Source organism: Arthrobacter sp. TmtSoilC51, assembly GCF_055388015.1.
The window spans coordinates 4,415,472-4,471,312 of sequence record NZ_AP035877.1 but is presented as its reverse complement, the minus strand read 5'-3'; the positions used below and the strand labels follow the sequence as shown (position 1 = coordinate 4,471,312).

At 62.5% G+C, this 55,841-nt stretch carries 52 protein-coding genes and 1 riboswitch (2 of these 53 cut by a window edge); of the genes, 20 read left to right on the top strand and 32 right to left on the bottom strand.

From position 1 onward, the window contains the following. Positions 1–821: the 3' portion of an Lrp/AsnC family transcriptional regulator gene (locus tag ACZ5G6_RS20390; RefSeq protein WP_223934615.1), read on the top strand. The gene continues 217 nt to the left of window position 1, outside the view; 821 of the gene's 1,038 nt are visible here — the last part of the coding sequence; the start codon falls outside the window, past its left edge; it ends in the stop codon at positions 819–821. Between the two features lie 129 nt (positions 822–950). Here ACZ5G6_RS20390 and ACZ5G6_RS20385 read toward each other — a convergent pair whose 3' ends face one another. Then, entirely contained in the window at positions 951–1,679 is a 729-nt protein-coding gene (locus ACZ5G6_RS20385; protein ID WP_498687689.1) for an SAM-dependent methyltransferase, read from the bottom strand. A 161-nt stretch (positions 1,680–1,840) separates the two neighbouring features. On the opposite strand from ACZ5G6_RS20385, the gene ACZ5G6_RS20380 reads away from it, so the two are divergent. Beyond that, on the top strand, positions 1,841–3,820 hold the full coding sequence (locus ACZ5G6_RS20380) for an FG-GAP-like repeat-containing protein (RefSeq protein WP_498687688.1): 1,980 nt from the start codon (positions 1,841–1,843) through the stop codon (positions 3,818–3,820). Positions 3,821–3,825: 5 nt separating this feature from the next. On the opposite strand, the gene soxR is transcribed toward ACZ5G6_RS20380, so the two are convergent. Continuing rightward, positions 3,826–4,287: a redox-sensitive transcriptional activator SoxR gene (gene soxR, locus ACZ5G6_RS20375; RefSeq protein WP_223934612.1), complete on the bottom strand. Its 462-nt coding sequence runs from the start codon at positions 4,285–4,287 to the stop codon at positions 3,826–3,828. Positions 4,288–4,355: 68 nt separating this feature from the next. On the opposite strand from soxR, the gene ACZ5G6_RS20370 reads away from it, so the two are divergent. Further along, positions 4,356–5,762, top strand: coding sequence for an MFS transporter (locus tag ACZ5G6_RS20370; RefSeq protein WP_223934611.1), 1,407 nt, complete (start codon positions 4,356–4,358; stop codon positions 5,760–5,762). A 303-nt stretch (positions 5,763–6,065) separates the two neighbouring features. Here the strand turns inward: ACZ5G6_RS20370 and ACZ5G6_RS20365 are convergent, their stop codons facing one another. Then, positions 6,066–7,172 carry an IS110 family RNA-guided transposase gene (locus ACZ5G6_RS20365; protein WP_498685838.1) on the bottom strand — a complete coding sequence of 369 codons (1,107 nt, stop codon included), beginning with the start codon at positions 7,170–7,172 and terminating at the stop codon, positions 6,066–6,068. A gap of 656 nt (positions 7,173–7,828) precedes the next feature. Between ACZ5G6_RS20365 and ACZ5G6_RS20360 the strand changes: the two genes are divergently transcribed. After that, a complete protein-coding gene (locus ACZ5G6_RS20360; RefSeq protein ID WP_223934610.1) occupies positions 7,829–9,574 on the top strand; it encodes a DEAD/DEAH box helicase in 1,746 nt (581 codons plus the stop codon). A 36-nt stretch (positions 9,575–9,610) separates the two neighbouring features. Here ACZ5G6_RS20360 and ACZ5G6_RS20355 read toward each other — a convergent pair whose 3' ends face one another. The 5 genes from ACZ5G6_RS20355 to ACZ5G6_RS20335 all read right to left on the bottom strand — a co-directional run bounded on the left by ACZ5G6_RS20355 (position 9,611) and on the right by ACZ5G6_RS20335 (position 12,975). Continuing rightward, positions 9,611–10,261 (bottom strand): MBL fold metallo-hydrolase, encoded by a 651-nt coding sequence (locus ACZ5G6_RS20355; protein ID WP_498687684.1) that lies wholly within the window; start codon positions 10,259–10,261, stop codon positions 9,611–9,613. Between the two features lie 9 nt (positions 10,262–10,270). Further along, positions 10,271–11,278, bottom strand: coding sequence for an aldo/keto reductase (locus ACZ5G6_RS20350; protein WP_498687681.1), 1,008 nt, complete (start codon positions 11,276–11,278; stop codon positions 10,271–10,273). A gap of 213 nt (positions 11,279–11,491) precedes the next feature. Further along, on the bottom strand, positions 11,492–11,878 hold the full coding sequence (locus ACZ5G6_RS20345) for a DMT family transporter (RefSeq protein ID WP_223934607.1): 387 nt from the start codon (positions 11,876–11,878) through the stop codon (positions 11,492–11,494). 2 nt (positions 11,879–11,880) lie between these two features. Next, the gene (locus ACZ5G6_RS20340; protein WP_223934606.1) at positions 11,881–12,195 is read right to left on the bottom strand and encodes a DMT family transporter; all 315 of its coding nucleotides are present in this window, start codon (positions 12,193–12,195) and stop codon (positions 11,881–11,883) included. Between the two features lie 9 nt (positions 12,196–12,204). Continuing rightward, a riboswitch (guanidine-III (ykkC-III) riboswitch) is annotated at positions 12,205–12,270 on the bottom strand. Positions 12,271–12,327: 57 nt separating this feature from the next. Beyond that, entirely contained in the window at positions 12,328–12,975 is a 648-nt protein-coding gene (locus ACZ5G6_RS20335) for a HutD/Ves family protein (RefSeq protein ID WP_223934605.1), read from the bottom strand. A gap of 97 nt (positions 12,976–13,072) precedes the next feature. Here ACZ5G6_RS20335 and ACZ5G6_RS20330 point away from each other — a divergent pair, with 97 nt between their 5' ends. The 3 genes from ACZ5G6_RS20330 to ACZ5G6_RS20320 all read left to right on the top strand — a co-directional run bounded on the left by ACZ5G6_RS20330 (position 13,073) and on the right by ACZ5G6_RS20320 (position 14,916). Next, positions 13,073–13,669 carry a phosphoribosylanthranilate isomerase gene (locus ACZ5G6_RS20330; RefSeq protein ID WP_223934604.1) on the top strand — a complete coding sequence of 199 codons (597 nt, stop codon included), beginning with the start codon at positions 13,073–13,075 and terminating at the stop codon, positions 13,667–13,669. A gap of 307 nt (positions 13,670–13,976) precedes the next feature. Then, a complete protein-coding gene (locus ACZ5G6_RS20325; protein ID WP_223934603.1) occupies positions 13,977–14,426 on the top strand; it encodes an SRPBCC family protein in 450 nt (149 codons plus the stop codon). An 88-nt stretch (positions 14,427–14,514) separates the two neighbouring features. Then, entirely contained in the window at positions 14,515–14,916 is a 402-nt protein-coding gene (locus ACZ5G6_RS20320; protein ID WP_216926600.1) for a YccF domain-containing protein, read from the top strand. A 12-nt stretch (positions 14,917–14,928) separates the two neighbouring features. On the opposite strand, the gene ACZ5G6_RS20315 is transcribed toward ACZ5G6_RS20320, so the two are convergent. The 3 genes from ACZ5G6_RS20315 to ACZ5G6_RS20305 all read right to left on the bottom strand — a co-directional run bounded on the left by ACZ5G6_RS20315 (position 14,929) and on the right by ACZ5G6_RS20305 (position 18,025). Continuing rightward, positions 14,929–15,693, bottom strand: a complete 765-nt coding sequence (locus tag ACZ5G6_RS20315; protein ID WP_498687672.1) for a 2-phosphosulfolactate phosphatase — start codon at positions 15,691–15,693, stop codon at positions 14,929–14,931. Continuing rightward, entirely contained in the window at positions 15,690–16,559 is an 870-nt protein-coding gene (locus ACZ5G6_RS20310) for a DUF4031 domain-containing protein (protein WP_498691969.1), read from the bottom strand. Before ACZ5G6_RS20310 ends, ACZ5G6_RS20315 begins: the two co-directional genes overlap by 4 nt. 131 nt (positions 16,560–16,690) lie before the next feature. Then, a complete protein-coding gene (locus tag ACZ5G6_RS20305; RefSeq protein ID WP_498687670.1) occupies positions 16,691–18,025 on the bottom strand; it encodes an FAD-binding oxidoreductase in 1,335 nt (444 codons plus the stop codon). Between the two features lie 288 nt (positions 18,026–18,313). Here ACZ5G6_RS20305 and ACZ5G6_RS20300 point away from each other — a divergent pair, with 288 nt between their 5' ends. The 5 genes from ACZ5G6_RS20300 (at position 18,314) to clpB (ending at position 24,250) form a co-directional block, all read left to right on the top strand. Next, a complete protein-coding gene (locus ACZ5G6_RS20300; RefSeq protein WP_223934601.1) occupies positions 18,314–18,724 on the top strand; it encodes a TOBE domain-containing protein in 411 nt (136 codons plus the stop codon). Continuing rightward, positions 18,721–19,518 carry a molybdate ABC transporter substrate-binding protein gene (gene modA, locus ACZ5G6_RS20295; protein WP_498687667.1) on the top strand — a complete coding sequence of 266 codons (798 nt, stop codon included), beginning with the start codon at positions 18,721–18,723 and terminating at the stop codon, positions 19,516–19,518. Before ACZ5G6_RS20300 ends, modA begins: the two co-directional genes overlap by 4 nt. 8 nt (positions 19,519–19,526) lie before the next feature. Beyond that, a complete protein-coding gene (locus ACZ5G6_RS20290) occupies positions 19,527–20,354 on the top strand; it encodes an ABC transporter permease (RefSeq protein ID WP_498687666.1) in 828 nt (275 codons plus the stop codon). Continuing rightward, complete coding sequence (locus tag ACZ5G6_RS20285; RefSeq protein WP_498687665.1) at positions 20,351–21,430, top strand: sulfate/molybdate ABC transporter ATP-binding protein; 1,080 nt, start codon at positions 20,351–20,353, stop codon at positions 21,428–21,430. Before ACZ5G6_RS20290 ends, ACZ5G6_RS20285 begins: the two co-directional genes overlap by 4 nt. 162 nt (positions 21,431–21,592) lie before the next feature. Further along, positions 21,593–24,250 (top strand): ATP-dependent chaperone ClpB, encoded by a 2,658-nt coding sequence (clpB, locus tag ACZ5G6_RS20280; protein WP_498687663.1) that lies wholly within the window; start codon positions 21,593–21,595, stop codon positions 24,248–24,250. A gap of 9 nt (positions 24,251–24,259) precedes the next feature. Here clpB and ACZ5G6_RS20275 read toward each other — a convergent pair whose 3' ends face one another. Then, positions 24,260–25,078, bottom strand: coding sequence for a septum formation family protein (locus ACZ5G6_RS20275; RefSeq protein ID WP_498687661.1), 819 nt, complete (start codon positions 25,076–25,078; stop codon positions 24,260–24,262). A 243-nt stretch (positions 25,079–25,321) separates the two neighbouring features. On the opposite strand from ACZ5G6_RS20275, the gene ACZ5G6_RS20270 reads away from it, so the two are divergent. The 5 genes from ACZ5G6_RS20270 (at position 25,322) to ACZ5G6_RS20250 (ending at position 30,510) form a co-directional block, all read left to right on the top strand. Next, positions 25,322–25,546, top strand: a complete 225-nt coding sequence (locus ACZ5G6_RS20270; RefSeq protein WP_024818182.1) for a DUF3073 domain-containing protein — start codon at positions 25,322–25,324, stop codon at positions 25,544–25,546. A 288-nt stretch (positions 25,547–25,834) separates the two neighbouring features. After that, entirely contained in the window at positions 25,835–27,487 is a 1,653-nt protein-coding gene (locus ACZ5G6_RS20265; RefSeq protein ID WP_498687659.1) for an amidohydrolase, read from the top strand. Between the two features lie 76 nt (positions 27,488–27,563). After that, complete coding sequence (locus tag ACZ5G6_RS20260) at positions 27,564–28,835, top strand: MFS transporter (RefSeq protein ID WP_498687656.1); 1,272 nt, start codon at positions 27,564–27,566, stop codon at positions 28,833–28,835. A 125-nt stretch (positions 28,836–28,960) separates the two neighbouring features. Next, positions 28,961–29,743 carry a VOC family protein gene (locus tag ACZ5G6_RS20255; protein ID WP_223934593.1) on the top strand — a complete coding sequence of 261 codons (783 nt, stop codon included), beginning with the start codon at positions 28,961–28,963 and terminating at the stop codon, positions 29,741–29,743. Then, positions 29,740–30,510 (top strand): VOC family protein, encoded by a 771-nt coding sequence (locus tag ACZ5G6_RS20250; protein WP_498687654.1) that lies wholly within the window; start codon positions 29,740–29,742, stop codon positions 30,508–30,510. Before ACZ5G6_RS20255 ends, ACZ5G6_RS20250 begins: the two co-directional genes overlap by 4 nt. A 184-nt stretch (positions 30,511–30,694) precedes the next feature. Here the strand turns inward: ACZ5G6_RS20250 and purM are convergent, their stop codons facing one another. From purM to ACZ5G6_RS20220, 6 genes are all read right to left on the bottom strand, one after another. Next, positions 30,695–31,843 carry a phosphoribosylformylglycinamidine cyclo-ligase gene (purM, locus tag ACZ5G6_RS20245; RefSeq protein WP_223934591.1) on the bottom strand — a complete coding sequence of 383 codons (1,149 nt, stop codon included), beginning with the start codon at positions 31,841–31,843 and terminating at the stop codon, positions 30,695–30,697. After that, positions 31,840–33,465 (bottom strand): amidophosphoribosyltransferase, encoded by a 1,626-nt coding sequence (purF, locus tag ACZ5G6_RS20240; protein WP_498687651.1) that lies wholly within the window; start codon positions 33,463–33,465, stop codon positions 31,840–31,842. Before purF ends, purM begins: the two co-directional genes overlap by 4 nt. Before the next feature lie 134 nt (positions 33,466–33,599). Continuing rightward, the gene (locus ACZ5G6_RS20235) at positions 33,600–33,944 is read right to left on the bottom strand and encodes a hypothetical protein (RefSeq protein ID WP_223934589.1); all 345 of its coding nucleotides are present in this window, start codon (positions 33,942–33,944) and stop codon (positions 33,600–33,602) included. 90 nt (positions 33,945–34,034) lie between these two features. Beyond that, a complete protein-coding gene (gene uraH / locus ACZ5G6_RS20230; RefSeq protein WP_498687649.1) occupies positions 34,035–34,376 on the bottom strand; it encodes a hydroxyisourate hydrolase in 342 nt (113 codons plus the stop codon). Then, positions 34,373–34,882, bottom strand: coding sequence for a 2-oxo-4-hydroxy-4-carboxy-5-ureidoimidazoline decarboxylase (gene uraD, locus ACZ5G6_RS20225; protein ID WP_498687646.1), 510 nt, complete (start codon positions 34,880–34,882; stop codon positions 34,373–34,375). The genes uraH and uraD overlap by 4 nt, the downstream gene beginning before the upstream one ends. A gap of 155 nt (positions 34,883–35,037) precedes the next feature. Then, positions 35,038–35,868, bottom strand: coding sequence for a phosphatase PAP2 family protein (locus ACZ5G6_RS20220; RefSeq protein WP_223934586.1), 831 nt, complete (start codon positions 35,866–35,868; stop codon positions 35,038–35,040). A 155-nt stretch (positions 35,869–36,023) separates the two neighbouring features. Between ACZ5G6_RS20220 and ACZ5G6_RS20215 the strand changes: the two genes are divergently transcribed. Next, on the top strand, positions 36,024–37,118 hold the full coding sequence (locus ACZ5G6_RS20215) for a pyridoxal-phosphate-dependent aminotransferase family protein (protein WP_223934585.1): 1,095 nt from the start codon (positions 36,024–36,026) through the stop codon (positions 37,116–37,118). Between the two features lie 246 nt (positions 37,119–37,364). On the opposite strand, the gene ACZ5G6_RS20210 is transcribed toward ACZ5G6_RS20215, so the two are convergent. From ACZ5G6_RS20210 to ACZ5G6_RS20160, 11 genes are all read right to left on the bottom strand, one after another. Further along, positions 37,365–37,784, bottom strand: a complete 420-nt coding sequence (locus ACZ5G6_RS20210; RefSeq protein ID WP_498687643.1) for an ATP-binding protein — start codon at positions 37,782–37,784, stop codon at positions 37,365–37,367. Then, on the bottom strand, positions 37,777–38,109 hold the full coding sequence (locus ACZ5G6_RS20205) for an STAS domain-containing protein (protein ID WP_224089065.1): 333 nt from the start codon (positions 38,107–38,109) through the stop codon (positions 37,777–37,779). The genes ACZ5G6_RS20210 and ACZ5G6_RS20205 overlap by 8 nt, the downstream gene beginning before the upstream one ends. Next, entirely contained in the window at positions 38,099–40,087 is a 1,989-nt protein-coding gene (locus ACZ5G6_RS20200; protein WP_498687641.1) for a glycosyltransferase family 2 protein, read from the bottom strand. The genes ACZ5G6_RS20205 and ACZ5G6_RS20200 overlap by 11 nt, the downstream gene beginning before the upstream one ends. 17 nt (positions 40,088–40,104) lie before the next feature. Next, positions 40,105–41,259, bottom strand: coding sequence for a PP2C family protein-serine/threonine phosphatase (locus tag ACZ5G6_RS20195; protein ID WP_498687639.1), 1,155 nt, complete (start codon positions 41,257–41,259; stop codon positions 40,105–40,107). Between the two features lie 178 nt (positions 41,260–41,437). After that, positions 41,438–41,908: a thioredoxin-dependent thiol peroxidase gene (gene bcp / locus ACZ5G6_RS20190; protein WP_498687637.1), complete on the bottom strand. Its 471-nt coding sequence runs from the start codon at positions 41,906–41,908 to the stop codon at positions 41,438–41,440. Between the two features lie 80 nt (positions 41,909–41,988). Continuing rightward, positions 41,989–42,768 (bottom strand): winged helix-turn-helix domain-containing protein, encoded by a 780-nt coding sequence (locus ACZ5G6_RS20185; RefSeq protein WP_498687634.1) that lies wholly within the window; start codon positions 42,766–42,768, stop codon positions 41,989–41,991. Between the two features lie 11 nt (positions 42,769–42,779). After that, a complete protein-coding gene (gene allB, locus ACZ5G6_RS20180) occupies positions 42,780–44,129 on the bottom strand; it encodes an allantoinase AllB (protein ID WP_498687632.1) in 1,350 nt (449 codons plus the stop codon). Then, complete coding sequence (locus ACZ5G6_RS20175) at positions 44,122–45,291, bottom strand: glycerate kinase (protein ID WP_498687631.1); 1,170 nt, start codon at positions 45,289–45,291, stop codon at positions 44,122–44,124. The genes allB and ACZ5G6_RS20175 overlap by 8 nt, the downstream gene beginning before the upstream one ends. A gap of 25 nt (positions 45,292–45,316) precedes the next feature. After that, complete coding sequence (gene gcl / locus ACZ5G6_RS20170) at positions 45,317–47,092, bottom strand: glyoxylate carboligase (protein ID WP_498687629.1); 1,776 nt, start codon at positions 47,090–47,092, stop codon at positions 45,317–45,319. A 133-nt stretch (positions 47,093–47,225) separates the two neighbouring features. Further along, complete coding sequence (locus ACZ5G6_RS20165) at positions 47,226–48,104, bottom strand: 2-hydroxy-3-oxopropionate reductase (RefSeq protein ID WP_498687627.1); 879 nt, start codon at positions 48,102–48,104, stop codon at positions 47,226–47,228. A gap of 144 nt (positions 48,105–48,248) precedes the next feature. Next, on the bottom strand, positions 48,249–49,052 hold the full coding sequence (locus tag ACZ5G6_RS20160; RefSeq protein WP_498687625.1) for a hydroxypyruvate isomerase family protein: 804 nt from the start codon (positions 49,050–49,052) through the stop codon (positions 48,249–48,251). A 296-nt stretch (positions 49,053–49,348) separates the two neighbouring features. Here ACZ5G6_RS20160 and ACZ5G6_RS20155 point away from each other — a divergent pair, with 296 nt between their 5' ends. Further along, entirely contained in the window at positions 49,349–50,263 is a 915-nt protein-coding gene (locus ACZ5G6_RS20155) for a hypothetical protein (protein WP_498687623.1), read from the top strand. Positions 50,264–50,285: 22 nt separating this feature from the next. Continuing rightward, the gene (locus ACZ5G6_RS20150; protein ID WP_498687621.1) at positions 50,286–50,822 is read left to right on the top strand and encodes a hypothetical protein; all 537 of its coding nucleotides are present in this window, start codon (positions 50,286–50,288) and stop codon (positions 50,820–50,822) included. 311 nt (positions 50,823–51,133) lie between these two features. On the opposite strand, the gene ACZ5G6_RS20145 is transcribed toward ACZ5G6_RS20150, so the two are convergent. From ACZ5G6_RS20145 to ACZ5G6_RS20135, 3 genes are all read right to left on the bottom strand, one after another. Continuing rightward, the gene (locus ACZ5G6_RS20145; protein WP_498687620.1) at positions 51,134–51,805 is read right to left on the bottom strand and encodes a hypothetical protein; all 672 of its coding nucleotides are present in this window, start codon (positions 51,803–51,805) and stop codon (positions 51,134–51,136) included. 414 nt (positions 51,806–52,219) lie between these two features. After that, positions 52,220–55,540 carry a type I restriction endonuclease subunit R gene (locus tag ACZ5G6_RS20140; RefSeq protein ID WP_498687618.1) on the bottom strand — a complete coding sequence of 1,107 codons (3,321 nt, stop codon included), beginning with the start codon at positions 55,538–55,540 and terminating at the stop codon, positions 52,220–52,222. Beyond that, positions 55,540–55,841 carry the end of a restriction endonuclease subunit S gene (locus ACZ5G6_RS20135; RefSeq protein WP_498687616.1) on the bottom strand. The gene runs 964 nt beyond the window's last position, so only the last 302 of its 1,266 coding nucleotides appear in the window; its start codon lies off the right edge, out of view; the stop codon is at positions 55,540–55,542. The genes ACZ5G6_RS20140 and ACZ5G6_RS20135 overlap by 1 nt, the downstream gene beginning before the upstream one ends.

Here is a 55,841-nt window from a genome sequence, read left to right as displayed (position 1 = left end):
TGGATCTCCGGCCGCAGGTCACGGCAGCCCTGGCAGAACTCGCCGAAGTCATCACTGTGGAAGAAGCGGCCAGTAACCGCGACCTCACGCTCACTGTCATCACCCAGGACCTCGATCAGTTCAGCACCAGCCTGCTGCCAAGACTCAAGGAAGTCCGGGGGCTTACGAAGTACCACACGTCGCTGTGTACCCGCATCCACACCAGCGGCTATGCGTGGCGGCTGAATGTGCTCACCAAAGGGGAACAGCAGGCGCTCCGGGCGATGGCGGGGCCCGAATCGGCCAACCCATCCGCTCCGGACGCCATCGTCGTGCCGCTGCCCGAGAGTCATCTGGCGCTCATCCCGTTCCTCGCACGCGATGGCCGCGCTTCTGCTGCTGAGATCGCCCGGGCCTTGGGGCGGCATCCTGCTACCGTGCAACGCCAGTTGGGGCGGGTGCTAAGCAGCAGGATGCTCTCCTTCCGCTGCGAGATCGCCCAGAAATTTTCCGGTTATCCCATTACCGTCCAATGGTTCGCGAACGTTCCCGCCGGCCAGCACGAAGCGGCAGCAACGGAACTGCGTTCTGTCAGGAATGTCAGGTTCTCCGCGTCCACCACCGGCCGCACCAACTTCACCATGATCATGTGGCTGCGCTCGCTGGCGGAGGTCATGGAAATGGAACTTGCCATCCAGCAGCGCATCCCGGGCATCGAACTCGTTGAGAGCGTGGTCATGTTAAATACGGCCAAACGGGTTGGCTGGATGCTGAACCCGGACTCGACGGCCACCGGGACAGTGGTGGCGCCCTATGGGGAACTGCTGCCGGAAACAGCCTGACTGGTTGCCTGGGGCTTGGTTGGTTGCGGAGGTTAACGACGACGGCGACGCCGCCTGGGTGCCGTTGCCCGCCGTAACGGCCGCGCTAGAGAAGCCGAGTTAGAGCGAAGCCGTGTCAGAGAAGCCGCGTCAGAGATGCTTCGTCGCCCTGAGTACAGTGTCCAAGATCGTGGCCGTCTCGCCGTCCGGACCCGTGATGGTGCGTTCCCGCGAAGTCAGAACGTTGACGAACCACGGCTCGCGGTCCAGGCGGAGCGCGCCAGCCAACTGTTCCGGCGTGAAGAACATGCCCGTCTCGTGGTGGTGGCTCCATGGAGCGAGTCCATGGGGGTGATGGCCGACCACCAGCAACGTGCCGCCCGGGGCCACCGCCGCTGCTGCTGATGCCGCGGAGTCACGCCACGGCAGGAGAGGGGAGTGGAGGAACTGTGCGGAAACGAGGTCGAAGACGGGCTCCGGCTTCCATTCGGCAAGGTCCTGCTGCTGCCAGGTGATCCGGTGGGCGTGGCCGGATTCCGCTGCATGGGCAGCCGCACGTTCAAGCGCGACGGCGGACACATCCATTCCGGTGACCGTCCAGCCCTGCCCGGCGAGCCAGATAGCGTCTGCACCCTCGCCGCAGCCAAGGTCCAGGGCGGTTCCAGCGCGGAGACCGGCGGCTTCGGCGACCAATTGTGGATTAGGGTTCCCGCTCCAGATCTTCGGGCGCTCGCGGTACATCCCGTCCCACATATCCACGGCGTTGTCGGCATCTTCGTGCAAGTTCAAGCGTCCTTGCTGGTCGCCGCGCTGGTGGGTGTCCTGGTGCGCGCCGCCCGAGGCGCGGTGAGTGCCGCCGTCGTGAGTGTGTTCAGCCATAACCCAAGCGTGCCGTGAGCTGCCTGCTTAGGCAACGCCTGTTGCTGTTTCGGCAAAACCACACATACGAACACTAAGATCTGGTTTTTCCATTTGATGGTGACTAGCCTTTGATCCAAGCGCCGGACTCAAGTCAGTGGCGCATGAAACCGGGGGGATTCATGATGTTACGGACGCCTGCTTTCCGTGCGCGTGCCGTTTTTGTGGCGTTCGTAGCGGCCTTTGCACTCATGGCTTCAGGGCTGCCCGCCCAGGCCAATCCGCTAAACCCCGACGCCGTTGCCACAGTCGCTGCACCGTCCATCGCTGCACCAACCGTCACCGCGCCGATGGCAACTTTCGGGACGCCGTCGAAGATCGAGGTCCCCAGCCCGCACTTCGTCGAGGTGAGCCCCGATGGCAGCAAGCTGTTCACAGTGTCCGCATCCGGCGCGTTCACATCGATTGATGTTGCCACCGACACCGTGACAGCGGGCATGGATGTCCGGGATGTTACGGCCATGGAGGTCAGCCCCGACGGCGCCAAGGTGTTCCTCGCAACCAGCGAGCTCCAGGAGCATTTCCTGACCGTGGTGGACACCGCCTCCCTGGTGGTGGCGGACATACCCGTGGACGGCCCGGTCTTCAGCCTGGCATTTACTCCTGACTCATCCAGTGTTTACGCGGCTGTGTACGGCACTCCGGCGGACACAGGTTCGACGCCGGGAACCGTTGCGGTCATCGATGTGGCGGCGGCGTCCGTGGTTTCCTCCATTCCCGTTGGCCGTGAGCCAACGCAGATTCTTGTGACGCCGAACGGGGCCACGGCCTTCGCCCTGAACCTCTTGGACCAGTCGGTCTCCGCCATTGAGACGTCTACAAACACCGTGACCAGCACCATTCCGCTCGGGGGAACGTCAACCGGAGGGTCCATGTCCCCGGACGGATCAAAGCTGTATTACCCCAAGCTCGAAGGCGGCATCGCCATCGTAAGCGTCACCACGAATACCGTGATCGGGGAAGTGCAAACTCAAGCCGTGGCCACGGCGCCAAGCTTCACTCCAGATGGGTCGCGGGCGTTCGTCGTGGACCAGATTTCCAATGACAATTACGTGGCTGAAGTCGATCTGCAGGGCAATTCACTGACGCGGGTCGGCCTCGGTGACGGCCCGGTCATGAACATGGGATCCCTCTCTGTCCAGGTCAGTCCGGACGGTGGGCGGCTCTATGTGCTGGGCCACGACATCAACGTGCTCAGCCTGCCGACGCTCAAACCGGCAGGAGTCATCAACTTGGAGGACGGGTTGCTTCCCCGCCAGTTGGTCATGGCTCCGGACAGCTCCAAAGGGTACGTCATTCCGGGAAACCAAGGAGACTACCTTGTGGCGGTTTCCACTCCACAGCCGGAGAACGTGTGGAAGGACTACAACTCCGACGGTGCCACGGACGTTCTGGCACGGGACTCATCCGGCGCCCTGTGGCTGTATCCCGGAAACGGCAACAAAGGCTGGCTGCCCCGCTCACAGGTTGGTTCGGGTTGGAACATCATGAACCTGTTGATGGCATCAGGCGACTTTGACGGAGACACCAAACCGGACGTCCTGGCCCGCGACGAGGCTGGCGATTTGTGGCTGTATCCGGGCGACGGCAATTCTGATTGGCTGCCCCGCTCCAAAGTCGGCATCGGCTGGAACGCGATGACCGCCGTCGTGGCCCCTGGCGATTTTGATGATGATGGCAAAGCCGATGTCCTTGCCAGGGATAGTGCCGGTGACCTCTGGCTGTATCCGGGGAACGGCTCGGGTGGGTGGCTGCCGAGATCGAAGGTGGGTACGAACTGGAACGTGATGACGGCCATTATGGGCCCGGGGAACCTCCGCTACCCGGGGCGCGACATCCTTGCCCGCGATACCTGGGGCACGCTGTTTCTCTACGAACCCGACGGCTTGGGTGGTTGGTACCCACCCTTGCTGGTTGGCATCGAGTGGAATGTTATGTCGGCAATCGTCACCCCAGGCGACTTCGACAGCGACGACATGCCGGACATCCTTGCCCGCGACGCCAGCGGCACTCTGTGGCTCTACCCGGGGCAGGGCTTCGGGGGATATTCGCCGCGGGTACAGGTGGGAGTGGGCTGGAATGTCATGACGGCGATCATCTAATGGGATTATCCGGACTGGTTCCAACGTTGCGCTCCCGCTCCGGCGGCCCCGAGTTCGTCGGCAGGGTTCTGAAGCGTGCACGACTTCAGGCTCAGGCAACCACAGCCGATGCATCCGTCCAGATCATTCCGCAGGTGTTGCAGCGCGGCAATCCGTTGGTCGAGTTCCTTGCGCCACCGCGACGATAACCGTGTCCAGTCCCGTTTGGTGGGCGTCCGCCCGTTCGGCAGGGAATCCAGCGCCTCGCGGATGTCCTTCAGGGGAAGGCCGACTCTTTGAGAAGTCTTGATGAAAGCCACCCGCCGCAGCGTTTCGCGCCGGTACCGCCGCTGGTTGCCGGCCGTGCGCTCAGCTGCGATGAGCCCGTTGCGTTCGTAGAAGTGCAGGGCCGACGGCGATACTCCGCTCCGCTCGGAAAGCTCACCAATGCTGAGGGGGCGATGGGCGCTGCCTGGAACTTGCGGCATGGCTGGTCCTCCAGTGGTGGGCGTGGTGGATTGACCTCAACATTAGTTGAGGTTCTAGGGTAACGTCCATGACCTCTGACTCCTCAACGGCCGGAATACTCCGCCGCCCCTACCTACTGGCTACCGTCGGTGCTTGCGCGCTCGTCTTCCTCAGCGCCTTCGAGTCCTTGGCGGTTACCACCATCATGCCGCTCGTCAGCCGGGACCTGGACGGAGCCAGTCTTTATGCGCTGGCCTTCGCCGGCCCGCTGGCAACGGGCGTGATGGGCATGGTGGCGGCAGGCAACTGGTCCGATCGTCGGGGGCCGGCGGCACCGCTATACGGGTCGGTGGCGCTCTTCGTTGCCGGCCTGCTGATCGCCGGAACGGCCGGGAGCATGGAGGTCCTGGTGCTTGGGCGGCTCGTGCAGGGACTTGGGGGCGGTGCCATGACCGTGGCCTTGTACGTGCTGGTAGCCCGCGTCTACCCGCCGGTGCTGCATCCCAAGATCTTTGCTGCGTTTGCTGCTTCCTGGGTCATCCCTTCCCTGGTGGGTCCGTTCGCTGCAGGCATCGTGGCACAGCTCAGCAGTTGGCACTGGGTATTCCTTGGCGTGGTGGGGCTGGTTGTTCCGGCGCTGCTGATGGTGGTGCCAGCCGTGCGGGGGATGGCTCCCGACGCCGAAACAGATAAACAGCCTGTCCCGTGGGCTTTCGGACGCATGGGGTGGGCGGCGCTGGCTGCCCTGACCGTCCTCGCACTGAACCTTTCAGCGGAGGTTCCGGGCGTGGGCGGGGTGATTGCCGTCGTCGCGCTTGTCCTTGCTGTGGTGGCGGTACGGCCGTTGGTCCCGCGCGGAACACTGCTTGCCCGGCGAGGTCTTCCCAGCGTGATCCTCACCCGCGGGTTGGCGTCGGCGGCGTTTTTCGGCGCGGAGGTTTACCTGCCGTACCTGCTGACCGAACAGTATGCTTTCACGCCGACATTTGCCGGGCTCACGCTGACCGGTGCTGCGCTCGCCTGGGCAGGGGCGTCCGCTCTTCAGGGCCGGTTGGGTTCCAAGCTGGCTGATGCCCTCGCCGTGAAGATTGGGGCCGCACTGGTACTGGTGGCCATAGTTCTGGCCCTGGTGACAGCGGCGTTGGCGCTGCCGGCGGCCATCGCCATTGGCGGCTGGATCCTGGCAGGCGGCGGCATGGGGCTCATGTACCCGCGGCTGAGCGTCATGACATTGGCTCTCTCCACCCCCGATAACCAAGGCTTCAACAGCGCAGCGATGTCCATCTCCGATTCCCTGGGCGGCGCCTTGGCCCTCGCCGCCACGGGACTCGTCTTCGCGGCATTTACGACGACGAACCCGTTTGCGGGGGTCTTCGCGCTGACGGCGGTGATCGCCGTCGTCGGGGTTCTTGTAGCGCCACGCGTCGCCGCTCATGCCACCGCATCCGCATCCCGGGACGCCGCACCGGAACTCTCACTCACACACCCCAACTAATATGTAGTTTCGTTTGTCAATGGGCGTGGGGAAGCGATCCCGGGTTGGTTCCGGGGTCGCTTCCTTTTTGGTCCGGGGGTGTGCTTGTGTTCGGGGGGTCCAGCGTGTCGTTGGCGACGGCGTGGTCAGACTAATATGCGCGGGTTGATTACCGCAGGACGAGGTGTCCGGCCTGGAGATTATCGCTTCTCTAGGGATCGGGCGTGGCCTTGATGGTTGCCCATAGTTGGGTCGCGGGTTGCTCCAAGCGCTGCCGGTGTAACCGGTGGTCCCCTCCTTTTGTGCGGGTGCTCCCCCGGACGTTTAGAGGTTTTGGTGTTGCGTTGTCCGTTGGGCTTCACTGGCCAGTGACCAGCACCACCCGGCAAGTTCGCGGGCGATCGCGACATCGGCGATCACGGGACGTTTCCGGTGTTCCTGGTAAACGAGCCAGCGTTCGTGGAGGCGTTTGTTGCCGGCTTTGCCACGGGCTCTTGCCCAGGGGGTTGCCGCTTCCCAACGGGACAGCAGCTCTTTGGAGGGGTGGGTGTAGGCGCGGCGGTGGTGCCAGGCCGCTTCGACCAGGAGCCTGCGGGCGTGGGTGTTGCCTGTTTTCGTGATGGATCCCTGGGAGCGGTGCCCGCCAGATGAACTCTCGCTGGGAACGAGTCCGAGATACGCGCCTATCGTCGAGCCGGTAAAGCGGGTCCAGTCGCCGATTTCGACGGCCAGACCGAACGCTGTCAGCGTGGAGACACCCCGCAAGCACTCCAAAGAGCGCACCACGGGAGTGTATTCGCTGTCATAGGCCATGGTCCGGATGGCTTGATCGGCCCTGTCACGGCGGACAAGTGTTTCAATGACGGACTCCACGGCGAGGTCGTAGGCCAGTTGCAGTGCCGGTGAGTCAAAGTTCTGGGAGTAGAGCCAGGACAAGTGCTCATGGGTCCAGGTTCTGCCGCCGGTGTAGTGGATGCCTTGGCGCAGCAGGAGTTTGGAAACCCGGTGCCGGGCGCGCATCAGATCACCACGGATATCCTCGCGGGCACGGACCAAGTCCCGGGCAGCTTCCTGAGAGGGGCTCGGGACCGTGACCTCGGTGATCTGGTCCAGTTTCAACAACCGGGCCAGATGCAAGGCATCGTTGCGGTCTGTTTTGACCCTGTCCCCGGGCGGGCGTTGGAGTTTCGAGGGAGCCGCGACCAGACACTCGATCCCAGCAGCCAGCAAAGCCCTTGCCAGCGGAAAACCGGTAGGACCGGCCTCATACACCACCTGGCACGGGCCCGGCAGTGTCTTGATCCATCCCAGAATCTCCTGATGGTCCGGCGTCAGCCGTGCCCGGGAAATCTCGCCGGTCTGACCATCAATCGCGCACGCGACGACAGTCAAAGCGTGGACATCCAAGCCCACATGAGTACGCTCAAACATAGCTGGAACCTCCAAACTTCAAATGTGGCTCTACCCCCCTAAAACGAGTCTGGGGCAACCCACGGGATGCTTTGAAGAGAAGGTTCCAGCCCCACACCCATAGCCCTGGCCCGCCGGAACCCCCACCCCACACGTCCTTCTGATACGGGCCAGACCCGGCCGGGCAAGGCTCCGGAGCGCCATCAACAAACAAACCCCCCGAAGGCCCGCCCAAAGCTGGCGCTCCGAAACCTTGCCCGGCGACAATCGCCCCCTCAGAAGGAAACCAACCAGCCAAACCGCAGCCAGCCCATACATATCGTCTAGGTCGCATTTAAGCGCGTTTTGAGGGCTCATAACGCGCTTAATTGCGACCTAGTTGGGCGGGCGGACGCGAACGTGACCAGCCCTGATGCAAGGCTCCGCGTCCAACACTGCTAGACTGGGAACACTTGATGTGCGGTGACGCCCTGAAGCAGGTGGCCCAACAGGCTACGCAGCGGGGCATTTTTCATGTGAGAGGCACATCCTGCGTCGATGAACGCTTCCATTTGGTCCCGGCCAACGCAATAGCTGCGAACCGGTAGACCACCTGACTTTTCCTCGGCGAACCCCTGGCCCAACCGGCGTCGGGGGCCGATGTCCGCAACTGGACACCGCCCGAAAGACATAAGTACATGACTACTTTTGCTGCCCTTGGCACGCCCAAGGCCATTGCTGATTCCCTCGCCGCAGACGGCATCGAAGAGGCATTCCCCATTCAGGTGAAGACCCTCCCGGATACCCTCGCAGGCCGTGACGTCCTGGGCCGTGGCCGCACCGGCTCCGGCAAGACCATTGCTTTCGCTATCCCGCTTGTGGCCCGCTTGGCCGAGCGTGAAGCCAAGCACTTCCGCAAGCCGGGCCGCCCCATGGGCCTCGTCCTTGCGCCGACGCGTGAACTGGCAACCCAGATCAACGCCACCATCGAGCCGTTGGCCAAGGCCATGGGCCTGAACACCACGGTCATCTACGGCGGCATCTCCCAGGCACGCCAGGAAAAGGCGCTGCGCGCCGGCGTCGACATCGTCATCGCCTGCCCGGGCCGCCTCGAAGACCTGATCCGCCAGCGCATCCTGACCCTCGAAGCCGTTGAGGTTACCGTGCTGGACGAGGCCGACCATATGGCTGACCTCGGCTTCCTCCCGGTCGTCAAGAAGCTCATGGACATGACCCCCACCCAGGGTCAGCGCCTGCTCTTCTCAGCGACGTTGGACAACGGTGTTGACAAGCTGGTCAACCGTTACCTCTCCAACCCGCTGACGCACTCCGTGGACGATCCCCAGGCCGCCGTCACCACCATGGAACACCACGTCCTGGTAGTCAACGACCAGACGGTCAAGAAGCAGCTCATCGTCGAACTGGCCTCCGGCGCCGGCCGCCGCGTCCTCTTCATGCGGACCAAGCACCACGCCCGCAAGCTTGCCAAGACCCTCACCGACGCCGGCATCCCGGCCGTCGACCTTCACGGCAACCTGTCGCAGAACGCCCGCGACCGCAACCTTGCCGAGTTCTCCAACGGTGACGTTCGCGTCCTGGTGGCTACCGACGTCGCAGCCCGTGGCGTGCACGTTGACGACGTCGAACTCGTCATCCACGTGGACCCGCCCACGGAGCACAAGGCATACCTGCACCGCTCAGGCCGTACGGCCCGCGCAGGTTCCGATGGAACCGTTGTCACCCTGACGCTCCCTGAGCAGCAGAGCGACGTCAAGAAGCTCATGAAGGCCGCCGGCGTGGACGTATCGTTCGAGCGCGTCACGGCCAACTCCCCGCTGGTCGCCGAGCTCGTGGGCGACATCGCGGACAAGGTTGATCCCCGCACCCGTGCGGCCCTCCTCGCGGCGAAAGCCCCGCAGGGTGGCGGCACCTCCACGGGCGCCAATGCCCAGCGAAAGCGCGCACGCCGTACCGGCGGCCAGGCGGCCCCCACCGCGGGGGGCCGTGGCGGTCGCGGCGGACGCGGCAAGGTCGCAGCTGAGCCGGTTCGCACCGACATCAACCGCGCCGATCGTCGCGCAGCAATGAACGACGACGTCGCCCGCAGCTCACGCGGTCGGGGCAAGGCTGGTGCCACTCACCGCAACGACGTTCCCGGCTCGCAGGGCCAGGGCGGCCGTAGTGGTCGTCCCGCTTCGGGCCAGCGTGCTGCTACCGGTGGCCAGCGCTCAGCTTCGGCTCCGCGTACGGCTTCCACCACAAGCACCCGCACTGGTGGAAACAAGGCCGTATGGTCTTCCGCAACGGGCGCTACCTCCGGTGGATCCTATGGTTCAGGAGCTTCCGGTAACTCCGGTCGCGGCGGCTCGGGCGCTGGCCGTCCGGCACGCAGTGGCCCGCGCCGCGCATCGGCTCCCGCGTCGAACGAGCGTCGCGGTCGCTAGCCTCAAGTTGTGAGGCCCGCTCTGCATCCGCGTAAGTCACCAGCCCCGGGCGCGCCACTCCTCAAGGTGGGGCCGCTCGGCGCCGAGGGTCGTGGGCAATCCATGGCCCGGGTGGACCACGGTGTCATCCGGATAGGTGTCGAACAGCCGCTCTTTCACGTCGTTCAACAGTGAAGTGAAACGTGAAGGATCGTTCTGTGTGTTGCCGACGCCGCCCGGAAACAACGAGTCCCCGCTGAAAATGTGGGCAGGCCCGTCGGGATCCTGGTAAACGAAAGCGATCGAGCCGGGGGTGTGTCCACGCAGGTGGATCGCCGTGATCTCGAAGTCGCCGAACCGCTCGACGTCGCCGTGACCAAGCCGGACATCCACCGGAACGGGCAACGCATCGGCGTCGTCCGCTCCTGCCGAAGTGGTTGCACCGGTAAGTGACACCAGCTCGCCCAAGGCACGGATGTGGTCCCAATGCTGGTGGGTGGTGGCGATCCTGACGAGCTTCGGCGCTGCGGAAGTATCCGGAGCGCTGTCCTTGAGAAGTTGCTCAATGGCTGGAAGGTCATCGGCGGCGTCGATCAACAGTTGCACACCTGTGGACTTCGAGGTCAACAGGTACACATTGTTGTTCATCTCGCTGACCGCGATGCTCCGGATGGTGACGTCGCGCGATGAGTGACTAAGGGAATCCATCGGCTCAGTCTATGCAGTTGCCGGGTTGGCTTCGCGGCCCTGCGACACCCAGTTGGGGTCGGCGGAACGTGAACCCACGACGGCGTCCGCGGCCAGATCGAGCACCTCAAGTTGCGCTGTTCCCAGTTGCAGGGACAGCGCCCCAAGGTTCTCGTCGATCCGGTGCGTTTTCCGCGTACCGGGGATGGGGACCACCGAAAGCCCAAGGCGCTTGCCCTGGGCCATCAGCCAAGCGAGAGCTACCTGGGCAGGAGTTGCTCCCAGGGCATCGGCCACCTTGCGAACCGCGTCCACGACGGCCTGGTTTGCATCAAGGGCCTCGCCACCAAAGCGGGGAATCTTGTGGCGGAAGTCGTTCTCGCCCAAGTCGCTCGCGCTAACGGTTCCTGTGAGGAACCCACGGCCGAGCGGCGAATAAGGCACAAAGCCAACACCGAGTTCCTTCGCTGCGGGAACAACGTATTGCTCAACATCCCTGCTCCAGATTGACCATTCACTCTGGACCGCGGCAATGGGATGGACGGCGTTGGCCTGCCTGAGCTCCTCGGCTGTCACCTCAGACAGTCCGAGGTGCCGAACCTTGCCCTCACGGACCAGCTCCGCCATGGCCTCCACGGTTTCCACTATCGGAACGCGGAGGTCACGGCGGTGCAGGTAGTAGAGGTCAATCACGTCAGTGTCCAGGCGGCGGAGGCTAGCTTCTGCCGCCTGCCTGACGTAGGGCGCATCGCCGCGAACTCCCGTGTATCCGTTCGCGGCGTTGCCCTCTATTCCGAATTTTGTTGCCAACTGGATCTCGTCGCGCCGCTCCTTCAGGAGCCTGCCCACGAGTTCCTCGTTACTGCCCGCTCCGTACACATCTGCGGTATCGATGAACGTGATGCCCGCATCCACGGCATGCCTCAGTGTTTGCAGGCCTTCCTCGGGGTCGATTCCCCCGTACACCGGTGTCAGGGCCATGCCCCCAAAGCCGAGGGGGCTGACATTGAGGCCATCGCCGAGTTGAACTGCAGTCATGAACTTCTCCCATGCGTGTTGGTGTTCCAAAGTGCCCTTTGTTGGCGTGAACTCCATGGACGCAGTGGGTATTCCTGCAGGAGCGATGGAGATGGAGTGAGCCTGGCTGGTGGGATGCCCAGTTCGACGGCTCGCTGCGTATTCGATGGTAGGACCGTGTGTGTCAGGCTGTTGTGCAGCGGTCCGTCGAAATGGAGAGCCACGGAGTGGTAGCTACTCTGCCTTGGCTACAGGTTTCTCAGCAGGCAGGGCCTTCAAACCGGCAGCACAGCCCACGATTCCCGCGATGAACAGCAGCTTCAGCGGACTCGCAGGCTCGACGCCGGTGACCATGGCCCAGCCGACGGTCAGCGCCGCACCGATTCCCACCCATACTGCATAGGCTGTGCCCAGGGGAATGCGCTTCACCGCTATACCCAGCCCGAGCATGCTCAGGGTTGCCGTGACCGCGAAGACCAACGTGGGAATGAGTTGCGTGAATCCGTCGGAAAGTCCCAGCGCCGTGGCCCATACAGCCTCCAGGATGGCCGAGGCGAGGAGAACCAGCCAGAAAACGCCATTCTTTGCTGTGTTCCTGGTAGTGGTTGTTGTTGCAGCCATGGCTAGGCCACCACCTTCAGGCCAACCACGCACGCGCCGATACCTGCGAGCAACAGCAGCCGGGCCGTCGTCGCGCGTTCCACCTTGGTGACCATGGCGTAAGCCGACGTTAGTACCACGCCGACACCCACCCACACCGCGTACGCCGTGCCGGTAGGAATGGATTGCATGGCGATCGCAAGGCCGCCGGTGCTGGCGATGACGGACACCAGGAAAACCACTGTGGGTATGGGTTTGCGGAAGCCCTTGGAGCGGTGCAGGGCGGCAGCCCAGACGGCCTCAAGCGCGCCGGAAAGAATGAGAATTAACCACGACATGACAGATCCTTTGGCCAGTCTTGTCGCGTGCCGGGTACTGAACCGTCGTCCGGAGGTTCCAGAGCGGAACCTTCATTTCAGGCTAGCAACTCCCGCGTAGGGTGGCCACTTCTGGTGGCCAAAGTCACCTGATTAGGCGCTTGCCGGCTCCACTTTGTCGATGGAGATCACTGCAATGAAACCCCGGCCCGAAATCTCGGGGCTCCGCTTTTCCGAGCCCACCACGGCGTCGTAGCGGTGCAGCTCAACCGGTTCGGCCGCGCTGGGAGCTGGTTGGCCGCCGTCGGGCCCGTCCCCTACAGGGGTGCCTTCCTCCGGATCGGCGCCACGCGCAACCGTCGCCTTGCCTTCCAGGAGGATGGCCAACTGGCCCTCGAAAACGGGGTGTGCGCGCTTCTTGGAGATCTCGACAATGGAGGTGTACCCCTTGAACGCGCTGGCTCGGGCGATGACGTTGAGGTCGCGGATGTCCCCAGTGGGCAGTGTGGCGGACGACGCTGCCTCGCCGGAGAAACGGAACGGACGATACTTCTCCAGCGGGTGCTCTTCGCCGTCGACGGTCAGCAGCAGCAATTCGCCGTCGATGATGGTGATCACGCGTTCCATGCCGGGGAAGGTGGAGAAGTCGCCAGCCTTGGAGACATCGGCAATGCTGACGCGCCAGTCCCATGCCCCGTCCTGGGCTGAAGCGACCTTCGGGTGGCTGGCGAGTTCGCGCGTCACCCCGCCTCCGTTGCGCCACGGTTCGGGGTGGATGTCGGCAAAGCGGATGATCTCCATCCGACCAGCCTAGTGGTGGACACCGGTTCTCCGTTGCCGGCATGGCTTGCTAACGTCATATGGAGGTTTGGTTGTTGGTTAGGGCTGGAGGCGCGGGATGTTCGTCAAAGTGTGTGGATTGAGCACGCCTGAATCCGTGCGCTCCGCCGTGGATGCCGGCGCGGACGCCGTCGGCTTCGTACTGACGTCCAGCCCGCGTGAAGTCAGCCCTGATCAGGTACGAATTCTGTTGCCACTGGTACCGGCAGGTGTTCACGCCGTGGCTGTGTTCCGGCATGAGCCTGCCGAGGATGCCATTTCTGTTGCGCGCGCCGCAGGACTCACCTGGGTTCAACTGCACGGCACCCGCACTGCCGACGACGTCAAGACAGTGCACGACGCCGGGATGCGGCTTATCCGGGCCGTCACCATGGGTGCCAACCCGGACGAGTTCAGTGATCTGGGCGAGGAACTGCTCTTGATTGATGCGGCCGTGCCGGGGTCGGGGGAGTCCTGGGACTACGCGTCCGTGCGGGCCAAGGGACTCGACGGCCGTGAGTGGTTGCTCGCGGGTGGGCTCGAACCCGGCAACGTCGCCTTCGCTGCTGCTGCGGCGGGTGCTTGGGGGGTAGACGTTTCTTCGGGGGTGGAGTCATCCCGGGGAGTGAAGGACCTGGCCAAGATCCGCGCGTTCGTGGAAGCAGCCAAGGCGTAAACCTTCTCTCACGTCCTGCGGTGTTTGGGGTGTTGTTCTCTCACGTCCTGCGGCTTTTCGGGCGTTCCTCTCTCACGTCCTGCGGCTTTTCGGGCGTTCCTCTCTCATGTCCTGCGGGCAGGTACTCGTCGGCCGTCCACGATCTGAGAGAACATCGGGCAAATCGGGTGATTATCTGAGAGAACATCGGGGCGTGCCACGTGCGCACCTAGACTCGCTCATGACGACAAGATTCACTGAAAGACACCACTCACCTAAAGACACCACTCACCTAAAAACACGGCCACACTGAACCAGGAGTCACGCAATGAGCACGGAACAGTACACCCTGACCATGACCCGCGAGTTTGACGCCCCGCGTGAGCGGATTTTCGACGCCTGGATGGACCCCGACCAGCTCACCAAGTGGTTCGGTCCTGTGGAGGTGGATGCTCCCCGGGACAAGATCATCGTGGAACCGCGCGTAGGCGGCATCTGGCAGGTGGTTATGGCATGGACGGACGAGGAGGGGGATCAGGAAGCACCCATCGAAGCTGTCATCACAGAGCTGGACGCGCCAGCCCTTTTGGTGGCAAGAGCGAAGGCTGCTCCCGATGCCGATCATGAGTACGAGGAAATGCACCTCGAATTCGAAGACCTCAACGGGCGTACCCGGATGCATCTCACCCAAGGGCCGTTCGCGTCGGAAGAATGGGTGGAAATGACACGGGACGGCTGGGGCACCTCGTTCGACAAGCTCGATGCGTTGCTGGATTGAGCTGCTTCCAACCCCTCGATAAAAGTCAGGGCCGATTCAGGGCAGACCCCTAGGCTTAATGTCAGTCCGGCAAGGGAGAATTGAGACTATGAAAACGCTGCTCAACATCATTTGGCTGGTCTTCGGTGGTTTCTGGTTGGCATTGGGCTATTTCGCAGCAGGCATCATTTGCTGCGTGCTCATTGTGACCATTCCCTGGGGCATCGCTTCGTTCCGGATCGGTGCTTATTGCTTGTGGCCGTTTGGCCGGATGGTGGTGGAGAAGCCCGGCGGAACGGGTGTCTTCGCACTTCTGGGCAACGTGATTTGGCTGCTGGTGGCGGGTATCTGGATTGCGATCGGCCACGTGGTGACTGCTTTTGCCATGGCCATCACCATCATCGGCATTCCGCTTGCAATCGCCAACCTGAAGCTGATCCCGGTCTCGCTCATGCCTCTTGGTAAGCAGATTGTGCCGACCAACCAGCCGTTCGTCAGCACCTATCGCTAGGTTGATGGCGGCCTAATCGGTGGAACTGACGCCCTGAAAAGCTCCATCCGTCAGTAGGGCAACCGCAGAGCTGCCATCCAACTCGGCGGCGATTGCCACGTCGTCAGCGAAGCCAGCATCGATGAGTTCCCGCCCACTGGAGCAGCCGCGCAGCATTGCGGCCAGCTTGGGTTCGGCGGCGTCGAAGGCTGCCGCTGCGGACTCGGCTTCAGGCGAAAAATTTCGGCGCCCGGATCCCGCCAGGCCGGCGATGAAAGCGCCTGCTCCGAGCTCGTCCTCCAAAGCTGGCCGCAACGAGCCATTGGTCCACCTTTCACCTGCGGCGATCACGGCTATTACGGCGTCCTCCGGCAGGTCCGCATGGACCCAATCGGCTGTCGCCGCGGCATTGCGTAAGCAGACAGCCACTACTTGCCGGGCTGAGCTGGCCAGCTCATGACTCAGCGCCGAGCCGTTGGGCGATGGCAGAACCACGCGTTCCAGGTGCTGTGCATGAAGCAAGCTCGATGGCGACAAGCTCAAACCCTCCCCGCCACGAGGCCCGGCCAGTGCAGCGCGATGATGAGCGGCAAACTCACTCGCCGCGGCATCGCTCATTGGGTATGGAAAAACGGCCGCTCCCCGGTCCACGGCGACGCTCACGCACGTGGTGAACGACAGGACATCAATCACCACTGCAAGGTCGGCCCGAGGCACTATGGCCCGGGCGCCGTCGAGACCCCACTCAAAACGGACCGAGAACGGCAACTGCCGCTGCGGCGCTCCGGCTTCGCTCATGCGAGTTCGGCAGTGAGGTTGCGGCGGGCAGCGTCGAGCCAGAGCGCCTTGGCCCGTTCACTATGGAAGAGGGGGTCCAGCGAGAGCAGATGACGCACGACGGCGGCACGCCCCTTGGCGAAGTCGTCGTCGCTGACGTGGGCGTAGTCTTCCCGGACGGCGGCCAGGTAGCGCGCGTAGGACTGTTCGTCGCCTCCGAGCACGGAGAGATCGGCGTCGCAGAGAAGGGCGCCGGCATGATCGCCCGGTTTGGGGTTGTGTTCGGCGGTGAGCCGGACCAGTCGGGCGACCTCGGCGACGTCGTCGGGGGCCAGCCGTGCCGCGGTCAGCCGGTCCGTGGCAAGGAGCGCGGATTCTTCCTCGTCCCGCCCCGCCACACCTTCATAGACGGCATCGTGGAACCAGGCCGCCAGGGCAACCGTGCGGGCAGGGAGTGCGGGGTCCGTCAAAATGTCCAGGGCTTCCAGGACGGCGAACAAGTGGGTGCGGCTATGATACTTCCGGCTGTCCTCGCCCCACCGTTCCAGTAGTTCCAAGCCGAGCTCCTCGTGGCCCGGATAGGTGCTGTTCCAGCGTTCCATCAGGGGAACGGTGAGTGCCTTGCTGCGTCCGCGGGCTGGAATGCGAAGGCCGCTCGCGATGAGTTTCCGCACCAGAACCCTTGCTTCCACGGGAATTGCGCCAGCAGCGACGAGGTCGTCGTAACGGCGTTCCGGGACGTCGTAGTGGTCGCCGTCGAACGCCCTTTCAGGGACTCCCGCGGCCGCGGCGAAAGCGTGAAGCTCGTCCAAGGACTTGTCCGATATGAGATGCGAAAACACGGTGCCGTGGGCGGGCCAGAGGGGCGGATCGACATATACGGCCATGGCCAAAGTGTAAGCCAAACGATCCTTCCCAGTTACCGGCCATCGGAGCGGCTACCGCCGAGCGTCCGCCCCGGAAACACAGGCTTCACTGCCTGTAGGGGCACAGCAACTGGGAAGGAGCGAAAGGAATCTCAGTGCTCGGCGGGCAAGATGTTCTGGTTGCCCCTGAATACGTTGTCGGGGTCGAACTCGCGCTTGACCAAGGACAGCCGCCGGTAGTTCTGCTCTCCGTAGGCGGCCATGATGCGGTCTTGGCCTTCGTCACCAATGAAGTTCAGCCAGACTCCGCCTGTGGTGTGCGGGGCGATGTCCTTGCGGAACTGCTTCACCCAGGCCTTGGCCTCCTGACCGCCTTCCGGTGTCTCGGATAAGCCGAAGGGATGGCTGACCCAGGCCGCGCTCCGGTGCTGCAATGGTGTGTTCGCAGCGGCGGGCCCTCCCACGGCTCCGCCCCAACGGGCTATCAATTGCTGCGAATGTGCCCCGGGAAGCCTATGCGCCGAATCAACCAGGAGGTCCAATGCGTCGTCGTTGAGTTCGTTGTGATAGTCGGCGCTCCAGTAGTTGTAGTGGTCCGGAGGGTCATCGATCATGCACTGGAAGTCGGCGTATTCCATGGGCGCAACCAGGTCCACAGTGGGGCCGAGTTCCTTGAACGGTTTGGCATGCTCCTCGCCGGCTTCCACGTCGCCTGCATATAGGTAGGCCATCCCGACGGCGAGTTTGCCAACCATGTCCTCCGGGACGAACTCCTCCGGCGGAGCAGTCAGGTACACCAGCGCTGTCCCCACTGTGTCCGGAGCCTCAAGCGCAAGCCCGCGGAAAGCCCGCGACAAGTCCGTGGCCGCTTCGCCGGGGAACAACATGAGTCCGGCCATGACCGTAGGTCCAAGGTCGTGGAGTTGAAAAGTGAACGAGGTGGCCACACCGAAGTTGCCACCGCCCCCGTGCAGGGCCCAGAACAATTCAGGGTTTTCGCCAGGGCTTGCCGTCACCTGTTCGCCGGACGCAGTGACCAGGTCCACGGAGAGCAGGTTGTCGCAAGCGAAGCCGTAGGCCCGTTCCAGCCAGCCCGAGCCACCGCCCAAGGTGAAACCGGAGACGCCCGTGGTGGAGGCGCGGCCGCCTGTGACAGCCAAACCATGTTGCTGGGTGGCGCGGTCGAATTCGCCCCAGGTGAGTCCTGCCCCGGCTTTGACAGTCTTCGTTTCGCGGTCCACGCTGATGGATTTCATAGGACGGACGTCAACCACCAGTCCGTCGTCATTCGTGGACATGCCCGCCACCGAGTGCCCACCCGAACGTACCCCAACGTCCAGGTTGTGGATCTGGGCGTACTTAAGAGCCTCAGCCACTTCGTCGGGATTTGAACATTTAGCGATCACGGCTGGGCGACGGTCGATCATCGCGTTGAACACTTTTCGGGCTTGCTCATAGTCCGGGTTGTCCGGACGAATCCATTCCATGGGACGCTCCTCCGCGTCGAGACTCTCTCCCTAGATCAGGGTACGGCTGCGCCTCCCAAGGAGCCATGGGTATTGCTTACGGATCTCTTTCGGCTGCTTCGCGGCGCGGACGACGGCGGCCCGCACCTCTTCGTGGTCGGGGCGCCGGCGCTTGCGGTTGCCTCGGGCGGAAAGAGGCGCACCAGCCACGCTACCCGGCGCCGCGGCCTGCCACATTGAAAATTGTCATTTTCCGTTTGCGAACGAATCAAGCTGCATGATCCGCATCTGCGGATCTAGAATCAATCCATGCCGCAAATACGGATTTCCGAAGCAGCCCGCTTCCTTGGCGTCAGCGACGACACGGTGAGGCGCTGGACCGAGAATGGAACCCTCACTGCCCGGAAGGACGCTGCGGGCCGGCTCGCCGTGGACGGGCTGGAACTCGCCAAGGTTGCCCGCGATCAATCCCACCTGCCGGACGATCCCGCCCGTGCCGGCAGTTCAGCCCGGAACCGGTTCGTCGGACTGGTCACGGGCATTACCGCGGACAAGGTCATGGCGCAGGTCGAGCTTCAATGTGGGCCGTTCCGTGTGGTGTCGCTCATGAGCAGCGAAGCTGTGCGCGAGCTGGGCCTGGAGCTGGGATCAGTGGCAACAGCCGTGGTCAAGGCGACGACTGTCATCATCGAGACGCCGCAGGGAAAGGGCATCGCATGAGGAACACACGCAAGAACGTCACCGCGCTCTTTGTTGCGGTCGCTTTGACGGCAAGCCTGGCCGGCTGTGCTTCCAACGCCGCAGGCCCAAACGGGACGGCAAGCGGGAGCAACCAGCTGAGCGGAACCATCACGGTTTTCGCCGCAGCGTCCCTCAAAGCAACCTTCACCCAGCTGGCCGAGGACTTCCAAGCCAAAAACCCGGGGACCACTATAAACCTCAGCTTCGCCGGGTCCTCGGACTTGGCAACGCAAATTACCCAAGGTGCGCCAGCGGATGTGTTTGCTTCCGCTGACGCCAGGAACATGGCCAAACTGGCGGACGCGAAGCTCATTGACGGCGCCCCACAAAACTTCGCCACGAACGTTCTGGAGATCGCAGTCCCGCCCGGCAACCCGGCGTCGATCTCTTCTTTCGGCGACCTGTCAAAGCCCGGCATCAAAGTGGTGGTCTGCGCCAGCCAGGTTCCTTGCGGTGCTGCCACGGACACGATAGAGAAGGCCGCAGGAACCACCCTGAGCCCCGTCAGCGAGGAATCATCCGTCAGCGATGTGCTGGGTAAGGTCACCTCGCAGGAAGCGGACGCCGGACTGGTATATGTCACGGACGTCAAGGGGGCCGGAGGCAAGGTCAAGGGCATTCCCTTCCCGGAGTCCGGCAACGCCGTCAATACGTATCCGATCGCCACGGTTGGCACCAGCAAGAACAAGGAACTCGCCCACGCCTTTATTGCCATGGTCGCCGGCAGTCAAGGTCAGAAGGTCCTCGGCGACGCCGGCTTCGGTCCTTCGTAGGACCGGCCATGCGAAAACATACCTCCGGCTATCAGGGCATCCCGCGATGGATCCATGCGATCGCCGTTGTGGGCGGACTGTTGGTGATACTCCCCCTGCTCGCGATGCTGGTGCGGGTTAATTGGGCCCAGTTCTTTCCGCTCATCACGTCGGAATCGTCGCTCGATGCGTTGGGCCTGAGCCTGAGGACGTCGGCAGCGAGCACCTTGCTGTGCGTAGTGCTTGGTGTGCCGTTGGCCCTTGTACTGGCCCGCGGGGAGTTCCCTGGGCAGAGGCTGTTGCGCTCCTTTGTGCTGTTGCCGCTCGTGCTGCCGCCGGTAGTCGGAGGCATCGCCTTGCTGTATACCTTCGGGCGGCAAGGCCTGCTGGGGAAGTCGCTCGAAGCGGCCGGAATTCAGATCGCGTTCTCCACCACTGCCGTGGTGCTTGCACAAACATTCGTTGCCTTGCCTTTCCTCGTTGTGAGCCTCGAAGGCGCCCTAAGGACTGCAGGAAGCAAGTACGAGGCCGTGGCGGCGACCCTCGGCGCGCGGCCAACCACCGTCCTGCGCCGTGTCACAGTTCCTTTGGTCCTGCCTGGGCTGGCGTCTGGCGCTGTTTTGTCCTTTGCGCGCAGTCTCGGCGAGTTTGGCGCTACCTTGACCTTCGCCGGCAGCCTGCAAGGAGTGACGCGCACCCTGCCGCTGGAGATTTACCTTCAGCGCGAAACTGACGCCGACGCCGCCGTCGCCTTGTCGCTGGTATTGGTGGCCGTGGCCGCGGCAGTAGTGGGCCTCAGTTATGGTCGACGCCCCAGCAGCACTAAAGCAGGCGCCAGTGTGGACGTCCAGCTATGACGTTGGAACTGACCGCGAGTCTTCCATCCCGCAACTTCGAAATGTCGCTCAGGCTCTCCGACGGTGAAACGGTAGCCATTCTGGGTCCCAACGGCGCGGGCAAATCCACGCTGCTTGCGATGATCGCGGGCTTGTTGAGGCCGGATTCGGGGTGGGCCCGCATCGGGGACCGGCAGCTTTTTAACCTCGACGGCGGCACGCACCGGTGGAGCGCCCCGCACGTGCGCGGCACGGCGCTGCTCGCTCAGGAGGCACTGCTGTTTCCGCACCTGACCGTACTGGACAACGTCGCCTTCGGGCCGCGCAGCAAGGGCGCATCCAAACCCGCCGCCCGTGAAACAGCCCGGCTTTGGCTGACCGAAGTGGACGCCCTTCACCTCGAATCCCGCAAACCAGCAGAGTTATCCGGTGGCCAGGCGCAGCGGGTGGCCGTTGCCCGGGCGCTCGCCGCCGATCCTGAGTTGCTGCTCCTCGACGAGCCGATGTCAGCCCTCGATATCCATGCCGCACCCCTGCTGCGCCGGGTACTCAAGCGGGTCCTGGCCGGACGCAAGGCCATCATCATCACCCACGACGTCCTCGACGCCTACATGCTCGCCGATCGGGTCATCGTCATGGAGAACGGGCGCATTTCCGAGCAGGGCCATACCCGACAAGTCCTGGAACGCCCCCGGAGCCACTTCGCGGCCGGACTGGCAGGACTCAACCTCGTCAGCGGAAGCATCACGGGGCAGGGAATCACGACGCCGGATGGCCGGCTTTTCGCAGGCCAGCACGATCCCGAGTGGTCACCTGCTCCCGGACAGGCAGGCGTGGCGGCCTTTCCGCCGTCGGCCGTTTCCGTTTTCCTCGGCGACGTGCACGGAAGCCCACGAAACTCGTTTCCCGTCACCATCAGTGATTTGGAGCCGCATGGCGACCAGATCCGGGTGAGGGCGACCGGGCCGGGCTTGGGGGAGCGCAGCACGTTATCCGCCGACATCACTCCTGCGGCATCGGCCGATCTCGGCCTGGCTCCGGGGATGGACGTGCGGTTCGTTGTGAAGTCGGCCCTGGTCTCGATCTATCCTGCGTAGGGTTTCCTCAAGGTGGATGCCCTGTTATTCACATATCCCCGTTTATGTCTGGACAGTTGTTTCGCCGTCGGCAAACATGGAACACATGGGCCACAACGGAAAGTTGAGCGTAGTAGACTCAACTTTGAAAGTATTGGTCTTACTCCAGAAAGGGAGCTCTCTTTGGACGTCAAATTCACTACCAAGAGCCAGGAGGCCCTTTCTGCGGCCGCCATGAATGCCTCTACTGCCGGCAACCCGCAATTGGAACCGCCGCACCTTCTGAAGGCCCTCATGGACCAGCGCGAGGGCGTTGCTGTTGCTCTCCTGCGCGCCACAGGGGCTGATCCGGACGCCGTGAGTGTCCAAGCCAGTTCGGCTATTAAGTCGCTGCCATCCTCATCGGGCAGCTCAGTCCAGCAGGCCCAGCTCTCCCGGCAGTCCATGCAGGCAATCCAGGCCGCCCAGAACGAGGCCGACAAACTCGGCGACTCCTTTGTCTCCACCGAGCACCTGCTGTTGGGACTTTCGGCTGGCAGCGACGCTGTCGGAAAGTTATTGCGCGACGCCGGCGCCTCCCACGAAGCGCTGCTTGCTGCCCTGCCGGGCGTCCGGGGCGATCGAAAGGTCAACTCGCCGGATCCCGAAAATACGTTCCAGGCCCTGGAGAAGTTCGGCACGGACCTCACCGCCATTGCCCGCTCAGGGAAGCTGGACCCGGTGATCGGGCGTGACAGCGAGATCCGTCGCGTGGTTCAGGTCCTGAGCCGGCGAACCAAGAACAACCCTGTGCTGATTGGTGAGCCTGGCGTTGGAAAAACGGCCGTCGTCGAGGGCCTCGCCCAACGCATGGTTGCCGGCGACGTCCCGGAGAGCCTCCGCGGCAAGACCCTCATTGCCTTGGATATGGCCTCCATGGTGGCCGGTGCCAAATACCGCGGCGAATTCGAGGAGCGGCTCAAGGCGGTTCTGGAGGAGATCAAGAACTCCAACGGGCAGATCGTCACGTTCATCGATGAAATCCACACCGTTGTTGGCGCTGGCGCCACGGGTGACAGTGCCATGGATGCGGGCAATATGCTCAAGCCGATGCTGGCCCGCGGCGAGCTGCGCCTCATTGGTGCCACCACCTTGGATGAGTACCGCGAAAACATCGAGAAGGACCCTGCCTTGGAACGTCGCTTCCAGCAGGTCTACGTGGGCGAGCCCAGCGTCGAGGACACCATCGGCATTCTGCGCGGCCTCAAGGAGCGGTACGAAGCCCACCACAAGGTGGCTATCGCCGACTCCGCCTTGGTGGCAGCAGCAACGCTGTCCAACCGCTACATCTCGGGCCGTCAGCTCCCGGACAAAGCGATCGACCTCGTAGATGAGGCCGCGTCACGGCTTCGGATGGAGATTGACTCAGCGCCGGAGGAGATCGATCAGCTCCGCCGTTCCGTCGATCGACTGACCATGGAAGAACTGGCGCTTCAAGGCGAGACTGATCCTGCGTCCGTTGAGCGGCTGGCTGCCCTCCGCGCCGACATGGCTGACAAGAAGGAAGCACTCCGGGCCCTCAACGCCCGTTGGGAAGCCGAGAAGGCCGGACTCAACCGGGTGGGTGACCTTAAGGCGAAGATCGACGAGCTGCGATCTGCCGCCGAAAAGTACCAGCGCGAAGGCGACCTCGAGTCGGCATCGCGGATACTTTATGGCGAGCTGCCTGCCCTCGAACGTGAGCTCAACGCGGCTGCCGAGGAGGAGTCGGCCCGGGGCGACGCAAAGCCCGAGCTCATGGTCGCAGAGGATGTGACAGCAGACGACATCGCGGAGGTCATCTCGGCGTGGACCGGCATCCCGGCTGGGCGCATGCTGCAGGGTGAATCCCAAAAGCTGCTGCACATGGAAGAGGAACTCGGTAAGCGCCTGATCGGCCAAACCAAGGCCGTACAGGCAGTTTCGGACGCCGTCCGCCGTGCACGGGCGGGCATCAGCGACCCCAACCGCCCCACGGGCTCGTTCCTGTTCCTTGGCCCCACCGGCGTCGGCAAGACCGAGCTGGCAAAGGCTTTGGCCGACTTCCTCTTTGACGACGAACGCGCCATGATTCGGATCGATATGTCCGAGTACGGAGAGAAGCACTCTGTTGCGCGTCTGGTCGGTGCCCCTCCGGGATACGTCGGCTACGAAGAAGGCGGCCAGCTGACGGAAGCCGTTCGTCGTCGCCCGTACTCCGTTGTGCTGCTCGACGAAGTGGAAAAGGCTCATCCAGAGGTCTTCGACATCCTCCTGCAGGTTCTCGACGATGGCCGCCTCACAGACGGCCAAGGACGGACAGTCGACTTCCGCAATACGATCCTGGTATTGACGTCCAACTCCGGAAGCCAGTTCCTGGTTGACCCGTCGCTGGATGCCAAGGCAAAGCGTGATGCCGTCATGGCGGTGGTCCAGGCCTCGTTCAAGCCGGAGTTCCTGAACCGTTTGGACGAGATCGTGCTGTTCGATCCCCTGTCCGTCGAGGAGCTTGCCAGGATCGTGGAGCTCCACGTTGCCGAACTCACCAAGCGTCTGCGCGATCGCCGGTTGACCCTTGAGGTAACTGATGGAGCCCGCGCCTGGCTCGCGATGTCCGGTTACGACTCCGCGTACGGCGCGCGTCCTCTGCGACGCCTCGTCCAGCGCGAAATCGGGGACCGCCTGGCCAAAGAGATCCTTGCCGGCGAGATCAGCGACGGCGATACCGTCCTGGTTGATACTGCAGCCGACCTCGACGAACTCACCATTCAGGGATTCGAGGTGCCGACAGGTCCCGACGGCAGACCGTCGGCCGGAACTGGGCTCCTGGTTCGAAAGAAGTAGGTTTGGGGGCTACTTATTGAGGAGGTCTTCCTTGATGGTGTTGCCCGAATCCACAACGATGAAGCAATCAACGCGGCGGTCGCCCCGGTCCCAACTGGTGGTGCTCGGGTAGACGTTCTGCTGAAGCAGCACGTACTTATCGGCCGCCGCGTTATTCAGCTTTACCTGGCCGCAGACCTCACGGCCTTTGTCCTTCAAGGCGTTGGTGCCGGGGAAAGAATCCTCCGCCGGGTACACGTGGACGGCCCCGAGTTGGGCTGAATGCTCCGTGTCACACGCTACGGCCCTGGCCTTGGGGGCATTGGGATCGAAGTCGGCAAAGCAATCACCTACCTGGAAATCCTTGGCTTCGGTGTCCCGGGGGAGTGGGCCAAGGCTTGCTGTGGGACTCGGCGTAGTGACCACAGCTTGGGGCCGGGTACCCAGCAGGTTCAACAACACCCAGATGACGACGCCGATTAGCACGAGGACACCCACCACGATTCCGCCGATGACAAGCCGCTGGCGTCTCACCGGGTCCCCGTGCGGAGCCGGATGAGGCTCCTGGGGTGGATCCCCTGGCTGGCCGGAGTAGGCAGGCTGGGCGGGATCAGGCTGGTCGCTGGCGTTGGGTACGAAGTCCGGGTCAAGGTCCGGCGCAGGGTCCGGCTGAAGGCCAGAAGGCTCGGGCAGTGTTCCGGCAGGTTGCTTCGGCTGCTCTCCTGCGGCCTGCGGCGGCTCTCCCGGGGCCTGCGGCGGCGCGGGCGGTACTTTGGGCGCGGGTGGCACCCCGGCCTCGCCTTGATCGCGGGGTGAACCTTCGCGTGGTGGGGTGTTGTCCTCGCTCATATCCCGGTGTCTGCCTTCCTGCTCTGGAGCCGCATTGAGGCAGACTCTACCCAATTTTTAGGTGTATTGGAGGTGCTTGGGACCGCTTTCGGCTGTGGGTGTCCCTGACGTAGGTCTGTGTTGGCACGCAGGCACCCCCGAAAGCATGTAATCTAGACATACGACAAATTGACCAAACATTCCGGGGCCTCACCGATAGCCAAGGTGACCACCTCCGGTCCAAGTACAAAAGGGGGTCACGCCATGGGGCGCGGCCGTCAAAAGGCAAAAGCTACCAAGCAGGCTCGGGACATCAAGTACTACTCCCCGAACACTGACTATTCGGCACTTGAGCGTGAGCTCACGGGCCCATCCAGTCGTGTAAAGAGCCACTTCCCCGAAGATCCTCCGGAGCCGGACTACTCGGCTTATGAGGACAAGTACGCGGAAGACGATGACGACGAGGTAGACACCCGCCGTATCGGATAGCTGTCGCAAACTATCGGTGCTTCCGGCACTGAGTTGCGTACCGCCGTCGTACATTAAGGTCGTCGCGCATCTTCGGATGTCGAATATCTCTGAAAAAGGCCCGTAGGGCACGCCATTCATTGGCGTACCCTGCGGGCCTTTTTTGCGTCTGGAAATCTGGTATACCAAAATCGTCAAAACCATTGCGCAAGTCCCGTCCCGGGTCTACAGTCTCAACCAAGGTATCGACTCTTTGTGACGGTCATAAAGAATTCGAAACAACCAGGCTGCGGCCGGTAGGAGGCATAAGTGGAACGGACGCCACAAATGGAGGGCAGGCTGCCCGATGTCATCTTTCATAATGGAAACGTACTGGCAGACCCATCGAGCCCCAACGGGCTGGTGTCGGCTATTGCGATAGCTGGCCAATGGATACTGTATGCAGGCAATGACGCAGAGGCACTGGGCCTCGCCGGACCTGAAACGAAGAAAGTGGACCTACGCGGCCGGTTCGTCTGTCCGGGTTTCCACGACTCCCACAACCACATGTTGTCCACAGGTATGGGAATGCTGCTGCCTTCCCTGGCCCGCGCCAGTACTGTCGCGGAGCTCATGGACGTTGTTCAAGGGCAAGCAGAAGCCGCTGAAAACGGAGCGTGGGTAGTAACCGCAAGTGACTGGCACGAAAGCGGCTTGGCTGAGGGCAGGATGCCAACGCGGACCGAGCTTGATGCCGTGGCCCCCGACAATCCCGTGGTCCTCCGCAGGGGAGGACACAACATTGTGCTGAATTCCCTTGCCATGTCGCTGTTCGGCATAGGGGACGACAGTCATGCTCCTGAGGGCGCGAGCTACCTTCGTAACAACGGAAAACTTACCGGCCAGATCGTAGGGAGTGGATACGTTGCAGGCTTGCTGAGCCAGCTACCCAAACCCAGCATTGACCACTACCGTGCGGCGCTGGAGGAGGTCCAGAAACGGTATGCCGCGGCGGGCATCACTTCAGTCATCGACCCCGGACTGACCTTGGATGAAATGGCTGCCTACAGAGTTATCTACGGGGGCGGACCACAGAAGGTCCGGGTATCCATGATGTGGAAGTTGCCGACGCCAGCCGGTACAGCGGAGGAGGCAGTGGAACTTCTCGATTCCGGTGCGGTAGCAGCACAGCTCGACGACGTCTGGCTTCGTACCCTGGGCGTGAAAGTTTGCGTAGATGGCGGTGTGGAGACCGGCTTCTACCGGGAACCTTATGAACGGCAGGACGATCCCGACTTCCCGTGTGGCAAATCGTTCCAATCGGCGGCTGAGCTGGAAGCCATTTGTGTGGCAGCGAACCGTGCGAACCTTCCCGTAGGCGCGCACTGCGTTGGCGATGCTGGCATTGATATTGCCCTTGACGCCTTTGAGGCAGCTCATGCGTGGAACCCCATCTCCGATGCTCGATGGACCCTCATTCACATGCTGTACCCCAACGAAGAACACTGGGACAGGTTGAATGCCATGGGTGTAGGGGTGGCAGCGCAGGAACCGCTCCACTTTGCCTTGGGGGGTGGATTCGTCGAGTATTTGGGTCGGGAAAGAGCGGCAAATATCGCGCCCTTGTCGCAGTATCTTTCCCGCGTGGAGGTGCCCGTGGGTGGAGGTTCGGATAGCCCGGTGGCACCTTTCCAGCCTCTTCGCGGCATGTCGAGTTCCGTCACCCGGCGTAGCCGCTCAGCAGGGGTGCTGGGCCTCGAATGGGCCGTCAGCGCAGCAGAGGCCTTGGCCATGTACACCAATGGCAGTGCTTGGTGCGCAGCCGATGAGCATCGAACGGGAACGATCCGTGCGGGAATGCTCGCGGACCTCGTTGTGCTCTCGGAAGACCCGCGCGCTGTGAAACCCGAGGAAATCCCAGACATTGAGGTGGAGCTGACCATGGCGGCCGGCGTTATCACCCACGGTTCACTGGCTTACTAGTCCACAACCAACTCGTCCCCCCGCTGCCAGACATCCGTAAGGCGGCCGATCTTCCGCGCCCTCGAAAGGAATCATCATGCTTGAATCCAGTACCCCCGCTGGAAAGCCCGTTCCGCCAGTGGCCACAGCCATAGGTCTGTCACGCTGGCTAGTCATTATCCTCGCTTTCCTGGCCGTGCTGCTCGACGGTTTCGACACAGCGTCCTTGGGCCTGGCGGTGCCTAGCTTGGCCAAGAACTGGTCCCTGTCGCCCGCAGCCTTCGCTGCCCCACTGATTGCCACAAACGCAGGAGTGGTGGCGGGCTATATGGTCTCTGGGCGCCTATCCGTTCGGTTTGGGCTCCGTCGGATGCTGCTGGCGGGTGTGGTGGCCTTTGCCCTGGGCTCCGCCCTGACTGCAATGTCTTCAGGGATCCCCTTTATGACGATTGCCCGCTTCTTGACCGGAATCGGATTGGGGGCGGTCCTGCCGTCGGCTATTTCCCTCGCAACGGCAGGCAGGGACGGCGGTCAGCGCGAACGGATTGCCGTTTTCGTGACCATGGGCCTGTCTGCGGGATCTTTGGCGGCTGGTTTGAGCGGAGGAAAGTTGATCAGCGACCTGGGCTGGCAGTCCATCTTCTGGCTCGGGGCGGTTCTTCCTATCATCCTGCTGCCTGTCATGTGGTTCGGAATCAGCGAGGCGGATGCGCCCAGGCCGTCGCGGAAGGCGGGCCAAGAGACTGTCCAAAGCCTCTTCCGGCGTGGTTTGGCGTTGCCCACTGTGCTTCTCTGGCTCTTTGCGTTCTTGATCTTTGCCACGTTCTACGCGTTCTCGTCGTGGCTTCCAACCCTGCTCACTAACTTCGGCCTGGATCTGACCATGGCTCCCCTCGGGGCAGCAGCACTTGGTATTGGCGGAATCCTGGGGGCCCTCTTACTGATGATCTTTTCGGTGCGATTCAAGACCAGTTGGATGCTGGTCGTCGCTGCTTGTGTAGCCATTTGCTTCTTGCTCACGATTGCCTTGGGGCACCCCGAACAATGGCAACTCTTACTGCTGTTCGCGGGCGTGGGCATGGGGCTGGCCAGCAGCATGGTGGGACAGGCTGCGGTGGCGGTGTCCGTCTATCCGGCCACGTCGCGCACCTCCGGGGTCGCATGGGCGGCTGCGCTGGGCCGTTTGGGCTCGATCGCCGGACCCGCGTTGGGCGGTGTCCTACTGTCGTCAGGGCAATCACCGCAGAACATCGTCCTTGCGGTCTGCGTCCCAGTTCTGCTGGCCGTGGTGGTTATGGTGGCGCTGTCCCGGCGCCTTTCGCGCCAGACCACGGAAGACGCCGTCGAACCTGCTCGGCTGCCGGGGTAATCAGGCGCACGGCTAGCGCTGGCAGTGGAAGCGCCATAGCGTTGTCCCCAAGACTCCAACGCGGGGTCACTTAAGGCCCCATCATGGGCCATACTTGACCCCGCGTTGCTAGGAAAGGGAACGTCATGCCGGTGGTCGAGAGTTACAAGCAGGGGACACCATGTTGGGTGGACCTGTCCTCCACCGCCATCGAAGTCTCCAAGAAGTTTTACAGCGAGCTTTTTGGCTGGGAGTTGGATCCCATGGACGCCGGTAATGGCATGACCTACTACATGGCTATGCTTCACGGACGGAAAGTAGCCGGCATGATGCAGCAACTGCCGGATGCGCCGGAGGGAATGCCTTCCTATTGGGCCAACTACATTGCCGTGGACTCCGCCGACGAGGCTGCAGAACGGGCTGTGGCCGCCGGCGGATCCATCCTCTTCGCCCCTGACGACGTGCCGAACGGCAGCGGGCGGATGTTCTTCGCAATAGACCCCACAGGGGCACAAATCGGCTTCTGGGAAGCCGGCACCCATCCCGGATCCGGCTTGGTCAATGAGCCAGGGACCATGATTTGGAATGAATTGCAGACCGACGACGTCCCTAAAGCTATGAAGTTCTATGAGGCCGTGACGGGCTGCACCAGTGAAACCACACCCGCAGGTGATCTTCAGGAGTACACCAGCCTGCTGGTGGACGGGAAGAGGATTGCCGGTGCCCTTAAGCTGCCCATTGAAGGACTTTCGCCGTTCTGGATGACGTACTTCAGCGTCGAAGACGTGGATGCGGGGGTTGAGCATGCCGTCCAGTTGGGAAGCCATGTGATCGCACCGGCTTTCGATGTTCCCGGCGTCGGGCGAATGGCCGTACTCATGGACCCCGCAGGCGCCGCATTCAGCATCATGACAGGACTCGCCGCATGACTTCCCGGACTCATTATTCAAGTGGTGAACCCTGCTGGGCTGACCTGCAGACGCAGGACGTTTCGGCAGCCAAGGACTTCTACGGAAAGCTGTTCGACTGGACGTTCACGGACCTGCCCACACCTGACGGCCGCAGCTACACGCAGGCGTTTGTTGGCAAGGACCTGGTTGCGGTCATCGCTCCGCAGAACCCCATGCAGGAGGCGGCGGGCAAGCACGGCCAATGGAACATTTACCTCGCGGCCACGGATGCTGAGGAGATAGCAGACGACGCCGTCCAAGCCGGCGGGAAGCTCACGTTTGGCCCCGAGCAGGTTGCCGATACCGGCGTCCTGGCTTTCATCGAGGCGCCGGGCGGCGGGACCACGGGGATCTGGCAAGCGGGTACCCACATTGGAAGCCATCTGTTCAATCAGGCTGGCGCCTTGGCATGGGCTGAGCTGCTGACTCCTGAACCGCAGGCGGCCATCGCGTTTTTCCAGCAGCTCTTCGGGCATGAAGTCACTGAATATCCCCAGGACGACGGCGGCAGCTACAGCACGCTGATGGTCAACGGCGACGAGGTGGCCGGGATTGTCCCTGCCGAAGAAGGCGAAGAGGCGGCTTGGCAGGTCTACTTCGGTGTGGCCGACGTTCGAAAAGCGGCTGAAGCTGCGGTTGCCGCCGGCGGAGCCGTACTTGTGGAACCGGAAGAAAAGCCCGAAGCAGGATCTTTGGCGACCATCCAGGATCCGCAGGGCGGGGTTCTCAGTTTGATCCAGATCTGACCGTACGGGCGTGGCGTCCTGACCCTCTTTGAGCCGGAACATGCCAGGACTCGCCGGGGATTGCGGCGTGTCGGCAGGCTCGGAGGATCAAAAAGGGTCGGGGCCATACAAGCAGCAAAAACGCAAAAGCGGGCGGGCAGTTGAGGTCAACTGCCCGCCCGCGTTCTACTCAGGCAACAACCGCCTAGGCGTAGGCGTTCACCAAACGTACGGCACCGCCGTCGACGCCCTTGGCACCCTGGACGTAGTCCGGGCCGGTCTTGTCGATCGAGTCAGAATCCGCAGTAACGGTGCCCATGATCCAGGACGGCAATCCGCGCTCGTTGAGGCGTGCCACGGCGGCGTCAGCGGCCTCCGGGGACACGATTGCCACCATGCCGACGCCGAGGTTCAGCGTGCGCTCGAGATCGGCCAGGGGCACGTTGCCAAGCTCGGAAACCAGCTTGAAGATAGCGGGAAGTTCCCACGTGTTGCGGTCAACCGTGGCAACCAGGCCCTGCGGAAGGACACGCGCGAGGTTGGCTGCCAGGCCGCCACCGGTGACGTGGCTGAAGCCATGGACGGCTGCGCCGGCTGAGACCGGGAACGTACGGGCAAGGTCCAGGCAGTCGGCTGCGTAGACGCGCGTCGGTTCCAGCAGCTCTTCGCCAAGTGTGCGGCCCAGTTCGGAAACCTGGCGGTCCAGAGCCCAGCCGGCGTGGTTGATGACGCGGCGGACCAAGGAGTAGCCGTTGGAGTGCAGGCCTGAGGAAGCCATGCCGATCACGACGTCTCCGGCGCGGACGCGGTCCGGGCCGAGCAGGGCGTCGGCTTCGACAACACCGGTAGCGGCACCCGCGACGTCGTACTCGTGCTCACCCAGCAGGCCCGGGTGCTCAGCGGTTTCGCCGCCAACCAGGGCGGTACCGGCAACCGAGCAAGCAGCTGCGATACCGCGGACGATGTCCGCAATACGCTCCGGGACAACCTTGCCGCAAGCGATGTAGTCCGTCATGTAGAGGGGCTCAGCGCCAACAACCACGATGTCGTCCACAACCATGCCGACGAGGTCGAAACCGATGGTGTCGTGGATGTCCATGGCCTGCGCAATGGCAACCTTGGTCCCCACGCCGTCGGTGGAAGTAGCCAGCAACGGCTTCTTGTAGGTGAGCAGCTTCGAGACGTCGTACAGGCCAGCGAAACCGCCGACGCCGCCAATCACCGAGGTGTTGTGGGTTGCCTTCACGGCGTCCTTCATGAGCTCGACTGCGCGGTCTCCCGCTTCGACGTCGACACCCGCGGAGGCGTAGGTGATACCGGCGTTATTCTCAGCGGCTGGGGATGCGGAGGTCATACGGACTCTTTCTTGTCGGCGTCGGTCAAACGATCAGCGTCGGTCAGCAGGTTCTCGAATTCGGCGTCGGGCCCGGGATCGCAGCCCGTGGCGCCCGGCTTGTCGGCTGGATCCTCGGTGTCATCGGGGGACTCAGCAGCAGGGGGCAAACCGCCAAGGTCCGTGCGCTCCAGCAGGTTCTTGCCCAGCTTGTCAGCGCCCGGGAGTTCAATCGGGTACTTGCCGGTGAAGCAAGCCGTGCAGAGGCGTTCGCGCGGCTGCTGGGTGGCGCCGATCATGCCGTCCTCGGAGATGTAGGCCAGCGAGTCAGCGCCAATGGCCTGGGAAATCTCTTCGATGGTGGCGCCGTTGGCGATCAGTTCCGCACGGGATGCGAAGTCGATGCCGTAGAAGCAGGGCCACTGGACCGGGGGAGAGGAGATCTTGACGTGCACCGCGGCGGCACCGGCTTCGCGGAGCATCCGCACGATGGCGCGCTGCGTGTTGCCGCGGACGATCGAGTCATCCACCACAACAACGCGCTTGCCCCGGATCACGGATTCAAGGGCGTTGAGCTTGAGGCGGATGCCGAGCTGGCGCAGGGTTTGCGACGGCTGGATGAACGTGCGGCCAACGTAGGCGTTCTTGACGAAGCCGTGCGCGAAAGGGATGCCGGACTGCTCGGCGTAACCGACTGCCGCCGGGGTACCGGATTCGGGAACCGGAATCACGATGTCGGCCTCATGCGTGTTTTCGCGGGCCAATTGGCGGCCCATCTCAACACGGGCTTCGTATACGGAGCGGCCTGCAATGGCGGCGTCCGGACGGGCGAGGTAGACGTACTCGAAGACACAGCCGGCGGGTGTAGCCTCGGCGAAGCGCTGTGAGCGGACCCCGTCCTCATCGATGGCAATGAACTCGCCGGGCTCGATTTCGCGGATGAAGCTTGCACCAACGGTGGCAAGGCCGGCCTGCTCGGAAGCGACAACCCAACCGCGGTCCAGCCTGCCCAGACACAGCGGGCGGATGCCGTAGGTGTCGCGGGCAGCGTAGAGGGTCCCTTCATCCATGAAGACGAAGCAGAAGCCACCCTTGATCTTGGGCAGCAGCTCCAATGCGGTCTGCTCCAGCGTCTTGCCCTCTTCACCCTCCAGGAGGGCGGTCACGAGGGCTGTGTCAGAGGTGTTGCCCTGCTTCATTTCACCGGTCAGCTGGCCATCGTTGCGCTCAAGGATCATCTCCCGGAGCTCAGCAGTGTTGGTCAGGTTGCCATTGTGGGCCAAGGCAACCGTGCCTGTTGCGGTCGCGCCCAAGGTGGGCTGAGCATTGGCCCAGTGGCTGGCACCGGTGGTGGAGTACCGGCAGTGGCCAACGGCCAGGTGCCCGGTAAGGGTATTCAGGGTTGTCTCATCGAAGACCTGGGACACGAGGCCCATGTCCTTGTAGACATTGATGCGCTTGCCGTCACTGGTAGCAATACCAGCCGATTCTTGTCCGCGGTGCTGCAGCGCATACAGCCCGTAATAGGTGAGTTTTGCTACTTCTTCACCGGGAGCCCAGACCCCAAAGACGCCACAAGCGTCCTGAGGGCCTTTTTCGCCGGGGAGAAGATCATGAGAAAGTTTTCCGTCGCCACGTGCCACTGGTCGATTGTCTCATGTTGTGGCCGTGGTAAGTTCCCGCTCCGGCTTTGTGACCCCGTGAACAGGCTCGATTCCGCCAAAATGCGGCGTGTCTCACAGCGGCACCCCCGAAAGAGGCGAGTTGGGGTGCCTACTTAGCGGCCGCCGTCGTTCTCTGGACCTTCATCCGGAACTGAATCCGGAACGGCCTCCACAACTGCCCGCTTGGTCCGCTTGACGCTGATGCGGTCCAGTACCAGGGCCAGGATCGAGAACAGGATCACGCCTCCTGAAACGCAGGCCACCAGGAAGAAGCCGAAGACTGTGCTGGCATCGAAGGCGGGGTCGGCTGGACGACCGTAGGCGATGAAGGCGGCGACGATTGCACCCACAATGGCGCCGAGAATCATGAACGGAACGAACTTAGGTGCCCGGCGAACCGTAATCTCGCGGCGGGCAGTGCCATTTCCAGGGTGGGCGTTGGTGTCCTCAGAAGCCATGCCTTCCAGCCTACCGTTCCTCGCCCAAGTGACAGATAATGCCAATGTTCGGCAGGAACATTGGCATTATCTGGCAACTCGGCGGGCGGGTCAGCTGCCGCGGTAGGTCGAAAACGCGAACGGGCTCAACAGCAGCGGCACGTGATAGTGCTCGCCGGCGTCCGAAACTGTGAAGTTCAGGTCCACTTCCGGGAAGAACGTTTCCGTGCCGAGGCCCTCGTAGTAGGCGCCGGTGGCGAAGTTCAGGCGGTAGGCGCCGCCGGGAATCCGTTCCGGACCGAGGTCCTTGATGCGGCCGTCGGCATCAGTCTCGCCCTCTGCGATCAGGGTCCAGCTGTCACCTTCGCGGACGTAAAGTACGACGGCGACCCCCGCCGCCGGGCGCCCGGAGCCGGTATCCAGGATGTGCGTCGTTACCTGTGAAACACTCATGCATTTTCTCCTTCGCTGATCACGCCTGAGAGACGCAGCAAGGCGATCTCCCGCAGCTGGCCAGCCACAATTTCGTCTTCTTCTTCGGGGGTGTGCGTGAGGCGCTCCTGGAGGGAACCGAGGATCTCCTGGGCGCTGCGTCCTGCGGCGCGAATGAGGAAGACCCTGCCGAATTTCTCCTCGTAGGCGCGGTTTCCCTCCGCGAGGGCGGCGGCCGTGCCGTCGTCGCTGGGATCCACGCCGGACTGTTCCGAACGCGACATGGCCGCCTCGGTGGTTTGGGCCTTGGGCCGTTCGCCGATCCGGGGGTGGTGGGCGAGCGCGGACTCCACCTCTTCGGGCGTGAACGGATGGGCGGCCTGGCGGGCCTGCCCCAGCAGTTCGTCGACGCTGGTGAAGGGGCGCGCATCGGCGATCTCCTCAACCCAGCGGCTGATATCCAGGCAGGGAGTCAGGGTCCTGATGGCCTCGTCCCGGTCAACATTGTTGAATACTGCAAGCTCCATGCTTGTGTCATCCTCGTGCAAATGCTGGCATCCATGGTGTGGGCTATGCGGAACTCCTGCTTTCCAGCTGGAGGAAGCTTGCTTCTAATGCTTCCGCATCATGGAACTGTTATTTCAGCATACGTAAATAGTTAAGCCGAGCCCGTGGGCTGGTGTCAAGAGAGTACCGCGCCCGAGCGCCGCGTTCTCACAGTGAGGTAGAGGCGGTGCGCCGTAATAACCAAGGCAAGCCACGCAATGCCGAGAGCCCACGCGGCCAGGACGTCGGTGAGCCAGTGGTGTCCAAGGTAGACCCGGCTCAAGCCCATGGTTGCAGCGAACGCTGAGGCCGCCAATACCGTGATGATCCTGGCTCTGGCCGTTTTGAGGCGAAGAATGATCAAGTAGGCCACGATTCCGGCGATCACGATCGAATTCAGGGAGTGGCCACTGGGGAATGACGGCGAGTGCTCGTAGGGCGGAACGGCGTCCGCGAGGTCCGGACGAGTGCGGCCGAAGAGGGGCTTGCCTGCAACGGTCATCAGGAGCGAACCAAGTCCTGCTGTCAGCATCAGGATGACAGGAGTCCACGAGCGGCGCTTTGTGGCCAGTGCGATCATGATCCCCACCGCGATGATGGGCATGCCAACCGTGCCGCCAATATCGGTGTAGGCAGTAACGGCGAGGTCCAGTGCCGGTGATCGAACGGCCTTGGCGGCATCAAGGACGGGGTGGTCCAACCCCGCAACCCCGTCGGCTTCGGTGACCGACTCGTACACCTCGCCAAAAGCGACGGCGAGGGAGACGGCTACCACAAGCCCCACCGCCAAGGTGATGATCAATGCTGCATAAGGGCCCAGAAGCCTGGTGATCCGCTGTGCAGCCCCTGCCAAGACACGGCCTACCGGGGATTTCCACCGGGTAAGGTCCTGCCCTGCGACGAACCGGTCCTGGGTTACCTCGCCGTGGACGCCCTGCTCCGGCTGCTCTTTTCCTTCAGTCGTCACCCTTGTCCCCTTACCGTGGCGGCTGTCCCCTCGCCGTGGCGGCCTCCGTATTGGTGAGTAACCTTAGCAGTTTGGGTTTATGCGCAGGTGAGTGGACTCGCCCCGGCCACCGCGCTGGGGCAGAATGACGAGGACCAGCTGAAGGAGTTTCGCACATGCCAGACATACTGACGTCCAGGTTCCTGTTCGGCCCCGGCCCGAGCAATTGCTACCCCGAAGCCATGGCCGCGATGGCATATCCAGTGCTCGGCCATTTGGATCCGGTCTTCATTCAACGCCTGGACCGGACGTGCCAGGGGCTACGGACGGTCTGGGGTACTGCGAACGCGCGCACGCTCCCCCTGAGTGCCACAGGTTCGGGCGGCATGGAGGCCGCTTTCGTGAACACCGTGTCCGACGGCGACGTGGCAGTGATCGCTGTCAACGGACTATTTGGGGCGCGCATGTGCGAGGTGGCGCGGCGTTGCGGGGCCACTGTGGTTCGGGTGGATCACGAATGGGGCAAGCCCGTTGACGCAGAGCGTGTGCTGGCTGCGCATCCCAACCCGAAAGTGATCGCGGCGGTCCATGCCGAGACTTCCGTTGGCGTTCTCTCTGACATCGCTGCGCTGGGCGCAGGCAAGGGCGACGCCCTGCTGATCACCGACGCCGTGACGTCCATCGGCGGACTGGAACTCCGGGCAGACGACTGGGGGATCGACGTCGGATATGCCGGAACGCAAAAGTGCCTGGGCGTTCCGCCGGGGCTTTCGCCGTTCACTGTCTCGGACCGGGCCTTTGAGCGGCGCATCAAGGATCCCCGCTCCTGGTACCTGGATATCGGCCTGCTCGGCGGCTACGTAGGCGCTGCCAGTGGCGCCCGCACTTACCACCACACCGCGCCGGTCACCATGATCGCCGGTCTCGAAGCGGCGCTCGACCGCATCCTCGCCGAGGGGCTCGACGTCGTCCAAGCCCGCCACCGCGCTGCCGGAGCTGCGCTGCAGAGTGGCCTGCAGGAGATGGGGCTTGAGCTGTTCGCCGCCGAAGGAGCCCGCCTGCCGAGCCTCACCACCGTGAAAGTGCCCGACGGCGTCAACTCGGCCGCGGTCCGCGCTTACCTCCTGGAGAACTTCAGTATGGAGATCGGTTCCGGCGTGGGAGAGTACGCGGATACGGTGTGGCGCATCGGAATGATGGGCCCAAACGCGAACAGAGCCTCGGTGACTTTGGTATTGGGTGCGCTGAAAGAAGCCATCGACAAGGCGTAAGTGAGAGAACATCGCCGGGAAACCCGTTGGATGTGAGAGAACATCGGTGGTAGTTGGATGTTCTCTCACATCCTGACCGGTTTCAGCCGATGTTCTCTCACATCCTGACCGGTTTCAGCCGATGTTCTCTCACGTCCATGTGGGAGAGGATCGGCCTAGAGGGCGTTGGATGTGGGAGAGGATCGCCCTAGAGGGCGTTGGATGTGAGAGAGGATCGCCCTAGAGGGCGTTGGAAGTGAGCGAGGGTTAGGTTTCGCGGGTCAGGATCCACGTGTTGGTGCCGTCTTGGCGCTCGAAGGTCACGGTTGTCACCAAGGCCTCGATGAGCGCCAGACCTCGTCCGGATTCGGCGTCCTCGTCCGGCATGGCGGGCTGCATGTCCTCGGCGAAGGGCTCGCGGGCGTTGAACGCACTGACCCTCGCAACCAGTCGGGCGGGACGGACGCTGATGTCCACACCGATCTCCACGGGCTTCTCGGCCACGGGGAGGGCGTGCTGCACGATATTGGCGGCAGCCTCGATGACAGCGGTGGTGAAGGTCATGCGGTCCATGTCCGGGACAAAGGAGGCATCGTCCCACAAGGCATCAAGCTCGCCATGGATGGCTTCGATTGCTTCCTCGTTGGACGGCCCGTGGTAACCCCTGCGTGCGATGACCTCAGTCATTTCCGAACGCCTCCTCGGCTGAAGAGTACGCAGTCAGAACGCGGTCCATGTTGGTAAGTTCCAGGACCATTTTGACCTGGGGCTGCACGCCCGAGATCCGCAAATCGCCGCCAGCTTGACGGGCTGCTTTGAGGCAACCGATGAGGGCGCCGAGGCCGGAGGAATCCATGAAGTCGGTTTCTGCAAGGTTCACCACAACGCGGCTGGATCCACCTGCCACAACCTCGGCCACTAGTTCGCGCAGCTTCGGAGCGGCCACCATGTTCAACCGGCCGACGCTCTTCACCTCCGCGTAGGAGTCTTTGACCTCGTAGCTAAACTGCATCAGCATTCCTCTCTTCGGGGCGTCCAGGACCTTCCGGACCCGCCAATTCCTCAGGGACAAAACCCTTATACAAAACTGCTTTGACCAGGACGCTCAGGACCACAAGGTCGAAGGTTACCCACGCTACATTCACCAGGGTTCCGAGGGGCTCCGACAGGCCAGAAAGAAGCCGCGCCAACCCGACAACCATGGCAACGGCCAGCAACACGGCAACGATGATTTGTGGGCGAATCAGGCTCCAACTGGGGCCGCCACTCTGCCTGGCCTTCGGGGTGACGGCGAACCCAAGGGGACGTCCGAACCAGACGTTACGTGCCGCCGTCGTGCAGGCTTTGATCCAGGTGGGGAACAGCGCGAGGCTGTACTGCTGCCCGCGCCAGGTGGGGATCCCGTGCCCGGCGATGACAAATAGCAGCTGGTTTACCACCATGAACGGGATGAAACGGGCGAAGAAGTCGAAGCTCAGGCTGCTGACAGGGAGGACGCCGAGCGTTAGGTAGATGATGGGCGCCGCAAAGTACACCACGGCCGCGAAGCCGCTCAGGTAGCTCCACATGGTGGAGAAGTACATGAGCCGCTGGCCCCACGTGAGGCGGCGTTGGACCAGCGGGTTCTCGCGCAGAAGGACCTGCATGGTGCCTTGGGCCCAGCGAAGGCGTTGGGTCAGCATGGTCTTGAGGTCCTCGGGAGCCAGACCGTTGGCGAGGATTTCGTGGTGGTACACGCTCTTCCAGCCAAGGGCGTGCAGGCGCATCGCGGTAGCCATGTCTTCGGTGACGGAGATGGTGGCCAAAGGCATGATCGGCTGGGCTTCGTCGGTGCGTTCCACGGAAATGGCGTCCAGGACGGCGTGAACGGATTCGAGCGCGCCCAGCGGCGACCAGTCGCGTCCGGACATCCGGTCGACGGCGTCACTCGCCACTGTTGTGACGCCAGACTCGCCGACGTGGGCCAGTTCCATGGCGGCGATTTCTTCGAGGTCGGCTTGCAGGGCTGAGAAGTCGGCGGCCACGAGCGTGCGCACGGCGTCGTCCACTTTGCGGCGTACGCGGTACGTGATCTCGCTCAGCGAGGCCCCGGCTTCGAGCTCCTGCTGCGCGCTTTCCGTGGCCGCTTCCACCTCGTTGAGCATTTGCTCCACCAACGGGTTCTCCGCCTCCGCCGAACGCCGGGACTTCTTGATTGCGGAACGGGATGCAGCCAAGGCACGGCGCACACTCTTTTCCGTGGCCTTGACGTAGCCCACCAATCCAAGCTGCATGAGGGCTTCCCTGCGCAGGATGGCGTTGGAGCCGCAGAAGAACGCCGCGTTCCATCCGTCCTTGCCCTGCTGGATGGGGCCATAGAAGAGGGGAGCCTGGCTGCCCAGCGGATCGTCGGCGGGAACATTGATGAAGTACTGGGGCGTCTGGACCAACGCCACGCGGTCATCATTGAAGTAGCCCAGCGTCTTGTCCAGGATGTCCGGCTCGGGGATCTGGTCGGCGTCGAGAATCAACAGGTATTCGCCCGACGTCACCATCAGCGCGTTGTTCAGGTTGCCTGCCTTGGCATGCCGCGGCATGTCCGGTGTCCAGTCGGCGCCGCGCGTCACGTAGCCGATCCCGTTCGACTCGGCGAGCTCGCGCATCTCAGGGCGGTCGCCGTCGTCCAGAATCCAGGTACTGTGCGGCCAACGGATGTCCTTGGCGGCGAGGGCGGTGGTCATCACCAAATCCAACGGCTCGTTGTACGTGGTGATGAAAACGTCCACCGTGGCGGTATCCGGCGCCGCGGGCGGTGGCTTGCGAATCTTCAGGTTCCACACGGTCAGGCCGAAAAGCATGACGTCAATGAGGCTGTAGGTCTCGGCAATCACCAGTGGAACAGCGATCCACCACGCGTCCCAGTTCAGCGAAGCCAGCCAGCGCCAGCCCACGTAATTCACGCCCAGAATGACCGTTAGGACAACACAAAGCCGAGTCCAGAATCGCGTCACGTTCCCCCCTTTTGTGGCTAGTTCCGGTTTGTCTGAGCAACTTCCAGCCCAACATCCCGGCCAACCTCACGCCGTCGGTGAACCACGACGGCGGTCACGTCATCTTCCGCTGTGTCCGCCGGTGCCAGCTCAAGCAGGGCAGCGCAGACGTGGTCCGAGGTGCCCCCGCTCCGTGCTGCCTTCTCAACGTTCCTCACGAACTCTTCCAGGGAACCGTGTGCGTCGAGCACGCCGTCGCTGACGATCACCAACGAATCGCCCGGCTCCAGCTGCAGTTCCGCGGCCGGCCATTGCTGTTCGTCCAGGATCCCGACAGGTGGCCCGGCGGATACCAATCTCCGTGCCGCCCCCTCGGCCGGGACATGGAGGCCAAGTCCATGACCGGCGTCGATATAGCTGAGCTTGCCCGAAGCACTGTCCAGGCGAGCATGGAACATCGTCACGAAGGACCCGGACTGGTCCAGATCGGTGGTGAGGGTGGCGGCTGCGGACTCGAAAGCGTCAGCAATTGCCGGGGTATCCGCCACTGACCGCATCACGGCGCGGACGGTGGCCGCTATCAAGGCGGCGCCCATGCCCTTGCCCATGGCGTCGGCGAACGTCAGATGCATGCCGTCGCTGGTCTGGTACCAGTCGTAGAAGTCCCCACCTACGCTGCGCGATGGGCGGAAGGCGCCAGCGACGTCGTAATCGTTCAGCCGGACTGTTTCCTGTGGAAGGAGGCTTTTCTGCACAACCGTGGCGCGGGCGAGTTCGTCCGTCTGGCGCGTGTCCTCGGCGGGTGCCGCGGGCGTCCGTGCCCTGCGGAACAGTGCCCGGATGCGGGCCTGCAGTTCCTTGGGGCTGAACGGCTTGTTGATGTAATCGTCCGCGCCCGTGTCCAAACCGGTAAGCCGGTCAATCTCGTCGGCGCGGGCCGTGAGCATCATGATGTAGGCATCGGAGAATTCCCGGAGGCGCCGGCAAACTTCCATGCCATCGATGTCCGGGAGGTTTATGTCCAGCGTCACCAGTTCGGCGTTGGTGTTACGGACAGCCTCGACGCCGGAAAGACCGTCGGGCGCTTCTGTCACCACAAAATCGAGCTGCTCAAGAACCAGAACGAGGAGGCCACGGATGTCGGCGTCATCTTCGACGACTACGGCATGGCGAGGGGACGCGGTTGAGACCATGGCTCCATTAACTACTGCCGCGGGGCTTTTGTCACGTTTAGTAAAGAGACGTGTAACGCCCGCTCACAATAGTGGGCGGGCGTTACAAAAATTGTGCAGTTATGTGCGAGAGGGATTCCCTTAAAGCGGCAGGATGTGAGAGAAGGATTGCCTCAAAGCCGCAGGATGTGAGAGAGCGTTAGACGCCCAGAAGTTCTTCCTTGAGCGCCTGGACATGGCCCTGGGCGCTGACTTGGTACTGGGTGAGCTTGACGGTGCCTTCGCCGTCGAGGACGACAGTGGACCGGACCAGGCCTTCGACGATTTCGCCGTCAACCAGCTTCTCGCCCCAGGCGCCGTAGGCGAGGGCAACGGAGTGGTCCTCGTCGGAAAGCAGCGGGAAGGTCAGCGCAAATTCACCAGTGAACTTGGCGAGGGCCTCAGGGGCGTCCGGGGAGATCCCGATGACGTCGTAGCCGTTGCCCTGCAGGCTTGCGAGGTTGTCGCGGAAATCGCAGGCCTCGGTGGTGCAGCCCGGAGTGGCTGCCTTGGGGTAGAAGTAAACAATGACGTTGCGTCCGCGGTAGTCGGACAGCGAGACCTTGGTGCCGTCGGCGTCGAGCAGCGCGAAGTCAGGTGCTTGCGTTCCGACGAGGAGTTTCTGGGTCATGGCGATCCTTTGCGTTTCACCGGCTTGCAGCCGGCATTGGTCATTCTAAAAACGGATTGTCTAAGGACAGAACAGCGAAGTCAGATGCTGTATTCCGCAGGTCCGCGCACTGTGGCATAAGGGCCTGGCACGAACTGGTAGCCACCACCACGGACGGTGGCGACAGTGTGGCGGGCGCTTCCGAGCTTCCGCCGCACCCTTCCAACATAAACGTCAATCGAGCGAAATGCCGCGCCGGGGAGGTCAAATGACTCCAGGAAGCGTTGCAATTCTTCACGACTAATGGCCCTGGAGCAGTTCACCACAAGGTAGCGCAACAGCTTGTATTCCATGCCAGTAAAGGCAACCGGGGCGCCGTCGAGCAGCACTACTTCAGCCGCGAGGTCGATTGCAAGTCGACTACGGCGCCCGGCCAACATGACGGGCTCGACGGCGGTGCTGCCGCCTCCGCTCCGACCCCGGCTAACGGACACATCACCCTCGCGTGCGGAGGTGATTCGTCCGTTTGAGGGGGAATTTCCGTCAGCCAGAGCGTCGGCGAGGGAGAGGGAAGAGTGGGTACCGGCGTCGGCGGCTTCCTGCGGAGTGCCGCCCCAGGAAGTATCGCCGACGCCGGAGTGTTCTGCCCCGATGGCGGGCCAGATGCGGACTTCCGCCTCCGGGGCAAGTTTCATGGCCCGGGCCAGCACCATGCGTGCTGCCCGTTCCCAGACTGCTGGATCAATCTCGTCGCCCTCGGCCGGGTTGACCCAGAGGGCGAGGCCCCGCGCGCTTACTCCCGGTCGCCGGCCCGGGACGCCCCGGGCTGGAACGCCCCTGGCCGGACGTGCGGGCGGTGGCCCGTAGGCATTGACTGCCATGGCGGTGGACCCTAAACGTTGCCGCGGCGGAGCAGTTTGCCGCCGGGGTTCTGGCCGTCGATCGCGGTGCCGCGCAGGTAGGTCTTGCGGACGACGCCGGCCAGGGGACGGCCGTCGTACGGCGTGATCGGGTTCTTGTGCTTGAGCTTGGTGACGTCCACAACGAAGGCTTCGTCCGGCGCGAAGATGGAGAAGTCGGCGTCATAACCCAGGGCGAGCTGGCCCTTGTTGTGCAGGCGGGCCAAGGCGGCGGGCTTCTCGGCCATCCAGGAAACCACCTGTTCCAGCGGGATGCCGCGGTGGCGGGCTTCGGTCCAGATCAGGGACAGGCCCAGCTGGAGCGAGGAAACGCCGCCCCATGCCACTGCGAAGTCGCCGTTTTCCAGGTCCTTGAGGTCAAGGGTGGAGGGGGAGTGGTCCGAGACGATGCAGTCGATGGTGCCGTCCTGCAGGCCCTTCCAAAGGAGCTCGCGGTTGGAGGCTTCACGGATGGGCGGGCAGCACTTGTAGGCGGTCGCTCCATCGGGGATTTCTTCGGCCATGAGCGTCAGGTAGTGCGGGCACGTCTCAACGGTGAGGTTGACGCCGTCGCGCTTTGCCGACGCGATCATGGGCAGCGCGTCGGAGGAGGAGAGGTGCAGGATGTGGGCGCGGGCGCCGGTCCAGCGGGCACGTTCGATGACCTCGGCGATGGCCTTATTCTCGGCGCCGCGGGGGCGGGAGGCCAGGAAGGTTTCGTAGTGGTCGCCGCCGGGGTGCGGGGCGCGGTCGATCGCGTGGGAGTCCTCGGCGTGGACGATCATGAGGGAGTCGAAGGACTTGAGCTCAGCCATGTCCTCTTCCATCTCGTCCGCGTCCAGGTGCGGGAACTCGTCCACGCCGGAGTGCAGGAGGAAGCACTTGAAGCCGAAGACGCCTTCGTCGTGCAGCGGGCGGAGGTCTTTCTTGTTGCCCGGGATGGCACCTCCCCAGAAGCCGACGTCCACGAACGCCTGGTCCTTGGCCACGACGCGCTTCTGCTCCAGGCCGTCCACGCTGGTGGTGGGCGGGATGCTGTTGAGCGGCATGTCGATGATGGTGGTTACGCCACCGGCAGCAGCGGCACGTGTGGCGGAGGCGAAGCCTTCCCACTCGGTGCGGCCGGGCTCGTTGACGTGGACGTGCGTGTCCACCAGGCCGGGGATGAGGGTTTCGTCGTCTGCGAGTTCGATGACCTCGTTGCCTGTGAGGCCGTTGCCCAAGGGTTCGATAGCGACGATGATGCCGTCGCGGATACCAACTTCGCGTGCTGCAAGGCCGGCAGTGGTCAGGATGCGCTGGCCCCGGATAACGAGGTCATAGGCGCCGTGTGCTTCAGACATTGAGGTACTCCTTGTTTTCGGTCCGTTCCGCCAGATACACGCCTATGTGCTTACCTAATTGTTCAAGCAACGGACCTGCTTCAGCGATACATTTCTGGACATCGGATTCCATGTCGGTCAAAGCGTGGACCGTGTGGAAACCGGCATCCGTGAGTTGTTCCCGGCTCAGGGTACTCCGGCCGCAGACTGCGATCACGGGAACCCCGGCCTTCTGCGCCGCCCGCGAAACTCCCATGGGGGTCTTGCCGAGCAGGCTTTGTTCGTCCAGGCTGCCTTCTCCGGTGATCACCAGATCGGCGCCCTTTAGTCTCTGTTCGAGGTCAGTGAATTCAAGTACGACGTCGATGCCCGGCCGCCGCTCTGCCTTCAGTGCCGCTATGGCAATGTAGCCAACGCCGCCTGCTGCACCGGCGCCTTCTGCTTTGGCTGCGTATTTGGCATGTTGCCCGGTGGTTGCTGCGAGCACGTCGACGAAGTGGCTCAGCGCCGCGTCGAGCGAGGTGACGTCGTCCGGCGTCGCGCCCTTCTGCGGACCGAAGATGGCTGGGGCTCCACTGGCCCCCAAAAGGGGATTGTCGACGTCGGACGCCAGCACGAATTCCGTGGCTTCGACGCGGACGTCGAAGTTGGAGAAGTCGATGCTGTTCAGCTGTGCCAAGGCGGCACCGCCGCCGGGAAGCTCGTTGCCGTTCTCGTCCAGGAAGACGGCGCCGAGGCCCTGCAGGACTCCAGCGCCGGCGTCGGTGTTGGCGCTGCCGCCCACGCCCAGGATGATCTTGCGGCAGCCGAGATCCAGCGCGGCGCGGATGAGTTCGCCGGTTCCGATGCTGGTTGCGGTTTTAGCCGTCTGGGACGTGGGGCCGTCCGGGAGGAGGGCGAGACCGGAAGCTGCCGCCATTTCGATGACAGCTTCCTGGTCCCGCACCGCGAAGTCGGCTTTCACTGGCTCGCCGAGCGGGCCGGTGACGGTGGTGGTCCGGCGGGCGAAGCCGGAGCCGATAGCGGCATCGATGGTTCCTTCGCCGCCGTCGGCCACCGGAATGCGTGTTGCCTCAAGGCCTGTTTGGCCGAAGCCTGCCAGCAATCCTGTTGCGAGATGCCTGGCGACGTCGGGCGCGGACAGAGAGCCCTTGAATTTGTCCGGGGCGATGACCACACGCATTCCGGTGCCTCCTTTCTGTTTCTCTTTAGGCTTTGGTCAGGATCGCGGTGGGGGCGTCCGCCGCGGTTTCTGCCAGCTCTTCGAACTCGTTCACCGCATTGATCTCGACACCCATGGAGATGTTGGTGATCTTTTCCAGGATCACTTCAACAACCACGGGAACCTTGAACTCGCCCATCAGTGCCTTGGCCTTATCGAAAGCGGCAGGCATGTCGTCCGGGTTCTCAACGCGGATGGCCTTGCAGCCCAGGCCCTCGGCAACCTTGATGTGGTCCACGCCGTAGCCGTTTGTTTCCGGAGAGTTGATGTTCTCGAAGGCCAGGGAAACGTTCTGTTCCATGTTGAAGCCGCGCTGCGACTGACGGATCAGGCCCAGGTAGCTGTTGTTCACCACTACGTGGATGTACGGCAGGTTGAACTGTGCGCCCACGGCCAGTTCCTCGATCATGAACTGGAAGTCGTAGTCACCGGACAGGGCAACAACGGTGGCATCCGGGGTTCCACGAACAACGCCGAGAGCAGCGGGAGCGGTCCAACCCAGCGGGCCGGCCTGGCCTGCGTTGATCCACTTGCGGGCACCGAACACGTGCAGCATCTGTGCGCCGGCGATCTGCGAGAGGCCAATGGTGGACACGTAGGTGGTGTCGCGGCCGAAGGCCTTGTTCATCTCCTGGTACACGCGCTGGGGCTTGATGGGAACATTGCTGAAGTTGGTCTTGCGGTGCAGGGAGCCCTTGCGCTCCTGGCACTCGGCAACCCAACCCGAGTAGTCCGGCAGGGTCTTAGCTGCCTGGCGCTCACGTGCCAGTTCGATCAAGCCAGCCAGCGCCGCACCGGCGTCGGACGCAATGCCCAAGTCCGGGGAGAAAACGCGACCGATCTGCGTCGGCTCGATGTCGATGTGCACGAACTTACGGCCAGCCGTGTAGGTGTCCAGGCCGCCGGTGTGGCGGTTGGCCCAACGGTTGCCGATGCCGATCACGAAGTCGCTCTGCAGGAACGTCTCGTTGCCGTAGCGGTGCGAGGTCTGCAGGCCAACCATGCCGGCCATCAGTTGGTGGTCGTCCGGGATGGCGCCCCAGCCCATCAGGGTGGGGATAACCGGAACGTTCAGGATCTCGGCCAGCTCAACCAACTGCGCGGAAGCGCCGGCGTTGATGATGCCGCCACCGGCAACGATCAGCGGGTGCTGGGCCGAGGTCAGCATGTCCAGGGCCTTTTCCAGCTGCTTGCGGGAAGCCTTGGGCTTCTCGATGGGCAGGGGCTCGTAGGCGTCGATGTCGAACTCGATCTCGGCCATCTGAACGTCGATGGGCAGATCCAGCAGGACCGGGCCCGGACGACCCGAGCGCATCAGCTGAAACGCCTTCTGGAACGCTCCGGGAACCTGGCCCGGCTCCAGGATGGTCATGGCGAACTTGGTCAACGGCTTGGCGATGGACTCGATGTCCACGGCCTGGAAGTCTTCCTTGTGCAGCTTGGCGACGGGAGCCTGGCCGGTGATGCAGAGGATGGGGATGGAATCAGCCTGGGCTGCGTACAGTCCGGTGATCATGTCCGTGCCAGCGGGGCCCGACGTGCCGATGCAGATGCCGATGTTGCCATCAGCTGCGCGGCTGTAGCCGTCGGCCATGTGGCTGGCGCCTTCAACGTGGCGGGCCAGCGTGTGGCGGATGCCGCCGTGGGCACGCATTGCTGAGTAGAAGGGGTTGATCGCTGCGCCGGGCAGACCGAAAGCTTCGGTTGCGCCTTCCTTTTCCAGGATGGCTACGGCCGCATCAACGGTGCGCATCTTTGCCATGGTGTACTCCTTGTTTTTTGCCCTTTCGGGCGAAGTCTGTGGTGTTTTTGGGTGTGGTGAGGGAGCCGCCGTCGTTTAAGTACGACGGCGGGTTCCCTGCTGTTTGTTTCTTTGGCGCTTTAGCGCTGGGCTGCTACCTGCGGCCGCTGAGCTGGAGGACCTGCTTGAAGAGGCCCGAGTGGTCGAGGCCGCCGTCGCCCTGGTTGACGGTTGCGGCGACGAGCTGGGCGACGACTGCGCCGAGCGGGACAGCGACGTTGGCTTCGCGGGCTGCGGAGGTGACGATGCCGAGGTCCTTGTGGTGGAGGGCCAGGCGGAAGCCGGGGTCGAAGTTGCGGTCGAGCATCTTCTGACCCTTCTGGTCGAGGACCTTGGAGCCGGCCAAGCCGCCGCCGAGGACCTTCAGTGCTGCGTCGGTGTCTACGCCGTAAGCCTCGAGGAAGGCGATGGCCTCGCCGAGGACCTGGATGTTGACGGCTACGATCAGCTGGTTTGCTGCCTTGACGGTCTGGCCGGAGCCGGACGGGCCGACGTGGACGATGGTCTTGCCCACTGCGTTGAGGACATCCTGTGCTGCCTCGAAGTCAGCTGCTTCGCCGCCGACCATGATGGACAGGACGGCGTCGATTGCGCCCTGTTCGCCACCGGATACGGGAGCGTCGAGGGGGCGGATGCCTGCTTCTTTGGCGTCTGTTGCGAGGCGGGCGGCGACATCCGGGCGGATGCTGGAAGCGTCGATCCAGAGTGCGCCCTTCTTCGCGTTGGCGAAGACGCCGTCCTTGCCGCTGACAACACCCTCAACATCGGGGGAGTCCGGGACCATGGTGATGATGACGTCGGCGTCCTTGACTGCGTCCGCGATGCTGGTGGCACCCTTGCCGCCTTCGGAGACGAGCTTGTCGATCTTGTCCTGGCTGCGGTTGAAACCGGTGACCGTGTGGCCTGCCTTGACGAGGTTGATGGCCATGGGGAGGCCCATGATTCCGAGTCCGATGACTGCAACGTTGCTCATTGTGGTTCTCTTTCTGGGGAAGTCTGTGTGTGTCTTTTAACTCGAGTGCGCTAACTCAGGTGTGCTTACCCAACTAGGTCGCATTAGTGCGCGTTTTGAGGGTCCTAAACGCGCTCTGCTGCTACTTAGTTGGGCGCCCTGTGCTTAGTTGGCGTTGGCGCGCTGGCGGATGGCCCAGCTGAAGGCCGTTTCCTGCGGTTCCTTGTATTCCAAACCGATGTAGCCGGCGTAGCCGAGTTCGCGGCTGCGGGCAATCCATTCGCCGAGGGGGAGCGTCCCGGTTCCGGGAGCGCCGCGGCCGGGGTTGTCGGCGATCTGGATGTGGCCGAAGTCCTTGGCGTGGTTCTCGATGACGGATTCGACGTCGTCCCCGTTGACTGCAAGGTGGTAGAAGTCGGCGAGGAGCTTGACGTTGTCGACGCCGGACTCGGCCTTGACGCGGGCGATGACCTTGAGTGCATCTTCGGCCGTGAGGAGCGGGTACTTGGGTGCGCCGCTGACCGGTTCGAGGAGGACGGTGCCGCCGATGCGGGCGACGCCTTCTGCTGCTGCGGCGAGGTTCTTGGCTGCGAGTTCGTCCTGCTCTTCAGGGGTGAACTCGTCCTGGCGGTTGCCGTAGAGGGCGTTGAAGGCCTTACAACCGAGGCGCTCACCGATGCCGGCTACGACGTCGATGTTGTCCTTGAACTCGGAGCAACGTCCCTTCCAGGAAACAAGGCCGCGGTCGCCGCCGGGCATGTTGCCAGCGTTGAAGTTCAGGCCCGTGAGCTGAACGCCGGCGTCCTTGATGGCGGTTTCAAACTCGGTTACTTGGGCGTCGCTTGGGACGGAGCTCTCGAAGGGCCACCAGAACTCGACGGCGTCAAAACCGGCTGCCTTCGCGGCGGCGGGGCGCTCGAGCAAGGGCAGCTCCGTCAGGAGGATGGAGCAGTTCACTGTGTACGTCATCGTAGGTCCTTCCGAGGAGGGGCTTTGATCTATCTTCCGTTGCTTGGCTGCTGCCTTGGTACTTGGCTCCAGTTTCCGCTTTGTGGAATTTAGATTCTGCTTTATGAAAAGTTTAGGGAAGGTGGGGGTGGGAGTCAAGGGGGTGGGTGGGGAGGTGGGGGTTTGGGATACCAGAAGGACGGCGAGTGTGGAGGCATGCGTCGCCAGATCGGGAACATCGTCGTCTTCAGTGGCCACTGTGTCACAAACACCGGGGGCGAATATCATGATGCAGTTCGTACTAAGAATGGGGATACATGGCGACGTCAAAAGGGCCAAAGCGGAGGATCTACTTCCTGGAGCCAGTTTTTGAAAAGCAAAACGGCGAACTGCAAGAAGTGGCAGATAATTTCTGGCCTGAATTTTTTGCGCACGTGGCCGGACTGAACGCAGATCGGCGACGGCTGGAGATATACGGTCGGAAGTACATCGGTGAACATCGTGAGGAGAAAGCTCCAGCCGTCGACTATCTGTACATCGGAAAAGCACGGCGTGGTGCGGACTGGCCCGACATAAGTAACTCAGAGGGCGTGGTCACGACCTTAAACCTTGGAACGGGGGCGGATGCGCTCATCGAACCCGCTTACCTACTTCCTGTTCCTGGCACAACTTATGTGGCAGTGTTGCGAACGTCGGGCGGGCCATCCTTTTCAGCTCTGGAAAACTGGCTAACTTCGGCTGCGGGTCTCGACCTCCAGTCCGAACGCTTCGAACTTCGTCCTTATGTAAGAACCGACCAGCTTGAGCGTCTCAACGCAGCAGAGGGTGCGACACGGGTGCACTTGAAAGTTGATCCCGGCGCTTTCCAGGACGATCGTTCCGTCGGTGAGATTGGAAATGCCATGCGGCGTGTACAGTCTCTGGGGGCCGGCGGGGTGTCAGTCGACATGACGGTGAGCTTTGGAAACGCAAAGCCGGATCATGTCTACGCAGAGCAAATAGCGGAGCAGGTGCGGGCCATCGTTGGGAAGGTGCCACTGAGGTCTGCTCAGGCCACGATCCTCAGTACAGATGACGATGGGCGTTCTAAGCGGGAGAAAATTGACTTCCTCAAGGATCGTGTCACAGGTAGCGAGTACGTTGGGACCACAGAGGATGAGCCGCCTACGCCAAGCGTAGTGCTCGCCGCGATGTCGGAGGCGATTCGAAAGTTCCGTGCCTCGCTGACGTAGGAACGCGATAAGGAGGCAGGTAGTGCAGTGGATTAAGGGCAAGGCTCAGGACAGGCCATTTTTTGTGTCTCTACTCCTTTTCTTTATAGCTGTTGCCCATGCCTTGATCACTTGGCTGGGGATCCTACCCGATATGTGGGCGGGCACCAGATCGCAAGAGGATTCTGTCACAGTGACGTTGTACCTCGGTACAGCTGCCGCGGCAGCGATTCTCGCTGGATTCGCGGGCGTCGTCGTCGTGTTTGGACTCACTGCGGAGGCGGACCGTTTCCGGGTATTCCGCTTGGAAGCCGGGAAAAGCTTGCGGGGAAACTGGACGTCGACTTCCCTGGCTGGATTTGCGGCTGCCGGTTTGAGTTTAACTGCAGCGGTCACTGTCGTGAACGGCCCGGATTGGGTTTCGCCGTGGCTATTCGAGCTCTCTTTCCTCCTGATGGCTCATGGTGCGATCAGGACAGTATGGATTCTTAGACAGCTTGTTACGGTGGTTCGAAATGCAGATATGGTATGGAGTAGGGAAGTTAATACGCGATCGATAGACAGAACCAGCTTCAAGTAGATTTAGTGTCTACTTGGGTGTGCGTCACCGCAGTGAGTATAAATCGCCTAGGCTGCACGTTTCCGCAGATTTACCGTGGTGCTACGCGATCTGGTGCGCGCTTACACCTATGAAGATGCCTAGCAATGCCTCGACCGGAGGCCAAGGACTGCCCTGCTCTCTTAACGCGACATCCTCCTCGACCGATATTGTCGTAACAATCCTGGAAACCGTTGGCCAGCTCATGCTTCAATCTGTAGCTCGGCTTTGCCGCGGTAACAGCCGGCGTTGGGACCACGAGGAGATTCATAGGATGATGTCGGCGAGCCGCTTCATGCCTCTACCGTCCAACTCTGAGGAGGCGGGCCCAGCAGCTTTTCGCTTGCAGTGACCACGGACCGCCCAAGTAAGTGGTTTCCACCAGCTCCGATGCCGACACCAAGGAGCCAAGGAATTTGCTTTCCCAAGACCAAAACACCCTGCTTCGTACCCCACTTAGTAACGAAGCGCGGGCCCAGAATCTTGTTGGCCTTGTTCACCGCTGATATGGGGATCGATTCCACAACCTTCTTTCCCCAATATGGCGCTGTGCGATCGATCAGCGGATCCAGTGCAGCTGTTGCAACGGAGTTGCCAAGGAGGACAGTCGTGACCAAGAATGTTCGTCTCTCTATGTCCTCTACGTCCAAACCATGAATCTCAGCGACTGATAGCGCATACAGCACGGAAGCCTCCAAAAAAGTGGAAAGCTCGCCAAAAGCTATGGAAAGCTGAACCCATCCATTTGGAACAATAGCTGCTGCGCCGGCGCCGGCACCAGAGACAGTGACCGCACCCAGGTACCACTTGTTTACGTAACATAGGAGCTCTGCCGGAGATTTTCCCGGGTGAACTCGCCGGAGACGCTCTATGTTGGCAACCGCCATCGGATGCTGGTGATGGAGTGCCTTTTCCAATGCTTCTTTGATGACCGCCCTAGGGCGGAACTCTTTGGGCTGCGTCACCTAACGATTATGACGCAAGTCCGCGGAGTTACCCATTTGGCGCGATCCAAGTCCGTCGCGTCAGGGAAATCCACGACCAGGCTGAACCTGGATTGTGCAGCCATCCTCGGCACCCATCGCTAGAAGCAAGAGAATTATTTCTTGGAAAAAATATTTAGTGGTACAGCCCAGGCGTGTCCCTTGCATTATTGACAGCGGCCTTTTGGCAGTCAGTCGGAGTCGGTTGCGCTTCTCACATAAAGAGTGATTGACCCTGTGAACGCAGAATTACCATGAATTCCACAAGCATTCGTGACCGCATCAAGGTTCATTAGAACACGAGCCAAAGATGCAGTACACGAAAGAATGTTCCCGCCGGATGCGGATGCGGTTGCGCTATAGCGGCACGCGTCGAGAGTGAGGATGTCCGGCGAATCACGAAACCTTGGGAACTCCCAGTTGCTCCGCCACGCGAGCTGCAAAGACGGGGTCGTTATGGATCCGGGCGACGACGTCATAGGCGATCTTGTTGACGTCCAGCGGCCCCGTGTACTCAACTCTGTGCGGCGGATGGTGGAAGTCGTTGCTGGAGGAATAGGCGTTTTTTCCGTCGTCCCCATAAGCGGTCAGAACGTGGTCGAATACAAGTTGCACCTTAGCGGTGAAAATGCTCGGTGTGTAGGGCGATTCGGGCAGCCCTTGGTCCAAGACCCGGCGAATTGTGCTGTCGACGTCGTTCATCACGTCGACCTTGCGACGCCAGTCTTGGACAAGTTTGTCGTGGAGATGTTCCAAGAGCTTCCTGGCACTGGCCTTCACGGTGTCCCGCTCGTCGTCGGTCAGCACGGGATCTGGCTGGGTCAGCAGATCGAAGATTGCGAGCTCCTCCTCGGTCATGCCTTCTCGTGCCGACCGTTCTTCCTCCTCGGTCAGGGTCTGTGACAGTTCGATCAGGCGTCGGAGGTACTCGTCGATGTTCACGCTTCCGGCGTTGTACTCCGAGATTAGCTCTTCGATGCGCTCGACGAGTTCGTACCGGGTCGGGTTGCGGGTCGCGGCTCCGATGGACTGCTGGCGGAGCAATTGGGCCAGCCGGTCCGTCTCGGCTCGCTTGCGACCTGCGAACTTGGCTGCCAATCCCTCAAAGTCGATCAAGGAAAGGTCGATCAAGGGGTCGGGCTTGGCCCCCTCCGCAGCTGCCCGGATCACGTACTCCTCGGCACCGACCGAACGGTCGAGCAAAGCGTCTACAGCATCGGCGACTACTCCGAGGTCGGCCACAGGCGGCCGCGTGACATCTGCGATGCGTTTGGCGAGGACCCGGACCGCGGCGACGTTGCGCTGTTGGGCGGCTGCCTTGGGATCCGGCAGGAGGGCCTTGAAGAGCTTGCGTACTTGGCGGGCCTTCTGCTGGAAGTCAGACCGGGTGTCTTCGTCCACCAGCAGCGCCTCGACTGCGGCGTCGCGCTTGGCGATGTGATCGAACCCTTCCGCGTCACGCATCGCGGTAAGGTCCACCCCAACGCCGGAGCAGAACTGGAACAACTCGGTCACTGCGGCATCCAGCTGGCCCGAGAGCGCGTCGATGATCTCGATGGGCGAGTTGCCGGCGTCTGCGGCTCCGTAGATAGCAAGGGCCTTCTCGAGACTCCGGAAGACGCCGACGTAGTCGACGATCAGGCCGTTGTCCTTCTCGGGGAAGACGCGGTTGGCGCGGGCGATGGTCTGCATCAGCGTGTGGTTCTTCATGGGCCGGTCGAGGTAGACGGTTGAGACGCTGGGCGCGTCGAATCCGGTCATCCACATCGCGCAGACGAACACCAGGCGCAGCGGGTCCGTCGAGTCCTTGAACTTTTCGGCAAGATCCTCACGATTCATTCGCTCGCGGTGCGGCCGGATGTCGAGTCCGACGTCGTCGAGCATCTTGAGTTCGTTCTGGCTTTGCGAGACCACCACCGCCATGTCGGTGGTTTCCATCAGTTCCAGTCGCGATGCGAGCCAAGGTCGCTCCAGCTCAGGGAGCGCATCGTGCTCAGCCCGCAACTCGTCTAGACATTCAGCCCAAGCTGCCTTGACGAAGTTGTACATCCGCACTGCCGCGGCCTTGTCGAGCCCGACGTACATCGCCTTGCCGGTGAAGCCGCGTCCGACGAAGTGAGTCACGAGATCCCTGGCGATGGTCTTCAGACGCTCGGGCCGTGTCAGGAGCGTGTACTGCGTACCAAAGGTGCGAGCCAACTGACCCTCGGCGTCCTCGTCAAGCTCCGCTTCTTCAAGGAGTGCGTCGAGTTCCTCTGAGAAGTTCTCGTTGACAAGCTGGAGTTCCGGGATGCGGTTCTCGTAGTAGAGCGGGACAGTCGCACCGTCCTCCATTGCATCGCGGAAGTTGTAGATGCTGACGTAGTCGCCGAACTGCTGGCGAGTCGCCTGCTCCTCGCCAGCGATCAGCGGGGTGCCGGTGAACCCCATCATTGAGGCGTTAGGTAACGCGGCGCGCATGTTGAGGGCTAGTGTGTCGTACTGGCTTCGGTGCGCCTCATCGGTAATGACGATGACATCGGAACGGCCTGAGAGGACCGGCATCTGCCGCTCCCCCAGGCTCTTGGACGGCTGGAACTTCTGAATCAAGGTGAACACGTACCGGTGATCTGCGGCCAGCAGTTCGCGGAGGTGCGCGACGGACTTTGCATGCACCCGCGCCTCGGGCGAGATCGCTCCGGCGTCGGCAAACTCTCCATGCAGTTGGGTGTCGAGTTCGGTGCGATCCGTGACCATAACGAACGTCCACTTGCCGGGCATCTGGCGCAGCACTTTTTGCGTGAACCACAACATCGACAGGGACTTCCCCGAGCCCTGGGTGTGCCAGAAGACACCCAGGCGTTTGTCCTGCTCCGTGCGCGCCTGGTGAAGGTTCTCGATGGCTGCATTAACTCCGAGGTACTGGTGCGAACGCGCCAAGACCTTGATCAGTCCACCGGGGCGTTCCATGTAAGCGACGAAGTTCTCGACCAGGTCGAGCAGCACTGCGGGATCGCAGGTGCCGCGCAGGGCTGTTTCTAAGGCGATCGCGCCGCGGGTGCCGAGTGCGTCTATGACCATCCAATCGCTGAAAAACTCCCACGGCGAATAAGTAGATCCAACCTTGGCGACGCTGCCATTGGACAACAGAACGAAACAGTTCGGTATGAAGAGTTGCGGGATGGTGTCACGATAGTCGGTCAAGTTGTCGTCGTACGCGGACTTAACCGGCTCGTTGGGTTCCTTGAACTCCATCAGCACCAACGGGACGCCGTTGACGAACAACGCGAGGTCAAGGCGCCGGCTATGGAGGTTGCCCCTGACCCACAGCTGCCGGACAGCCAAACGGTCGTTGTTCAATGGGTCCTGCAGATCGAGGTAGCGAAGAGTCTCGTTCTGCTTGTCGCCGCGGTCGTCGGTCCACTCTGCTTTGTAGCCGTCACGCAGCAACTTGTGGACCTCACGGTTGGCACGCACCCGGTCCATGGCCGACCGGTCCTTGGTCAGCACCTCGATGGCCTCGTTGATCGACGTATCGGGCACGTTTTCGGAGTTGATCTTCCGCATTGCGAACCGCAGCCGGTGGGTGAGTATGACATCGTGCTGGGAATCACGCCCAAGGGTTCCCTGGGCTCCGAGGACCTCATAAAAGGCATCCACAGGTGTCCAGTCAAGCCGCTCCAGCAACTCGAGGCTCGGCTTCTCAACATAGAAGTACTCGGGACCCGTGGGAGTCATCACGCCACCTGTTCCGCAAGCAATGCATCGAGGTCCAGCGTCGAGACATCAATTTGCCCTGTCACCAATTTTGGCAGCAGGTGGTCGCGTAATGCCTCTAGGCGCACCGCCTCATCCAGCAAGATTGCAGCCTGGGAGAAGAGCGGTTCCGTCGAGGCTTCGAACGTATCCGCAAGCCATTGCGGGGGCAGCACGATCAGGTACGTATCAAAGCACTCGTTGCGCACACGCTGGCGACCACTGGCTCCACTCATACTCGCGATGGCATGCCCACGGAAGGCGTCCTCTCGCGCCAGGCAAT

What these genes read in the sequence shown, in the direction of transcription:
- bcp (WP_498687637.1), bottom strand. Translation starts at nt 41,908, where the DNA reads ATGACCCAGAAACTCCTCGTCGGAACGCAAGCACCTGACTTCGCGCTG.
- ACZ5G6_RS20285 (WP_498687665.1), top strand. Translation starts at nt 20,351, where the DNA reads ATGACGTTGGAACTGACCGCGAGTCTTCCATCCCGCAACTTCGAAATG.
- modA (WP_498687667.1), top strand. Translation starts at nt 18,721, where the DNA reads ATGAGGAACACACGCAAGAACGTCACCGCGCTCTTTGTTGCGGTCGCT.
- ACZ5G6_RS20365 (WP_498685838.1), bottom strand. Translation starts at nt 7,172, where the DNA reads ATGTTTGAGCGTACTCATGTGGGCTTGGATGTCCACGCTTTGACTGTC.
- ACZ5G6_RS20340 (WP_223934606.1), bottom strand. Translation starts at nt 12,195, where the DNA reads ATGTCGTGGTTAATTCTCATTCTTTCCGGCGCGCTTGAGGCCGTCTGG.
- ACZ5G6_RS20315 (WP_498687672.1), bottom strand. Translation starts at nt 15,693, where the DNA reads ATGAGCGAAGCCGGAGCGCCGCAGCGGCAGTTGCCGTTCTCGGTCCGT.
- ACZ5G6_RS20290 (WP_498687666.1), top strand. Translation starts at nt 19,527, where the DNA reads ATGCGAAAACATACCTCCGGCTATCAGGGCATCCCGCGATGGATCCAT.
- ACZ5G6_RS20330 (WP_223934604.1), top strand. Translation starts at nt 13,073, where the DNA reads ATGTTCGTCAAAGTGTGTGGATTGAGCACGCCTGAATCCGTGCGCTCC.
- uraD (WP_498687646.1), bottom strand. Translation starts at nt 34,882, where the DNA reads ATGGAGCTTGCAGTATTCAACAATGTTGACCGGGACGAGGCCATCAGG.
- ACZ5G6_RS20275 (WP_498687661.1), bottom strand. Translation starts at nt 25,078, where the DNA reads ATGAGCGAGGACAACACCCCACCACGCGAAGGTTCACCCCGCGATCAA.
- ACZ5G6_RS20255 (WP_223934593.1), top strand. Translation starts at nt 28,961, where the DNA reads ATGCCGGTGGTCGAGAGTTACAAGCAGGGGACACCATGTTGGGTGGAC.
- ACZ5G6_RS20160 (WP_498687625.1), bottom strand. Translation starts at nt 49,052, where the DNA reads ATGACGTACACAGTGAACTGCTCCATCCTCCTGACGGAGCTGCCCTTG.
- ACZ5G6_RS20355 (WP_498687684.1), bottom strand. Translation starts at nt 10,261, where the DNA reads ATGGATTCCCTTAGTCACTCATCGCGCGACGTCACCATCCGGAGCATC.
- allB (WP_498687632.1), bottom strand. Translation starts at nt 44,129, where the DNA reads ATGTCTGAAGCACACGGCGCCTATGACCTCGTTATCCGGGGCCAGCGC.
- ACZ5G6_RS20310 (WP_498691969.1), bottom strand. Translation starts at nt 16,559, where the DNA reads ATGGCCGTATATGTCGATCCGCCCCTCTGGCCCGCCCACGGCACCGTG.
- ACZ5G6_RS20210 (WP_498687643.1), bottom strand. Translation starts at nt 37,784, where the DNA reads ATGACTGAGGTCATCGCACGCAGGGGTTACCACGGGCCGTCCAACGAG.
- ACZ5G6_RS20260 (WP_498687656.1), top strand. Translation starts at nt 27,564, where the DNA reads ATGCTTGAATCCAGTACCCCCGCTGGAAAGCCCGTTCCGCCAGTGGCC.
- ACZ5G6_RS20250 (WP_498687654.1), top strand. Translation starts at nt 29,740, where the DNA reads ATGACTTCCCGGACTCATTATTCAAGTGGTGAACCCTGCTGGGCTGAC.
- purM (WP_223934591.1), bottom strand. Translation starts at nt 31,843, where the DNA reads ATGACCTCCGCATCCCCAGCCGCTGAGAATAACGCCGGTATCACCTAC.
- ACZ5G6_RS20235 (WP_223934589.1), bottom strand. Translation starts at nt 33,944, where the DNA reads ATGGCTTCTGAGGACACCAACGCCCACCCTGGAAATGGCACTGCCCGC.
- ACZ5G6_RS20385 (WP_498687689.1), bottom strand. Translation starts at nt 1,679, where the DNA reads ATGGCTGAACACACTCACGACGGCGGCACTCACCGCGCCTCGGGCGGC.
- uraH (WP_498687649.1), bottom strand. Translation starts at nt 34,376, where the DNA reads ATGAGTGTTTCACAGGTAACGACGCACATCCTGGATACCGGCTCCGGG.
- gcl (WP_498687629.1), bottom strand. Translation starts at nt 47,092, where the DNA reads ATGGCAAAGATGCGCACCGTTGATGCGGCCGTAGCCATCCTGGAAAAG.
- ACZ5G6_RS20140 (WP_498687618.1), bottom strand. Translation starts at nt 55,540, where the DNA reads ATGACTCCCACGGGTCCCGAGTACTTCTATGTTGAGAAGCCGAGCCTC.
- ACZ5G6_RS20165 (WP_498687627.1), bottom strand. Translation starts at nt 48,104, where the DNA reads ATGAGCAACGTTGCAGTCATCGGACTCGGAATCATGGGCCTCCCCATG.
- soxR (WP_223934612.1), bottom strand. Translation starts at nt 4,287, where the DNA reads ATGCCGCAAGTTCCAGGCAGCGCCCATCGCCCCCTCAGCATTGGTGAG.
- ACZ5G6_RS20185 (WP_498687634.1), bottom strand. Translation starts at nt 42,768, where the DNA reads ATGGCAGTCAATGCCTACGGGCCACCGCCCGCACGTCCGGCCAGGGGC.
- ACZ5G6_RS20345 (WP_223934607.1), bottom strand. Translation starts at nt 11,878, where the DNA reads ATGGCTGCAACAACAACCACTACCAGGAACACAGCAAAGAATGGCGTT.
- ACZ5G6_RS20320 (WP_216926600.1), top strand. Translation starts at nt 14,515, where the DNA reads ATGAAAACGCTGCTCAACATCATTTGGCTGGTCTTCGGTGGTTTCTGG.
- ACZ5G6_RS20215 (WP_223934585.1), top strand. Translation starts at nt 36,024, where the DNA reads ATGCCAGACATACTGACGTCCAGGTTCCTGTTCGGCCCCGGCCCGAGC.
- ACZ5G6_RS20350 (WP_498687681.1), bottom strand. Translation starts at nt 11,278, where the DNA reads ATGACTGCAGTTCAACTCGGCGATGGCCTCAATGTCAGCCCCCTCGGC.
- ACZ5G6_RS20205 (WP_224089065.1), bottom strand. Translation starts at nt 38,109, where the DNA reads ATGCAGTTTAGCTACGAGGTCAAAGACTCCTACGCGGAGGTGAAGAGC.
- ACZ5G6_RS20195 (WP_498687639.1), bottom strand. Translation starts at nt 41,259, where the DNA reads ATGGTCTCAACCGCGTCCCCTCGCCATGCCGTAGTCGTCGAAGATGAC.
- ACZ5G6_RS20335 (WP_223934605.1), bottom strand. Translation starts at nt 12,975, where the DNA reads ATGGAGATCATCCGCTTTGCCGACATCCACCCCGAACCGTGGCGCAAC.
- ACZ5G6_RS20175 (WP_498687631.1), bottom strand. Translation starts at nt 45,291, where the DNA reads ATGCGTGTGGTCATCGCCCCGGACAAATTCAAGGGCTCTCTGTCCGCG.
- ACZ5G6_RS20360 (WP_223934610.1), top strand. Translation starts at nt 7,829, where the DNA reads ATGACTACTTTTGCTGCCCTTGGCACGCCCAAGGCCATTGCTGATTCC.
- ACZ5G6_RS20300 (WP_223934601.1), top strand. Translation starts at nt 18,314, where the DNA reads ATGCCGCAAATACGGATTTCCGAAGCAGCCCGCTTCCTTGGCGTCAGC.
- ACZ5G6_RS20155 (WP_498687623.1), top strand. Translation starts at nt 49,349, where the DNA reads ATGGCGACGTCAAAAGGGCCAAAGCGGAGGATCTACTTCCTGGAGCCA.
- ACZ5G6_RS20305 (WP_498687670.1), bottom strand. Translation starts at nt 18,025, where the DNA reads ATGGAATGGATTCGTCCGGACAACCCGGACTATGAGCAAGCCCGAAAA.
- ACZ5G6_RS20370 (WP_223934611.1), top strand. Translation starts at nt 4,356, where the DNA reads ATGACCTCTGACTCCTCAACGGCCGGAATACTCCGCCGCCCCTACCTA.
- ACZ5G6_RS20380 (WP_498687688.1), top strand. Translation starts at nt 1,841, where the DNA reads ATGATGTTACGGACGCCTGCTTTCCGTGCGCGTGCCGTTTTTGTGGCG.
- ACZ5G6_RS20270 (WP_024818182.1), top strand. Translation starts at nt 25,322, where the DNA reads ATGGGGCGCGGCCGTCAAAAGGCAAAAGCTACCAAGCAGGCTCGGGAC.
- ACZ5G6_RS20325 (WP_223934603.1), top strand. Translation starts at nt 13,977, where the DNA reads ATGAGCACGGAACAGTACACCCTGACCATGACCCGCGAGTTTGACGCC.